The sequence below is a fragment of the Thalassobacter sp. genome, assembly GCF_982993085.1.
Genome location: NZ_CEZFMW010000009.1, coordinates 1 through 51605, shown reverse-complemented (window position 1 = coordinate 51605; position 51605 = coordinate 1). Strand labels below are relative to the sequence as shown.

The window sequence follows — 51605 nt, the reverse complement described above, 5'->3', positions numbered from 1 at the left end:
CAGCAGCGAGAAGGACCCTTGGCATGAGCCGCGAGTATCTAGTTTTGTGTAGTTTATGTGCGGTCACCCTGGGGTTGGCCTGCGGTCTGGGAGCGTTGCTGATCGACAGCCAACTACAAGTCATGGGGATGATGCTTGGGCTGGCTCTAGGTGGTCCGGCAGCGTGGGTATGGCAGCGCCGCCGCCGGGCCACCGCCCCCCTTAGCACCCTCCGCTAGGCGTCAAGAAACGCGCGAACCGCTGCCTCAAACTCGCGTGGTTTTTCCGCATGAAGCCAATGGCCAACGCCCGGAATTTTGGCAAACCGCGCCTGTGGAAATAGCGCTTTGATCCGCGCGCGATGCTCCGGCAGGACATAATCACTTTCGGCGCCTGACAAAAAGAACGCGGGCCCCTCGTAGCGGCCTTCAATCGCTGGAAAGCCGATGATTTTGTCCATCTCTGCTTCGAGCGCATCAAGGTTGAGCCGCCAGCGTTTGCCGGCCACATCAAGCGATTGCAGCAAAAAGGCACGCACGCCCGGCTCAGGGATGCTGGCCTCAAGCGCCTCTGCGGCTTCACTGCGTCGGGTGATTTGGCTGAGGTCTAGCGCCCGCATGGCATGGATCAGATGGACTTGGGTATGGCTGTAGCCTACGGGTGCAATGTCTGCGACGACCAACCGCCGAACCGCATCAGGGGCCGTTAACGCGCAGACCATCGCGGCCTTACCCCCCATCGAATGACCCACCACATCCGCCTGTCCCCAATTGGACGCAATCACCTCTGACAGGTCCTGCGCCAAGGCTGCATAGCTGTGATCGTCTTCACGCGGGCTATCGCCATGGTTGCGCATATCAACGGCCGCCACGGGGCCACGATCAGACAGGCGTTTCGCTATCACGCCCCAATTGCGGGCGGAGCCAAACAGCCCATGGGCGATCAACGTAGGCGACGCCGCGCCCTGTGACGGAAGGTTTGTGGTAGCTAACATACGTCAGATCTATCCCAACCGCTTCAACGCGGCCAGATACGTTTTGCCCATAAAGGGCCTAGGCCGCCGCATCCCCAAATTTACGGCACCACCAGCGCGCGATACGGACCTGAACCGCACGGATCAGGGCCAGCAGGCCCACCAAGACAATGATATTGAACCAAGGGATCAAAGTCGCGTCCGGCCCAGAAACAGGCTTGAGAGACGTCGCATTGGGATAAATGGAAATGAGCGTGCTGCGCCAGCCATAGTGGCGCACGGCGACCCACTGAGGTTCAGCCCGTGTGGAAATCACGGCCTGCGCATCCGCCTGCAAATCCGCGCTGTCGAACTTAAAGTACGGAGGCCACCCGACACCAGTATCTTCGTTGCGGTATACCCGTGTGGTCCCGTCGGCATCCGTTGTGTTGATCAACCGAAGATCCCGGTTGGCCGTTGTCGCGTTGCCGCTGTCGGCGCCCGCATAAAACCAACTATTCAGCCCGCCAACGTCTTGTCGAATAATTTCGGTCCCGGTCACAATCACAATATCACGTTGGGGCAGCGTGTAATGCAGACACGACCCCAAGATCGCGGCAAACAGCCCCCATAAAAACCACCTAATCACGGCCCTCAGTCCCCTTCCGGCATATTCAGCACAAATGCCAATACCGAAGTCGCCGCCAACGGGACGCAATAGACCCAGATCGCAAGGCGCTTCACAAGTCCCGGTATATAGTCGGCCAGATCGTTTTGCACGTAAGTATGTTCCGGCAAGGGCGGTTGCTTGGCCGTCCAAGTGGCTTTTGCAGCCTCAACCCGGCCCGCGCGAAAGTAAAAAAAGAAGCTAATAAAAACCACCGTCAAGGCCGCCAGCATCAGCATCATCACTCGAATATTCAGCAGCATAGCCACCCCCTTTGCTTATCTGCACATAGGTCGGCGCAGGCCTTGCCGCCACCCCCTCTGGTCATTGGGCGGCATTTGCCTACACTCACACCGACTAGTACGGGGGCCCCAATGTCCGATCCTCTTATCCAAACCATCGAGGCCCGGCGCGACGATCTGATCGCGCTGACCCAAGATCTGATCTGTATCCCGACGCTCAACCCGCCGGGCGATAATTACCACGCGATCTGTGCGTATCTGGACACCCGTCTGAGCGCGCATGGGTTTGTCACCGAAATGATCCGCGCCCACGGTGCGCCCGCAGATAGTGAAACACACCCACGCTGGAACATTGTGGCCCGGCGCGAAGGGGCTAAGCCCGGCGAATGTGTGCATTTCAATAGCCATCATGATGTCGTCACCGTGGGTGAGGGGTGGACCCGCGATCCGTTTGGAGGTGAGCTAGACGGCGACCGCATCTATGGTCGCGGCGCGTGTGACATGAAGGGCGGGTTGGCCGCATCAATCATTGCCGCAGAGGCGTTCATCGATACCTACCCCAACTTTTCCGGTGCTGTTGAAATCAGCGCCACGGCGGATGAGGAAACCGGCGGCTATGGCGGCGTCGCGTATCTAGCGGAGAAAGGGTACTTTGCCCCCGAACGCGTGCAACACGTCATTATCCCCGAGCCTTTGAACAAGGATCGCATTTGCCTAGGTCACCGCGGCGTTTGGTGGGCCGAGATTGAGACAAAGGGCAGGATAGCCCACGGTTCCATGCCGTTTTTGGGCGACTGCGCGGTGCGCCACATGGGCGCCGTGCTTGAGGAAATGGAACGCACGTTGTTTCCGCTTTTGGCCTCAAAACAGACGGATATGCCAGTAGTACCAGAGGGCGCGCGCAATTCGACCATGAACATCAACGCGATACATGGCGGCGCGGATGAGCTGCCTGCGGACTACACCGGGTTCCCCTCTGCTTGTGTGCCGGATTCGTGTCGGATCACGATCGACCGCAGGTTCCTGATTGAGGAAAACATTGAAGAGGTCAAAGCCGAGATCGTCGCCGTGCTAGAGACGGTCAAATCCCAGCGCCCCGAGTTCCGCTATGACCTGCGCGAGTTGTGGTCGGTCACCCCCACCATGACCGATGAGAACGCGCCGGTGGTGCGCACAGTCCAAGATGCCATCGCGCAGGTGTTGGACACGCAGGCGCAATTTGTTGTCTCACCCGGGACCTACGATCAAAAGCATATCGACCGAATTGGACGGCTCAAGAATTGCATTGCCTACGGGCCGGGCATCCTTGATCTGGCGCATCAGCCGGATGAATGGGTGGGTGTGCAGGACATGCTCGACAGCGCCAAAGTCATGACGCTGTCGCTGCGCACTCTCTTGCTGGACCCCGAGCGGGCCTAACCCGCAGCTAGCCCCGGCGCGCGGTGAAAAATTCCTGCAACAGCGCCTCTGATGCGGCGGCATTGATGCCATCGTACACTTCGGGCACGTGATGCGTTTGCGGGTGGGTAAACACCCGTGCGCCCTGCGCCACGCCGCCAGATTTCGGATCAGACGCAGCGTAATACACCCGCGCAATCCGCGCGTGGCTGATTGCCATGGCGCACATCGCACAGGGTTCCAACGTAACGTAAAGATCGCAATCCATTAGTCGTTCTTGGTTAAGCGCCGCACAAGCCGCTCGGATAGCCAATACCTCGGCGTGGGCGGTGGGGTCGTTGCGTTCACGCGTGCGGTTGCCCTCTATGGCCAAGACCTTGCCATCCTTGGACAAAATGACAGCACCCACGGGGACTTCGCCGCGTGCACCTGCGGCCTTTGCGGCCTCTAGCGCGGCCTCCATATGGGATCGAAACGTCATAATGCAGACTTGCCGAAACGCCGGCCCCCACGCAAGACGCTTTCCAAGCGCCCACGAGCGCGATAAGGGGAGCGCATGTCCAACACACCCCCCACCAAAAGCGCGCCTCCCGGTGACCGCATTGCCAAAGTGATTGCCCGCGCAGGCATCGCCTCGCGCCGTGACGCCGAAGTTATTATTGCCGAAGGCCGCGTAACGGTTAACGGACAAGTCATTGAAAGCGCCGCGCTAAACGTGACGGATGAGGATCGCATCGCAGTGGATGGCGTCCCCCTTGCGCCGCCAGAACGTGCACGCCTGTGGATGTACCACAAGCCAACAGGCCTTGTGACCACGACCCGCGACGAACAGGGGCGTGAGACTGTGTTTGACGCGCTGCCCGACGATTTGCCACGGGTGATGACCGTTGGGCGACTGGACCTCAATTCTGAGGGCCTGTTGCTTTTGACCAATGACGGTGAGCTGAAGCGCCGCCTTGAGCTGCCCTCAACCGGCTGGCTGCGTCGCTACCGCGTGCGTGTGCGCGGCACGCCGACTGAGGCACAACTGGAGGCGATGCGCGCCGGGCTCACCGTTGAGGGTGAACGCTTTGCCCCCATGCAGGTCGCGTTCGACCGCCAGCAGGGCGGCAACGCTTGGCTTACACTGGGCCTACGCGAAGGTAAGAACCGTGAAATTCGGCGCGCTATGGAAAGCCAAGGGCTTCTGGTGAACCGTCTGATCCGATTGAGTTATGGGCCGTTTCAGCTGGGCACACTGGCGACCGGCGAGATTGAAGAGGTCCGCACACGTGTGCTGCGTGACCAACTAGGAGAGCCCGAGATGGCCGACGACATCGAACCCCGCGCCCCCGGAAAACCCGGCCCCGGCGGTCGCAAACCCGGCGGGAAACCTGCTGGTAAATTTGGCGGCAAGCCCGCTGGAAAGTTTAGCGGAAAGCCCGCTGGGCGCCCTAGCGGAAAACCCGGCGAAGACCGTGGTGATCGCCCAGCGCGCAAACCTTACGGAAAACCCAGCGAAGACCGTGGTGAGCGGCCCGCGCGTAAGCCATACGGAAAACCCGGCGAAGACCGTGGTGATCGCCCAGCGCGCAAACCTTACGGAAAACCCGGTGAAGATCGTGGTGACCGCCCGGCGCGCAAACCATACGGCGAGGATCGCGGTGATCGGAAGCCCTTTGGCAAAGACCGTCCTGACAACGATCGATCTGCTCGGCGCGAAGCCGAACAAGCAGAAAGAGCAGAGAAAAAGAAGCAGTTCCTCGCGAACCCCGGCATGTCGTTGCGCAAGGACGCCAAAGGCGCGCCAAAACGCGGTAGCGCCCGCAAAGGTGGGGCCAAATCACCCGGCGCAGGGTTCTATGGCTCGCGTGATCTTAGCTCGAAAAAACCGAAAAAACCCTGAGGCTTAGGCCTCAGGTTCTTCTTCTATCGCGTAAGCCGTGAACAGTTTTGTTTGCGTGAAGAAGAACGCAAAGATCGCGATGGGCACGCCAAACGTGTCCACCGTCACATAGACTTCGGTCGACAGGCTGCGCCACGCGATCTCGTTGAAAACGGCGAGGCCCGCAAACAGCATCGCAAAGCGTTTCGTCAAGATGAGCCACCCTTCACGTTGCAGCGGAATCAGGTCTTCCATCAGATATTCAAGATAGCTGCGCCCACGCGCCAGTCCGAAAAACAAAATTGCGGAAAAGATAGAGAACATGATCGTCGGCCGGATTTTGATGAAACGCTCGTCGTTGAACCAAAACGAAATACCACCCGAAAAGATTACCAAAACAGCTGTTAGCACCTGCATTTTTGACAGCTTGCCCGACAGCGCCCACAAGATCGCCGTAGCCGCCAGAATGACGGGAATGAACGCCACCGTCACCGCGATGAAGCCCCCGTATTCCGTCCCATTGATGAGAAACGTCTCATCCTTGAAATACATGTAGGCCCCAAAAAACGCGAGAACCGGCCCCGTTTCCAATAGGAATTTCAGCGTGCCGTTCACAGGGCGCCCCTCAGATTGGGGAACAGGTTTGGACGCGGGTTCAGGCTGGCTCATAACGGCTTCTCCATAGCTGTAGCCAGACGTAGGCCCCGTGGCGCGGAATATCCACCCCTAGCTGCCGACCTCAATGAACACGGCCCCCAGTGCAATCAAACACATAAGCGCAATCCGGCGCGGGCCGACGGTGTCCTTCAGGATAAGCCAGCCGATCAGAGCCGCAAAAACGATTGAGGTTTCGCGCAAGGCCGCAGCCTCCCCGACTTTGCCCAATCGCGTCGCCAAAAGCACCGAACCAAAGGAGCCGTAGGCCACGAGCGCGCCAATCACACCGCGTGTGAACAGTGGCCGCCACTCGGGCGTGGCCACGCGCCCCCGTGCGTGCAGCCACAGCCAAAGCGCCGGAAAATCGAGCGAGCAGAGAAAGAAGAACCACACCACAAACGTGAACGGGTTGGGCGTTGTGCGGATCGCGAAGGCATCGAAGGTTGTGTAGGCCGCAACCATCATCCCTGTGAACAATGCCATGCCAAGCGCCGGCAAAAGTGAGGCTCGGTCCTCAACCAAATAGAGGATGTTATAAAGCGCGAGGCCAAAGATACCGGCCAATAAGCACCCCAGCCCAAACCATTGCAGGGGTGCGAACGTTTCACCAAAAATCAGCCATGCACCAAAGACCGCAAAAAGCGGGGCCGTGCCCCGAACAACGGGGTAAACAACGGTAAAAGCACCTCGTTGATAGGCCGCAGCCATCCCAGATTTATACAAAAAGTGGATGACCAAAGCGCCGGCAAACAACCACCATTCATGGCCCTGCGGCCACGGCACGACGAACACTGCAAACGGCACCGAGATAGCGACAAGGCAAGCGTCAATCGCAGCACGTGTCGTCCACGGATCAAAGCGCCCTTTCTGCATCGCGCCAAAGACCGCGTGCAAAAGCGCCGCAAACAGCACAAGTAATAGGGCGGCCTGTTCCCCCGCTGGTGTTCCCTCAATCGTGAGGATCCACGCGCTCATGTGGCGTCAGGCATCTAAGCCTGTCAGCGCTCTTGCGAAGTCTTCTGGATCAAAGGCTTGCAGGTCGTCGATCTGCTCTCCCACGCCGATGGCATGGATCGGCAGACCGAATTTATCCGCCAAGGCAACCAAAACCCCGCCCCGTGCGGTACCATCCAGCTTTGTCATCACAAGGCCGGACACATCTGCCAGTTTTTGGAATGTCTCCACCTGAGAGATCGCGTTTTGCCCAGTCGTCGCATCCAAAACCAGCAAGGTATTATGCGGTGCAGAGGGGTCTTTTTTGCGGATCACACGGACAATCTTGGCCAACTCTTCCATCAAATCGGCTCGATTTTGCAAACGACCTGCGGTGTCGATCATCAACAAATCTGCACCATCCGCCTCGGCCTTGGTCATCGCATCAAATGCCAATGAGGCCGGGTCAGATCCCTCGGGTGCCGTCAAAACAGGAACGCCTGCCCGATCCCCCCAGACTTGCAATTGCTCCACTGCCGCAGCCCGAAACGTATCACCGGCCGCAATAACAACCGACTTGCCCGCGGCGCGAAACTGGCTTGCCAGCTTGCCGATAGTCGTCGTCTTTCCAGAGCCATTTACGCCAACAACCAACACCACTTGGGGCTTTTTGGGGTACAATGGCATCGGTTTAGCGACAGGCTCCATAATTGCCGCCACCTCAGAGGCCATAAGCCCCTTAATCTCTTGCGTAGAAAGCCGTTTTCCCATCCGGCCCTCGGCCATATTGGCCGTCACCCGCAATGCGGTATCAACCCCCATATCCGCCGTGATTAGCAGCTCTTCCAGCTGCTCCAACATCTCATCATCCAGCGCGCGTCGCACCACCGTCTTAGCTTCACCGCGGCCCAAAATCCGTCCAAAAAGGCCGGGCTTAGGGGCTGCCTCAGCTGCGGCTTTCGCTTGCTCAACGCGGCGCTTCTCAGCCTCAAGCGCTGCGATGCGGGCGGCCTCCACTCGGTCAGCTTCAATGCGGGCCGCCTCCGCCGCTTGTCGCTCTGCATCAGCGTCCTGTGCCGATACCAAAGCAGCCGCTGCTTCCTGAGCCTCAATTTCTACACGCGCAAGTTCTTCGTCACGCCGAGCGCGCTCCGCCGCCTCAATCGTCAGGCGTTCTGCTTCGGCCTCAGCGCGCAAATCAGTATCCGCGACCGCCTCGACCGCGCCACCGTCTTCAACGATCGCATCCAAACCCTCCTCCAACTTAGAGGAGCTCTTGAACATCCGTTCCTTGAGTTTCTTGAAAAATGCCATCGCCCAGACCGTTCCTGCCGTCGCCTACGGCGCTCACATCTAATACGAGCCAGCACGGTTTGAAAGCCACTGCGTCACCTGACCTCCTTTGTTCCCAAAATACTCCGGGGGAGGCTCCGGTACGGAGGCGGGGGCAGCGCCACCTAACTCATGTAAACGCCCAAAGGGCGACGCTTAGATTTCCTCGGCAAAGTGTTTCATCGTCAGCCGGATAGGGTTCGGCGCCGCCTGCCCCAACCCACAGATGGACGCGTCAACCATCGCTTGGCTGAGATCTTCCAAAAGCTCTTGATCCCACGTTTCTGCCTGCATCAGCTTCACTGCCTTCTCGCAGCCAACACGGCAAGGTGTGCATTGCCCGCAGCTCTCGGCCTCAAAGAACCGCAGCATGTTCAATGCCGCATCCCGGACGCGGTCTTGATCAGATAGGACAACCACGGCAGCAGACCCGATGAACGTGCCATGCGGCTGCAACGTATCAAAGTCCAGCGGCACATCATTCAATGTCGCGGGCAGAACCCCCGACGATGGCCCGCCCGGTTGATAGGCCTTGAACACATGCCCCTCAGCCATGCCACCCGCCGCATCGATGATATCGACAATCGTTGAACCAGCAGGCAGCAGATACATGCCCGGTGCCGCGACGCGCCCCGAAACGGAATAGCTGCGCAGGCCAGTACGGCCGTTATGCGTGACCGATGACAGAATTTCAGGGCCTTCGCGGACAATCCGCGCCACCCATTTCAACGTTTCGACATTATGCACCAGTGTCGGACGACCAAACACGCCAACCTGAGCAACAAACGGCGGGCGATGACGCGGTAGGCCACGCTTGCCCTCGATCGATTCGATCATCGCGCTTTCTTCACCGCAGATGTAGGCACCCGCACCACGACGCAGATCGATGTATCCTGGCTCAACGATACCCGCCGCCTCTAGGGCCGCGATTTCGGTCGCCAAAATTTCAAGAACTGCCGGATATTCATCCCGCATATAGATAAAGCAGGTCTCAGCCTCGACAGCCCACGCAGCGATCAGCATCCCCTCAAGGAACAGATGCGGCTTACGCTCTAGATAATAGCGGTCCTTGAATGTGCCCGGCTCGCCCTCATCCCCGTTCACGGCCAAATAGCGTGGCCCAGGATTGGCCCGAACAAAGCCCCATTTCTTGCCCGATGGGAACCCAGCCCCGCCAAGTCCGCGCAGCCCTGAGGCAAGGACTTGATCCTGTACTTGCTCCCAATCGCCGTTCTCGCGCAAACGCGCCAGCTCGGCGTAGCCACCGCCTTTGCGATACGCCTCAAACCCTTCGTAGTCGGGCATCTTGTGGTGGGTATCCCCGGCCGCAATTGCCGCATGGACCAAATCGGGTGTGGCGTTATCGATATGGTTATGACCCAGCTCTAATGTTGGCGCCGTGTCGCAGCGCCCCATGCAAGGCGCGCGCAAAACGCGTACTTGGGATGGGTCAACGCCCTCTTCAAGCGCAGAAATCAACGCCTCGGATCCAGCCAGTTCGCACGATAGCGAATCGCAGACGCGGATCGTGAGTGCGGGCGGCACTGGATCATCTTCGCGCAGTGGATCGAAGTGCGCGTAAAACGTTGCGACTTCCCAGACCTCGGCCATCGACAGTTTCATCTCTTCGGCCAAGGCGCGTAGGTGCGCTGCCGATTGGTGGCCATAGGCATCTTGGATCAGGTGCAAAAACTCGATCAGCAGGTCCCGACGCCGGGGACGATCGCCTAAAAGCGCGCGCACTTTAGCCAGTGCGCTGTCCTCATACTGCCGACCCTTGGGCGTTTTGCGCCCTTTGCCTCGACCTGATTTCCACACACCTTTGTTGTCGTCCAATGCCATGAAAGCCTCCCGCGCGCATCGGGTGTGTGATAGCACGCTCGTAGCCACCCAAAATGTCAAAACCGACACCAAATGGGCGAATTCCCCCAAGCCGATAGCTGCGTGACTATCATAGGAAACGTATTCTCTTGGCACGGGCGAGCACACAGATTTGACAGGCATGGTTTTCAGCCGCCCCCGCCCCACTTATGATTGAGCCTGCAACCCGGAGTGACCATGCGCCTTGCCATAACCCTTTGCCTCACGCTCACCACACCTGCACTCGGCCAAGAGACGTTTTCAGGCCCGGAGTTTGACGCCCGTGTGTCCGGTAAAACCCTCTATTTTGAACGCGCAGGTCGCGCCTTTGGGGCCGAGCAATACTTTCCCGACAAACGCGTCATTTGGGCGTTTGAGGACGGCCAATGCCAACGCGGCATATGGTTTGAAAACGCCGACAGCGACATCTGTTTTATCTATGATGAAAGCCCCGAGCCGATCTGTTGGGACTTTTTCAAGCAGCCCGGCGGCGGTGTGTCGGCCCGCGCAAAGGGCGCGGACCCGCTGAATGATTTGTTTGCCGTCCATGAGGACGACGCGCCACTGGAATGCGAAGCACCCGACTTGGGTGTTTAATTCGGATCGCGCCACCACACATCAGGCTGGAAATCTATCCAGTCACCATAGATCGAAATCCGGTCAGAGGGAAATTTCAGCTCCGCATCATGGGCGATCCAAGACACCGGATTGTGCCACAACGGGACTACATAACGCCCCGCCGTCAACACCCGGTCCAGTGCCTTCACCGCGGCCACATAGTCCTCTTGCGAGTGCGCATCCAACATAGCCTCGATCATCGCGGAAATCGCGGGCGTGTCAGTGCCCATCAGGTTACGCGATCCTGGCGCCTCAACCCCCTCAGGGCCCCAATAGCGCCATTGCTCATTGCCCGGCGACAACGACAACCCCCAGCGATAATAGGTCATGTCGAAATCGTAGCTGTTCACACGCTCCGTATATTGGGCGCTGTCGATTGAGGAAATCTCAGGATCAAGGCCAAGCCGCTCCAACGCTTCGACATATATATCGACCACCGAACCGATCTCACTTGAGCCGTTTTGCAGGAGAATTTCGAACTGAAGTGGCCCGTCCGGCCCCATTAGGCGCCCATTTTCAACGGTATAGCCTGCGTCCGCAAGCAAGGCGGTGGCCCGCCGGATCGCCCCACGGTTGGCCACACGCTCACTGCCCTTGGGCAAGGAATAACCGTCAATCGCACCGGGTGGAAGGCTGTCTGCAAAGGGTGCCAACAGGTCGCGCACGCGGCCCTGCGCCGGGGCGCCGGGCGTCATGCCCAGCGGTGAGTTCGCAAAATAACTCTCGATCCGAGGCAGCGCGCCGCCGTTGAGGACAGCGTTGGTGTAAGTGAAATTAAACGCCTCAATCATCGCCTCGCGCACGCGCCAGTCCGAAAAGAACCCGGTGCGAGTGTTCATCACCAAGCCCGTCATCCCCGTGGGGCGTTGATGCGGCACCTCGGATTTGACAATAGCGCCGCTTTGCACAGCCGGAAAATCATATTGTTCCGCCCATTTCGCAGCAGAGGTTTCGCGCATCGTGCTCAGTTCACCGGATTTGAACGCCTCAAACATGGCGGACGCATCGGTGAAAAACTCCATCCGAAGGGTATCAAGGTTGTGGACACCTTTGCGCAGTGGCAGATCCCGCGCCCAGTAGTCAGGGTTACGGGTCAGCTCCACAAAACGGTTCGGCTCAAAATCTGTGATGACATAGGCCGCACTCGTAATCGGGATCACATCCAACCCGCTTTCGGCGAAATCGCGGCCCTCCCACTGGGCTTTTTTCAATACGGGGCGCATTCCCATGATCATCGCCAACTCACGGTTGGGCGCCTTGAAACTGATGCGCAGCCCCCGCGCGCCCACGGGCACAATACGAGCCACCTGCGCCCATGACCCGCGGTAGCGTGCGTGCCCTTGGGTGCCGAGCGTCTCGTAGGACCAAATCACATCCTCAACAGTGACCGGACTACCGTCGGAAAACCGCGCCTCAGGGCGAAGGTGAAACTCAACCCAATGGCCCGCTGGATCGACTGCAACCGTCTCGGCCAGAAGGCCGTATAATGTGAACGGCTCATCATAGGATCGCCCCATCAGGCTTTCGTGTGCAAGGAACCGCAACTGCCACGGCACGCGGCCCTTTTGAATGTGCGGGTTCAGGCTGTCGAAACCGCCAACCTGACCATCAATGAACGTCCCACCCTTGAGGGCGTCGGGATTGGCATAAGGCAAATGCGCAAAGTCCGCAGGCAACGCCGGAGCACCGTAAAGAGCGATTCCATGGTGCGGTTCAGCGCTTTCGGAGGGAGAATCGGTGGCAAGAATCGGTTGGCAAAAAAACGCCAATCCAAGCACAGCACCCGCGACTGCTCGATGAAAAGAATTAAAGGCCATATCGAAACAGTTCCTGTTTTCCTTGATTTATTGGCCTCAAGATACGGTGATCCCTCAAGATAGTCCAAAACTTTAACTTGGACTCTCAACACCGCATCCAGTATATTGATCTCACTGCTCGATAGGTTTCTTGCCTGTATGAAACCTGCCTCAATAACTTAACGCCAGCTTCGTGCTGGCGTTTTTTTTGGCTCAAAATTGAGGCCGTCAAACACAGCCGCCGAGCATCACAGCCGATCACAATTGATGCCGCAGTGCGGCAGGTTTAGCAGAACTTCCTTTCATTCTGCGGTGCAGCAGCTATCGTTGACGCAACGTGAGACAAAGGAAAAGATCCATGACACTTCAAGGCAAGACCGCCGTCATCACCGGGTCCAATTCCGGCATCGGTTTGGGTATCGCAATCGAAATGGCCAAGGCCGGGACGAACGTGGTGATCAACTCATTCACCGACCGCGAAGAGGATCATGCCTTAGCCGCCCAGATCGCGGCGGATCACGGCGTCAGCGCCCGCTACATTCAGGCCGATATGTCCACGGGCAATCAGTGCCGCGCCTTGGTCGAGCAGGCCGGAGCATGTGATATCCTCATCAACAATGCAGGCATCCAACACGTCGCCGCGATTGATGAGTTCCCCCAAGACAAATGGGACGCAATTGTCGCGATCAACATGTCCTCGGCCTATCACACCACCGCAGCCGCGTTGCCGATGATGCGCGCGGCTGGCTGGGGCCGGATCATCAACATCGCCTCGGCCCACGGGTTGACTGCTTCGCCGTACAAATCGGCCTATGTTGCAGCGAAACACGGCGTTGTGGGCATGACCAAGGTCGTCGCCCTCGAAACCGCGCGCGAGCCGATTACCGCCAACGCGATCTGCCCCGGCTATGTTTTAACCCCATTGGTCGAGGCCCAAATCCCCGACACCATGAAGGAATACAGCATGAGCCGTGAAGAGGTCGTTGAAAACGTCCTATTGACGCGGCAGCCATCGAAAGAATTCGCAACGGTTGAACAAATGGGCGGTACGGCTGTGTTCCTTTGCTCGGACGCGGCGGCACAAATCACGGGCACGACAATCTCAGTGGACGGCGGTTGGACCGCCCTGTGATCCCCCAATTTCTTTAACGCAAAAGGATTTACCCCATGGCCCAAGCCAAACGCATCAACCTGGCCCTTCAGGGCGGCGGGGCACATGGCGCGTTCACTTGGGGCGCTCTGGACCGGTTGCTAGAAGATGAACGGATCGAGATCGCAGCAATTTCGGGCACATCTGCAGGCGCACTGAACGGCGCGGCTATAAAATGCGGGTTGGTCACGGGCGACCGGGACAAAGCCAAGGCTGGGCTTGAGGCGCTTTGGACCAAAGTAGGCGCGATCACGGATGAGGCGTTTGGGCCATGGCTTAACGCGTTTTCGCCAATGGCGATCAGCCGGGCGATTGAATACTCGCTGCCATTCGCGCTGTCGGACACCACGTCACGAAACATATCACCCTATTTATACCGCGGTACGACGTCCAATCCGCTGCGCCGCATTGTCGAGGGCTTTGACTTTGACAATATCTGTTCCGAGGCAGGGCCGCAGTTCCATATATGTGCGACCAACGTTCGATCAGGGAAGATCCGCGTGTTCACCCGCGATGATATCACAACCGATGCGATCCTTGCCTCTGCTTGTTTGCCCACGCTGTTTGAGGCCGTCGAAATCGATGGCGAGGCCTATTGGGACGGCGGATACACTGGCAATCCGGCCCTGTTCCCGCTGTTTCACAAGGATCTCCCACGGGATATTCTGGTTGTGAATATCAACCCACTGCACCGAGCTGAAGTGCCGCGTTCCGCGCGTGACATCCAAAATCGCATAAATGAGATCAGCTTTAATACATCCCTTTTGCGAGAATTGCGTGCGATTGCCTTTGTGCAGCGCCTTTTGCATGCGGGCACTATGTCAGGCGATGCAATGAAGGATGTGTTGGTGCATATGGTCGCCGACGACGCGCTGATGCAGCAACTATCTGTGGCAACGAAGCTGGTCCCGAACCCGGCGGTCTTGGCGCAACTGCGGACTGCGGGATACCGCGCAACGGATACCTTTTTAGACCAGCATTTTGATCAGATAGGCGATGAAAGCTCAGTCGATCTGGCGGCGATGTTTGACAGTTAAATGATTGCCTGGGTGCCTTTGGCCCCGCGCCACGTGAGGGCGCTGCCCTCACACTCCCGGGATATTTTGGAACCAAAGAAAGAGTTATGGTAGCGACGTGACCCATAGGATCGTGGCGTCTTCGTCTGATACGGAGACAACATTGTGGCCCATCGAGGCGTCGTAATAAGCGCTGTCACCCCGGCGCATTTCGATCGCTTCGTAAAATTCGGTGTAGAGCCGGATGGCGCCTGTCAGCACCAGTAGGAATTCTTCTCCGTCGTGACGGACCCAATCGTCAAAATCGGAAAAAGAACGGGCGCGAATTCGGGCGCGATAGGGTAGCATCCGTTTCGTAGTGAGAGCGCCCGCGAGCAATTCGTGTTCGTAGGTTGTGGTCACATGAGCCTCACCCTCGCCCATGCGGGTGACTGTGCGACGGCCTGTGACCTGCCCCTCTTTGGGAGGGGTGAACAGCTGCGGCACCGAAATCTCCAGCCCGGTGGCGAGTTTCTTGAGCGCCTCCCAAGTGGGTGACATCTGGCCGTTCTCGATCTTGGAGAGGGTGGAGCGCGCCAGACCGGCCTGATTGGCGGCCTGTTCCAGCGTCCAGCCGCGCGATTTGCGCAAGGAGCGCACCCGCTCGGCGAGGTTGAGCGGCTCGGGGCTGCGGTCGCTTCCGCTTTCGCGGGCCAAGCGGATCAGGCTGGGTTCGGTCTTGGACATGTTGCCGTTGTATCCTCAGCCCAAAGCTGCTGCAAGCGCTTGCCGCATGGAACCCTGACACTTAAACATTGCATATGCCTGCTCTTTTTCACGATACATTTCCCGCTCCACCCGCTGAGTTCAATATGGCGGCCTATGTGTTGGAAACCGGAAAACCCGGTGCCTACGCCTTGCAGGTTGTTGGAGATGGGTCCGCGCCTTGGACCTATGCGGACCTCAGGCAAGCCGTGGCAGGTATGGCGCGTGGTTTACGGGACGCGGGCCTGAAGCGCGGCGACAGGCTGATGCTGCGCCAAGGAAATTCTGTGATCTGTCCGCTGACGTATTTGGCCTGCATTTGGGCGGGTATCATTCCCGTACCCACGGCCGCCGCACTGACGGATTCCGAGGTTGCGAGCCTCATTTCGCAGGTGACACCGACCGCAATTGCAACCTCATGCGGCGTTGTTGTGCCCGAGACCGATCTGCCGTTGCTGGATGAAGAGAGCTTGCGCCAAATGCAAAGCCTGCCCCCGCTTGCCCCAGAGATGGGCGACCCAAACCGGCTTGCCTACATTGTATTCACCTCTGGCAGTGGTGGGATATCGCGGCCGGTGTGTCATGCTCATCGGGCTGTTTGGGCGCGGCAGATGATGTGGGACGGCTGGTATGGTTTGCGAGCAGATGACCGTTTAATGCACGCGGGGGCCTTCAACTGGACCTATACGATGGGGACTGGGCTGATGGACCCTTGGACCATCGGAGCTACTGCGCTGATCCCCGCTGAGGGCACCAAGGCTCAGGACCTTCCGGCCATGATTGCCGCCCACAATGTAACGATCTTTGCCGCCGCCCCAGGGGTTTATCGCCAAATGCTACGCGGCCCGATCCCGCCCTTGCGCAAGCTACGCCATGGGCTAAGCGCGGGGGAGGCTTTGCCGAACGTCACACGCGCGGCATGGATAAAAGCAACCGGAACCGCGGTGCACGAAGCGTTGGGGATGTCAGAATGCTCAACCTATATCTCGGGCAGCCCCAGCCGGCCCGCCTCCGTCGGGACCGCTGGCTACCCACAATCGGGGCGTCACATCAGCGTGCGCACAGGTGGCTTAGCCGTAGACTATGATACGCCCGGAGAATTGTGCCTACACACGTCTGAGCCGGGGCTGATGCTGGGTTATTGGAAAACGGGAACAGGGCCTGCACCCGTTGGCACGGCTTGGTTTGGCACCGGCGATTACGTCACCATGGCCCGTGACGGCGCAATCACATATCTGGGCCGCCGCGATGATATGATGAACGCCGGGGGCTTTCGGGTCTCTCCTTTGGAAGTAGAAAACAAGCTCTCGCTCACGCCCGGCGTATCGGAGGTAGCCGCCTGTGAGGTGCGCCTGCACGAAGACACGACTGTGATCGCACTGTTTCACGTCGGCGGCCAAGAGGACGACATTCGTGACATGGCCCGGACCCATCTGGCCCGTTTCAAACAGCCGCGCCTCTATTTCGCATGTGACACACTGTTGCGAAACGCCAACGGCAAGCTGAACCGCCGCGCCCTACGCACCGAGGCAGAGGCGGCGGTGCTTGCCTCAGGGGTTGCAAAATACAGCCGAGTGAACGACGAGAGGGGATGATCACCCTTGATATTCTTTCCGACCCGATTTGCCCTTGGTGCCTTATTGGCAAAACCCATCTGTTCCGCGCCCTAGAGGCGGCGGGCGACCACCCCTTTGTGCTGGCTTGGCATCCGTTCCAGTTGAACCCGGACATGCCGCCCGAAGGCATGGATCGTCGCGCCTATCTGGAGGGTAAGTTTGGTGGCAAAGAGGCGGCCGTGCGCGCATACGCCCCCATTGCTGAAACGGCTGAAGCCATGGGCCTGAACCTCAACCTTGAGGGCATCACCCGCACGCCAAACACGCTGGACGCACATCGGATGATCCATTGGGCTGGGCTTGAACACAAGCAAACCCCCATGGCGCAAGCCCTGTTTGAGGCCTATTTTATCAAAGGCGAAGATATCGGCGACCGTGATGCGCTCGTTGAAATTGGCACCCGCGCGGGCCTAGAGGCCGACATGACCCGCCGCTTGCTGAGCAGTGATGCCGATGCTAACGATATCCGCGCCCGGGACGCTCATGCACGCGAACGTGGCGTGAGCGCGGTGCCCACATTTATTATTGCCAACCAGCACGTCGTGCCCGGCGCGCAACCGCCCGAGCTATGGGGCCAAGTGATCAACGACCTTAACGCGCAGATCAAAGCGGCAGATGTCCCCGAATGAACCCAACACTGCGGTGGCTGGCGGCCAACTGACGCCCAAGCCCCCACTATCGCGAGCCGAATTTATCGCCCTCATGGCGATGATGACAGCAATCGTCGCGTTTTCGATCGATTCGATGCTGCCGTCTCTGCCCGATATTGCACGCGACTTGACCCCTGATGAGCCGAACCGTGCACAGTTGATCATCACGACCTTTGTTCTTGGCCTTGGCCTCGGGACGCTCTTTGCGGGGCCTATTTCGGACGCAGTCGGGCGCAAGCCAGTTGTTTTGGCAGGCGCGCTGTTGTTTTGCATCGGTTCGGTTTTGGCTTACATGGCTCCTACCTTAGAAACCGTCATAGCGGGCCGTGTCCTGCAGGGCCTAGGCGCCGCTGGACCCCGCGTGGTGACACTGGCCATTGTGCGCGACCAATATGCCGGGCGCGGGATGGCCAAAATCATGTCCTTTGTGATGTTGGTCTTTGCATTGGTGCCCGCAATCGCGCCTGCCATCGGCGCGGGAATTATCTGGGTCACAGGATGGCGCGGAATTTTTGCAGCCTTTGTCGTGTTTGCTGTGCTCTTGTCGCTGTGGATGGGGCTGCGACAGCCCGAAACCCACCCACCCGAGGCCCGACGCCCCCTACGCCCCGCTGTTTTGGTATCCAGCCTTCGTGAAGTTCTTGCCAACCGCAACGTGAGCCTTGCGATTGCGGTACAGGCGTTGTGCTATAGCATGCTGTTTGGCGTCCTTGCCTCAACCCAGCAAATTTTCGACTTCACCTTTGACCGCGCTGCCAGCTTTCCGCTGTGGTTTGGGCTGGTCGCTCTGATCGCGAGCACGGCCTCATTGCTCAATGCAACGCTGGTCGAAAAGCTGGGTATGCATTTCTTGATCCGCTGGACGCTTGTCGCACAAATCCTTTTGTCAGGTCTATGCGCGCTGATCTGGCTGGGGGGTCTTCTGGATGGGGTCTATTTGTTCGCAGTGTTCATCGTCTGGAAAACATCCGTTTTCTTTCAGGTAGGCCTGACCATAGGCAACGTAAACGCCATCGCCATGAGCCCTATGGGCCATATTGCGGGCGTTGCGTCATCGGTTATTGGCTCAGTCGCGACCATCGCTGGGGCGGTCATTGCCATGCCACTGGGGTTGGCATTTGACGGAACAGCCGTCCCTTTGATGGTCGGCGTCTGTGTTCTGGCTGCCTTGGCCCGAGGGTTGATGGCCGCGTTGCCGCGCGCATCCGATACAGAGTAGCGTGCCGTCATGACGACCATGCTGACGCCAGAAACGCTGCTACGGGGGTATGCCGCCGGGATTTTCCCCATGTCCGAGGGTCGCGACGACCCCGAGGTTTTCTGGGTAGATCCGCGCGAGCGTGGGGTCATGCCCCTAGATGGTTTTCACATCTCCCGCTCTTTGGCCAAACTCATCGCCAAAGAGCCGTTTCAAATCCGCATCAATACTGCTTTTGACGCCGTGGTTGAGGGCTGCGCAGATCGTGATGAAACGTGGATAAATGGCCCTATCGCGCGCCTCTATAGTGCGTTGCACCGGGCAGGCTATGCCCACGCCATAGAGGTCTGGGAGGACCAAACATTGGTTGGCGGCGTTTACGGTGTCACGCTTGGGGCCGCGTTCTTTGGAGAAAGTATGTTTTCGCGACGCACCAACGCGTCAAAAATCGCGTTGACCTATTTGGTGCATCGGTTGCGGGCAGGTGGTTTTACACTGTTTGATACGCAGTTCGTTACACCACATCTCACATCACTTGGTGCCGTGGAAATTCCGCGTGCGATGTATCATGCGCGACTTGAGCATGCTTTGGGCAAAGAGGCCGACTTCACCCGCGCACCTGCGATGCCGTCCGCTCAGGATGTGATACAGCGCAACACCCAGACGTCGTAGCGTGCGTGATCCAGCGCCATGAGCGCAGGGGATGAGGCGATCATCCACCCCTCAAAGATATCCTGACGCCGACTGCCGTCCATCACCACCAGATGCGCGAACGCGTCACCAGCGGGGTTACTGGCGGGATATCGACATTCGCTGAGGGTGATTTCAAGTGTGCCGTAGCCCATGGTTTGGCCCGAAGCGACCTCAACATCGAACACCGAACCTGTAACTTTGTCTAAGGTACGCAAAACCGCGCCTGTGCCCGTGCCCGTGACCACGGATGTCCCCTGAGCCGGTGCCTGTTCGGGAGCCATTAGAAGGCCAAGGCTCAGTACGAATGCGCCCAGAAGCCGCATCACTATTCCTCGGACCCGGTCACGAACCGCATCAGCAACGACACCAACGAGACGGAGCCTTGGGTATCGAGAAACTCACCACCGGGCTCTAGGTTGAACGGCGAGCCACCGGGGACAATCTCAACGAAGTTGCCGCCAAGCAGCCCCTCAGAGGAGATAATCAAAGAACTGTCATCGGGGATTTCGAGGTTAGACGGCACTGCCACCGTGGCATCCGCGCGGAAGGTGACGGGGTTTAGTTCAAGGTCCGTGACGGTGCCCAACTTGACGCCTGCCAGACGCACCTCAGACCCGACGGCGATGCCATCTGCGGCACGGAACGATGCAGAGTAGTTTGCAGCGCTGCTGCCCGGTCCGTTCGCAAAGCCAGTGGCCTGTGCCGTGTAAAACAAGAACCCAAGGGCCACAGTCAGCACCACGGTGCCTACAAAAATCTCAGTTCGGTTTTCAGCCATCGGAGCGCCCCCTACATCAGGTGCCCATACGTAGCCCCGTTTATTCCGGGCTCCAAGCCTCATAATCTTGACGTTCAATGGGTTTAGCACGTTTTAGCGACCCTGCGGGAACATAAGCAGCGGCCGTCCCAGTCAAGTTCATCTGATGCGGCTTTTCCCAAACCTTATGCGGCAAGGGCGCCTCGGTGGGCGGCAGTTTGTATGTGTGATGCAACCAACCATGCCATTCGGGCGGCACCCGGGAGGCCTCTGCCTCACCATTGAAGATCACCCAGCGACGCACACCACCCTTTGTTTGGTAGTAAATGTTGCCAAGGTCATCCTCACCCACACGTTCGCCTTTGCGCCACGTAAAAAGCTGAGTGCCCAGCGTTTGACTGTTCCACCACGTCACGGCGCGCTTAAGAAAATAGAACATGGGTGTCCTCCGGTTCGAACGCTTCACCTATAGGCCCCATGCCGCGAAGCGTCCAGTGCCCCTAAGCTGCGGCATCTGGCGCGAAATAAAGGATTCTGTGCCTCCGGCGGGGATATTTCTAAACCAAAGAGAGCGCGCCGTCGCGGAAAAGGGCAGGAATTCTGGGATGAGGGAGGATTCGAGGCGGAATTCCCGCGCTGGATTTATCGTTGCGATGGACGGCGCGGGCGCGCGGGCCTATCAAAGCCGCAACAAAAGACAAAAAGACATGGAGAAATGACATGAGTGACCAAACGTATGGCTTCGACACGCTGCAAATTCATGCGGGCGCGAACCCTGACCCCGCAACCGGCGCACGCAACACGCCGATCTATCAATCCACTGCATTCGTGTTTCGCGATGCGGAACATGCATCCAAGCTTTTTAACCTTCAAGAAGTTGGCTATATTTATTCGCGCCTGACAAACCCTACGGTCGCCGTGCTGCAAGAACGGATCGCGACGCTTGAGGGCGGTGTCGGCGCGGTTTGTTGCTCATCGGGGCACGCAGCGCAGATCATGGCGTTGTTTCCGCTGATGCAGCCTGGTTGCAACATTGTCGCCTCTACCCGGTTGTATGGCGGAACGGTCACGCAGTTTTCTCAGACGATCAAACGGTTCGGCTGGTCAGCCAAGTTTGTCGACATGGACGACCCCAAAGCGGTAGCCGCGGCGATCGACGAGAATACCCGCGCTGTTTTCTGCGAAGCTATCGCCAACCCCGGCGGCCACATCACCGACTTGGATGCGATCTCGGCTGTATCTGACGAGGCAGGTATTCCCCTTATCGTCGACAACACCTCGGCTACACCTTACCTTGTGCGGCCGATTGAGCACGGCGCCACGCTCGTCGTGCATTCGACCACGAAATACCTGACTGGCAATGGCACCGTCACCGGTGGCTGTGTTGTGGACAGCGGTAAGTTCGATTGGGCCGCGAACGACAAGTTCCCGAGCTTGAGCCAGCCTGAGCCAGCCTACCACGGCCTTAAATTCGCCGAGACCTTTGGCCCAATGGCATTTACCTTCCACGGGATTGCCATTGGTTTGCGCGATCTAGGCATGACGATGAACCCACAAGCGGCGCACTATACGCTATGCGGGATTGAGACGCTTAGCCTGCGGATGGAGCGCCACGTTGAAAACGCGACCAAACTGGCCAAGTGGCTCGAAGCGGACCCACGGGTGGATTACGTCACCTATGCCGGGCTGGAATCGTCGCCCTACAACCACCTTGTGCCCAAAATCTGCCCGCGCGGCGCAGGTGGCTTGTTCACCTTTGCGGTCAAAGGCGGCTACGAGGCGTGCATCAAGCTGGTCGATAACCTCGAGATTTTCTCGCACGTGGCAAACTTGGGCGACACACGTTCACTGATCATCCACTCGGCCTCGACCACGCACCGTCAGTTGACAGCAGAGCAGCAAGAAGCCGCAGGGGCCGCCCCCAATGTCGTGCGCGTTTCCATCGGGATTGAGGATGCCGTCGATCTGATCGCTGACCTAGATCAAGCGCTGGCGAAAGCGACAGCCTGATCCTTTTGCGTTAATTTTGACCCGGGGCGGCGTTTTTCCTAAAACTCTGCCCCGGTCTTTCCTATATGGTGATCCATGTTTGCTGATCTTTTGAACCGCCTCATCGCGCCCCAGCCCGAGCGCCTTCCTCAACCGGATGCCCAAGTGGCATTGGCTGCGTTACTGGTACGTGTCGCCCGCGCGGATGGCGACTATGCTGCCGCAGAGATTGCCAAGATCGACAAGATCCTTGAGACACGCCATGGTTTGTCACCATTTGAGGCCGCAAAACTGCGTGCTCAGGCCGAAACGTTGGAAAGCGAGGCGCCCGATACAGTCCGCTTTACCCGAGCCATCAAGGATGCCGTCGATCTAGAAGACCGCACCGCCATTATTGAGGCGTTGTGGGCAGTTGTCCTCGCCGATGGGGAACGAGACCACGACGAAGATACTTTTCTTCGAATGGTCGCCAATCTGCTGGGCATAAACGACCGGGATAGTAACTTTGCGCGACAGCGCGCCGCCAAGCAGGGATGATCGCAAGCCTGCCAATGTATTGGGACGTGGCGGGCGCCGCTGCGTGGAGGGCCCTTTGGCGTGATATCCAAGATGCGGCATGCGACTTTGGCCTTAATCTGCCGGATCTGACGCCGCCCAGCGCATTGCCAAACGACTGGACCGCCCATTGGACCGATCCTGACCTTTTCCTATCCCAGACCTGCGCACTGCCGCTGCGGACATCGTTGAAGGGGCGTGTGAGCTATGTTGGGACGTTAGATTTTAACCTACCCGGAACCGTGGGTAGCTATCATTCGGTTTGTATTGGTGCGGCCCCCGCCGGACGCGTTAGGTTGGCCGTCAACGCGGCCGATAGCCAATCGGGCTGGGCCGCAGCTCAGGATGACCCGATTGTCGGCCCGGACACACAAATCATCATTACGGGTTCGCATGAAGCCTCTGCACACGCCGTGGCCGAGGGGCGCGCAGATATCGCGTTTATTGATGCGGTGACGTGGCGGTTATTGCGACGCAACACGCCCCAGTTTTCCGACATACCCGTGCGGTCACGCACGCAGCCTACACCGGGCCTTCCGCTGATTACGGCGTTATCGCGTGATCCTGCACCGCTGCGCGCAGCCTTAGACGCTGCGATCAACGGCTCGAACGTGCGGAATTCGGATGCGCTTGGGGGTTTGTCTGGCTTTCACGTCTGGCCAGAATCGGCATATTTCGACGCCCCTGTCCCACCGCCACTGGTCGGTTAAGCAACATCCGGCACCTGCGATCGGATTTGGCACATCAGCGGCTCCACCCGCACACCACGCAAGTGACGCTCCGTCACTAAAGCCTGCACCATTGCATTTCGCTACGAATTACCGCTAAGTCAGACGTCATTTGGATCTGGGGATGTCCATGAGTTCTGAAACCGCGCCGGTGATCGAAATCCGGGACCTTCACAAGGCCTATGGTGATCTTGAGGTCCTGAAGGGCGTGGACGTGACAGCGCCGCAGGGGCATGTGATTTCGCTGATCGGGTCGTCTGGCTCTGGCAAATCCACGCTTCTGCGTTGTGCGAACCTACTTGAGGACAGCCAGCAGGGTGAGGTCATTTTCTGCGGCGAACCGGTTGAGTGGCGGGGCCAAGGGGCCGCACGCGTCCCGGGTGATGCTGCTCAAGTCCGCCGCATCCGCACCAACCTGTCCATGGTGTTTCAACAATTCAACCTTTGGGCGCATATGACGATCCTTGAGAACGTCATGGAGGCCCCTGTCACCGTTCTAAAACAAGATCGCGCTGAGGTTGAGGCGCGAGCGCGCACGATCCTCGATAAGGTGGGCATTGGCGACAAGTGCGACGTCTATCCCGCCCAACTGTCCGGCGGTCAGCAGCAACGCGCCGCGATTGCACGCGGACTAACGATGGAGCCAAAGGCCCTGTTGTTTGATGAACCGACATCCGCCCTGGACCCCGAATTGGAACAAGAAGTCATCCGCGTGATCAAGGACCTCGCAGCAGAGGGCCGGACCATGCTGATCGTGACCCACGACATGGCGCTGGCGCGTGACGTGTCGGACCACGTTATATTCCTGCATCAAGGTAGGATAGAGGAAGAGGGCCCACCAGAGGCTCTCTTTAAGACACCGAAATCCGAGCGGCTCAGGGGCTTTCTTGCCTCCACCAATTTGGCCTGAGCCTAGGCGACTACCAGTAAAACCAGCTAACGGGAGACCACCATGAACAAGCTGATCCTATCCACTGCACTTCTCGCAATCGGCGCAGGCGCGGCATTTGCCGATGGCCACTCTGTTGTCCGTCTGGGCACCGAGGGCGCATACCCTCCCTTCAACTTCCTCAACGACGCTGGCGAAGTTGACGGCTTTGAGCGCGAGTTGGGCGACGAGCTGTGCGCGCGCGCCGAACTGACCTGTGAGTGGGTCACTAACGAGTGGGACAGCATTATCCCCAACCTCGTGTCTGGCAACTACGACGCCATCATCGCAGGTATGTCCATCACCGCCGAGCGTGATGAGGTCATCGACTTTACCCAAAACTACACACAACCCGATCCATCCTCCTACTTGGTGGCTGCGGGCAACGAAGACCTGAACGTCGAAACCGCTGTGATCGCCGCACAGACCAACACCATCCAAGCCTCTTTCGTGGCCGAAATGGGCGCAACACTTCTGGAATTCGCATCCCCCGAGGAATCAGTTGCAGCCGTCAAAGCTGGTGAAGCAGACGCCGTTCTGGCCGATGACAGCTTCCTTGCACCAATCGATGAGGCCGATGCTGAGCTGGTCAAGCTGGAGCGTGAAGAGCTGATCGGTGGCGGCGTTGGCATGGGCCTGCGCGAAAGCGACGGTGAGCTAAAAGCGAAAATGGATGCAGCAATCTCCTCCATGAAGGCAGATGGCTCGCTCAACGCATTGATCGAGAAATGGGAAGTCGGCGCGAAATTCTAATCGCACTTGGGCGGTGGGCTCTCGCCTGCCGCCCCCCTTTATCTCATGTTCTCATTCTGCACCGATCCCTCGACCCTGGAGACCTACCAGTGGTTCGCCTGCTACCTCACCACGGGTAAGCATACGAACTTCTATTGGGCCTTCGTCACCGTGTTATTGTTGCTCGCGGTCACTGCGCCAACAGCTCTGGCGATGGGGTTTGGCGGCGCGTCAGCGGCACGGTCGCGCATCGCACCTGTGCGCTGGCTGGGGCATGGATATATCTCCGTGGTGCGCGGTGTGCCCGACATCGCGTTTTTCCTATTTTTTGTGATCGCTCTCGATCAGGGGCTAGAGTTCCTGCGCCACAGCGCACTTTGCCCCGACTGGGACCAACCGATCCGCCAGGGCAACGATTTTATCGTCTGCGATGCGGCTAAACTGCCCTTGGGCAACGCACCCCAATGGCTGCACGAGGTGTACGGCTTCGCGCTTGCGGTCTTTACCTTTGCAATCGTGTTCGGCGCGTTTGCGGCCAACGTGCTTTACGGGGCAATGCAGGCGGTGCCCCGCGCCCAATTGGAAACCGCCGAAGCCTACGGAATGACCAGCCGACAGACATTCTGGCGCATCCTTGTGCCGCAAATGTGGGTCTATGCCCTGCCCGGTCTAAGCAACCTTTGGATGGTCCTGATCAAGGCCACACCCCTGCTGTTCCTATTAGGCGTTGAAGACATCGTCTACTGGGCGCGCGAGCTGGGCGGCACCGCCAACCCGCGCTTCACGGACTATCCCCACGGCGATTGGCGCATGTGGTATTTTCTGTTTCTTCTGGTGTTCTACCTCGCGTTCACGCGGGTGTCCGAGGTCGTGCTAGAGCGGCTGATGAATCGCCTGACCCACGGCCAAGCCACCACCGGTGGCGAAGCCCAAAGGAAAGCCGCGTGATGGAAAGTTGCCTGCAAACCATCGGCGACTACGGCCTGCGCGCACTCGGCTATGGTGAGCGGCTGCTCCCGCGCAGCGATTTCACCCTATGCCAGCAGTTCACCCTGATCGGCTCGGGCATGCTGTGGAACATCTACTTCGGCATCGTGGCATTGCTGGCGGGCTTTGTGCTGGCGGTCGCGGTTGCCATGGGCAAGGCATCAAGCAACCGGTGGGCGCGCAAATCCTCGGAATGGTTCATCTTTTTGTTCCGCGGCTCACCTTTGTTCATTCAGTTTTTCTTTGCCTACTTCTTCTTTCTGTCGCTCAAGGGCGTATCGCCAATCTTTGATGCCTTTTCGTCCGCGTGGCTTGGCGCGTTGATTGTGTTGTTTCTCAACACGGCCGCCTATTCCGGTGAAATCTTTTTCGGCGCACTCAAATCGATCCCAAAGGGCGATATGGAGGCCGCGGATGCCTATGGCCTGTCGGGCTACGCCAAGTTCCGCCGCATCACATTCCCCACAATGATGCGTCTCGCGTGGCCTGCCTATACGAATGAGGCGATCTTTCTGTTTCATGCCACCGCACTCGTTTTCTTTTCAGGGTTCCCCGCGCGCCAGCAACGCGGTGACGCCCTGTATTACGCAAATTATTTTGCCGATAAGACCTTTAATCCCTTTGTGCCTTACCCCATCCTCGCAGGATATTTCATCCTGCTGACCTTGGTGGTGATCCTGTCCATGGGGGCAATCAATCGCCGCCTGAACCGACACCTTGGCAAGGCGCCCAAGCTCAAGATAAGGCCCACACTGATCCGATGAGTTGGCTCCACGACAACCCGCACATCCACTCGGTCCGCGCGGTTGCGTGCGATCTAAATGCCCAAGCCAGGGGAAAACGTGTCCCCCGCCGCTTTGCCCACAAACTTGAGGATGAAGGCACACGGTTCCCATTTTCCGTCCTTAACCTGGATATCTGGGGCGAAGACATCGAGGACAGCCCACTGGTCTTTGACACCGGTGACGCGGACGGCATCCTATTGCCCACTGACCGTGGCTATGTGCCTATGCCATGGCTCGAAACACCCACCGCACTGCTACCGCTTTGGATGTTCCACGACGATGGCCGACCCTTTGCAGGCGACCCGCGCCACGCGCTGAACGCCGTTGTCGCACGCTACACCGCCAAGGGGCTGACGCCCGTGGTGGCCACTGAGTTGGAATTCTACCTCATCGATGACAGCCGCCGCGTTCTGCGGGTACCGCCATCGCCCCGTTCAGGTAAACGCCGTGCCGGAGCCGAGACCTTGGCCATGCGCCAGTTGGATGCCTTCGATCAGTTCTTTACAGAACTCTATGACGCCTGCGAAGCCATGGACATCCCCGCCGACACCGCCATTTCCGAGGCAGGTCTGGGCCAGTTTGAAATCAACATGATGCACCAGCCCGATGCCCTAAAGGCCGCTGATGACGCGTGGTTGTTCAAGCTGTTGGTCCGGGGTCTTGCACGCAAACACGGGTTTGCCGCCAGCTTTATGGCCAAACCCTATCCAGACTACGCGGGCAACGGGCTACACACACACTTTTCGGTTCTAGATGAGGCCGGGAAAAACATCTTTGACGATGGCGGCCCCAAGGGCACAGACACTTTGCGCCACGCCATTGCGGGCCTTCTGGCGGCAACACCCGCATCGATGCTGGTCTTTGCCCCACACGCAAACAGTTACGATCGCCTTGTGCCCGGCGCCCATGCCCCCACAGGGCTTGCATGGGCCTATGAAAATCGAACAGCAGCCATCCGCGTGCCCTCTGGCCCCCCAGTGGCGCGTCGGATCGAACATCGCATCGCAGGCGGCGACATCAACCCTTACTTGATGCTTGCGGTCGTGTTGGGAGCGGCCCTCGCCGGGATCGAGGACGCCAAAGAACCGCCTGCCCCGATCACCGGCAACGCATACGCGCTAGACCTGCCCCAAACACCAGAAACATGGTCCAAGGCCATCGCCCAATTTGAAAGCGATCCTTGGATCAAGCGTCTTCTCCCCGAGGGGCTTGTTCAGAACCTTCTGCTGACCAAGAAGCAAGAATTGACCGACGTGAGCGAGCTGACCGACGCAGAGCGCATGGACCTCTATCTCGACACGGTTTAAGTTCTACGCATGGACCTTCTCGACGACGACCCCACCGGCGATCCAAGCGGATCAAACGCCCCCGAATTCACCGTGTCCGAGCTGTCGGGTGCCGTCAAACGCACCCTAGAGGGTGAGTTCGGCCGCATTCGTGTGCGGGGCGAAGTCGGACGTGTTGTTCGCGCGCGCTCAGGTCATATCTATTACGACGTCAAAGACGATCGCAACACACTCGCCTGCACCACATGGAAGGGCCAAGCCGCCCGTCTCAGCGTTCAGCCCGAGGAGGGGATGGAGGTCATCGTCACTGGCCGTCTCACGGCCTACGGCGCGCAATCAAAATACAACATGAACGTCGAGGAGTTAGAAGTCGCGGGCGCAGGTGCGCTGATGGCTATGCTCGAAAAGCGTAAGCAACAACTTACTGCCGAGGGCCTCTTCGCTCCAGAACGCAAGAAACCGCTACCCTACTTGCCTGAGGTCATCGGCGTTGTCACCTCGCCCTCTGGCGCAGTGATCCGCGATATCCTGCACCGCTTGCGCGATCGCTTTCCCCGCCGCGTGATTATCTGGCCCGTGGCCGTACAAGGCAAACCCTGCGCACCCGAAGTGGCAAACGCGATCCGCGGCTTTAACGCGATGCCCGAAGGCGCGCCCACGCCAGACCTGATCATAGTAGCCCGTGGCGGCGGTTCGATCGAAGATCTGTGGGGCTTCAACGAAGAAATCGTTGTGCGCGCTGCCGCCGAAAGCCGCATCCCCCTGATATCAGCCGTCGGTCACGAAACGGACACTACCCTCATAGACTACGCCGCCGATCAACGCGCCCCCACCCCCACCGCCGCCGCAGAAATGGCCGTACCCGTGCGCCTCGACCTGATGGGCTGGGTTGATCAACAAGGCGCGCGTATGACGCAAACGCTCCGCATGGGTCTGCGCCAGCGAAACCAGCGCGCCACCGATCTCGCACGCGCCTTGCCGCGCCCCGACACACTGCTGTCTCAACCGCGCCAACGCCTCGATCTCAACACAGAACGATTGCCAAACGCCCTGCGCGCACGGACGAATGCCGGACGTATGGCTTTGTCTCGGCTCGAAGGCCGCATGACACCCAACACCCTTCGTGCGGCCCTACGCACCCAAAACCAACGCCTCCAAACGGCTACGGCTCGCCTTGCGCCTCGCGCCCAATCACAGGTCGCGGCTCTTCGCGCAAAACTCGACGCACTCGACCGCATGCGCTTGTCACTGGGCTACGAAGAAACACTTAAGCGAGGCTACGCTGTGGTCTGGGGCGATGACGCCGTCGTCACCTCCCACAAAGACCTCAAGTCAGCCGAAACCGTAGAAATCGAATTCGCGGATGGGCGCAAACCAGTCACTCCAACCGCTCAAAAGAAACCAAAACAAAAGACCCCGCCCCCCGACCAGGGCTCCCTTTTCTGACCACTCTTTGGTTCCAAAATATCCCGGGGGCGTCCGCAGGACGGGGGCAGAGCCCCATTCAACCGCGCAACCGGTCCATAGCTGCGGCCCACATCATCCCACCGGTCGCCATCAAGCCCCCAAACATACGCCCCCCCGGCAAGGCGGGCACGGGCAACTTACCCAGCAGGCCCAAGCGCGTTCGGTCGCCACATATCGCCTCCGCAATGGCCTTGCCCGCGAGCCCAGACAAGGCCAACCCGTGGCCAGAATATCCACCTGCCGCAAAAACCCCATCACCCAAATCCGCGACATAGGGCAACCTCGTGGCCGTCACCGCCAAGGTCCCCCCCCACGCGTGATCAACCCGCACCCCGGCCAGTTCCGGATATACCCGTGCAAGGTTCTGCCGCACCCGCGTGGCAATATCAGATGGATAGCGTTTGCCGTAACTTTCACCCCCGCCGTAAACCAATCGCCTATCACGGGTTTGCCAAAAGTAATTCACGACGAACCTATCATCCGCCACGGCAATCGGATCAGACATCGGTGCTGAAGCCCCCAATGGTTCCGTCACGGCGATGAAATTATTTATGGGCAGCACCCGCGCCGCCACGCGTCGTGTCAAATGCGAGCCAAGCCCATTGGTCGCATGCACCACAGAGGCCGCACGAACCTCACCTCCGCCTGTCCGGACGGCATCTGATCTCAAATGATGCACCTCAGAGCGTTCATACAGCCTAACGCCCGCTTCCTCACACGCGCGCACCAGTCCCGCAACATAGGCAAGTGGGTTACAAAAACCTGCGCCCATATCCACCACACCGCCGGCAAAGACCTGCGTGCCAAGGCGCGTGGCCATTGCCTCGACGGATAGCAAACTGAGCGGCTGGTCATAGAAATCCGCCATATGTGCCACGTGTTCCGCGTAGCCAGCTGCCTCGCGTGTGTTTGAGAACGCGTGGACAATGCCCGGCCGGTAGTCGGCATCGGGCGCATACGTTTCGATCAAACTGCGGGTGAGTGCCTTGGCCTCTTCCGCCTGTGCCCAAAGCTGTGCGGCTATCTGAATGCCCAGCTTTTTCTCAAGCTTGCGTTGATCCCAATTAAAGCCGCTGCCCACCTGCCCGCCATTCCGCCCAGAAGCGCCCCATCCAAAGCGCGCAGCCTCCAGCACGATGACATCTTGGCCCATCTGTGCGGCATGCAAAGCGGTCGATAGCCCCGTGATCCCGCCGCCCACCACACAGACATCAGCGGTCACAACCCCGCGTAGAGCGGCGTACTGCACCATCGGGGGCAGAAGGCTCGCATAATAGCTATCAGGATGCTGCCCCAATGAGCCATTGGCATGCAGCCAATTCATACGTTTAACAGCAGGTGCTCCCGCTCCCACGGGGAAATCTCTTGTAGGAAAGCCCGGTATTCCAGATCCTTTACAGAGCGATAAATCTCCGCAAACCGTGGGTGCAGCACCTCGTGGATCTCGGTCGCCTCGGCGAACAAATCCAGTGCCTCAGCCATGTTGCGCGGGATGCCTTCGTCACTGGCATAGGCGTCGCCCTTAAATTGCTCCGCCGGCTCAATCTGATTGATCAACCCCAAGTATCCGCAGGCCAATGAGCCAGCGATGCCCAGGTAGGGGTTGCAATCCATCCCCGCGATCCGGTTTTCCAACCGCCGCGCCTGCGTGTTCGAAATCGGCACGCGTAGGCCGGTGGTCCGGTTGTCCCGCCCCCACTCAAGGTTAATGGGCGCGGCGAAATCCGGCACATACCGGCGGTAGCTGTTCACATAGGGCGCCAATAGGGCAATCACCTGCGGCAAATGCTTTTGCATGCCACCGATGAAATGCGCAAAGGCAGGTGTTTCCTCGCCCTGCGCATCCACAAAGATGTTGTTACCATCCGTTCCGACGACCGAGTGGTGAATGTGCATCGCACTCCCCGGTTGATCTTGGATCGGCTTGGCCATGAAGGTGGCGTAACAATCATGGCGCAGAGCGGCCTCGCGGATCATACGTTTGAAATAGAATATCTCATCGGCCAGTTTCACTGGATCGCCATGGCGCAGGTTCATCTCAATCTGACCCGATCCACCCTCTTGAAGGATGCCATCGATCTCTAGGCCCATAGCCTCAGCGAAATCGTAGATGTCGTCGATGACAGGCCCGTATTCATCCACCGCAGACATGGAATAAGCCTGCCGCGCTGCTGCCGGCCGGCCAGAGCGCCCCAAAGGCGGGACCACAGGTTGGCGCGGGTCCGTGTTACGCGCCACAAGGTAGAATTCCATTTCCGGAGCGACGACAGGTTCCCACCCGCGGGCGCGGTACAGCGCGACAACACGGGCCAACACGTTGCGCGGGGCCACGGGCACAGGCGCTCCGTCGGGATCGACCATGTCGTGAATGACTTGAAGGGTCCAATCCGCCGTCCAAGGCGCGGCACAGGCAGTCTCAAGATCCGGTTGCAGGATCATGTCCGGCTCAAGGAAGGGCTGATCCCCGTCGTCGGCCCATTCGCCGGTGATCGTCTGCTGAAAGATAGAGGCAGGCAGGTAAAAATGCGACTGCTTGGCGAATTTGGCCGCTGGCATCGCTTTGCCCCGGGCGATGCCCGATAGGTCCGAAACGATACATTCCACCTCATCCAATCGACGCCCCTCAAGGTAGGCGCGCGCGTGCTCGGGCAATCCAGAAAGCCAATCATCCATTGTGTGCATCCTTGAAAAACGCCGCGATCATGGCTGCAGCCGGCACCTGATCAATCGGTTGACCCACTGCGGCTGCCGCCGCATCCATGCGTTCAGGGTCGCAACCAGCCATACCCCTGCGCATCTTGATGTAGGTTTCGATAATTTGAGGTGAAAACTCAGGATGCGGCTGAAGCGACAGCATCCGATCTCCGTAAACCAGCCCGGCATTCTCGCAAAAATCAGACGAGGCCAGAACACGAGCCGCCTCAGGCCGCGTTACGACCTGATCTTGATGCAGCGCATTCAGCGCGATATCACGGTCTCCCATGCGGTAAACCGCCCGCCCAATCCCCCATCCGCCATCATATTTGACAACTGTCCCGCCCATCGCTTGCGCCATGATCTGGTGACCAAAACAAATTCCAACCTGCGGCACACCCGCTGCATAGGCGTCACGAATGAACGCCTCTAGCGGGGGAATGAATGGATGGTCCTCGTATGCCCCGTGCTTTGAACCCGTCAAAAGCCAGCCATCACACGTCGTGACGCTGGGCGGAAAGGCCATATTCTCGATGTCATAACTGGAAAAGGTCAGGCCATGTCCGTCAAAGAGGCCCTCGAACATTGCGTCGAAGTCTCCGTGGTGCGCTGCGACCTCGCCCGAGGTATGGCCGCATTGCAAGATACCGATGTGCATAATTCACCTGTGCGTTTGCAGCGTGACCTTAGGCGCGACACAGCGCCTTGCCAAGCGGGCGTTTTGCCTCTTTCGGGCGGGGGCCGGGGCGCGTAAACCGGGCCCAACTGGATGATGCCCAAGGAGGCCTGCATGAATATTCTGATCCTCGGCAGCGGCGGGCGCGAACATGCGCTGGCTTGGGCGGTCAAACAAAACCCAAAATGCGATCGTTTGATTGTGGCACCCGGCAACGCGGGCATGGCGCATCTTGCGTGGTGCGCGGACCTCGACATTATGGACGGCGCTGCAGTGACCGAGTTTGCCGTAGCGAATGCCGTGGATTTTGTGATCATCGGCCCCGAGGCGCCTTTGGCGGCGGGCGTATCTGATGTAATCCGCGCAGCGGGCATCGCTTGTTTTGGCCCCAGCCAAGCGGCGGCTGAGCTAGAAGCCTCCAAGGCATTCACCAAGGAAATATGTGACGCGGCGGGTGCCCCAACTGCCGCCTACGCTCGATTCACGGAATTGGCCCCCGCACAGGACTATGTCCGCCAGCAGGGTGCGCCCATCGTCGTAAAGGCAGACGGGCTGGCCGCAGGCAAAGGCGTGATCGTTGCGATGACAGAGGCCGAAGCCCTTGCAGGGCTTGACGATATCTTTGGCGGCGCCTTCGGCGATGCCGGCGCTGAGGTCGTGATCGAAGCCTTCCTTGAAGGGGAAGAGGCTAGCTTTTTCGTGCTGGTCGATGGCGAAGACATCATGCCGCTGGGCACCGCCCAAGATCACAAGCGCGTTGGCGATGGCGACACAGGCCCAAACACAGGCGGTATGGGCGCATATTCCCCCGCGCCCGTGATGACGCCCGAAGTAGTTGAGGCAACGCTTGCACAGATCGTGCGCCCAACAATGGCGGAAATGGCACGTCGCGGCAGCCCCTATCAGGGCATCTTGTTCGTCGGCTTGATGATAAAGGACGGCGAGCCAAGCCTTGTGGAATATAACGTGCGGTTCGGTGATCCTGAGTGCCAATGCCTGATGATGCGGCTGGGTGGGCAAGCACTGGACGTCATGCTCGCCTGCGCCGAAGGGCGGCTTGCGCAGGCTCAGGTACACTGGGCGGATGATCACGTAATGACCGTCGTCATGGCGGCCAACGGCTATCCGGGCGCCTATGAAAAGGGCAGCACAATCAAAGGGCTGGATAGCATTCCCGAGGACAGCAAAACTATGGTGTTCCACGCGGGCACGGCCGAGAAAGACGGTGCAATCGTCGCGACAGGCGGGCGCGTATTGGCGGTCACCGCGCGGGCAGATAGCCTAGCAGAGGCGCGCACGCGCGCCTATGAGATGGTCGATGCAATCGATTGGCCCGGTGGCTTTTGCCGCCGTGATATTGGCTGGCGGGCGCTGTAACGCCCAAATAAAAATAGACTACGGCAGGCCAAATCTGCGGCCTGTCCGTTCACAGACAATAAAGAATTTTGCAGTAGCAGGACGGAACACTCGCACAACCTGAGAGCTCCTGATGCCCCAAATCACTGCATTCCTTCGCCATAAACCGATTCTTTGGGCTATCCTTGCTGCCACCGCCCTGCCCATCTTTCTTGCCGCGATGTTGTCGCTCTTTTCCACGATTAAGAGCATCAGAGAATACAGTAATTACAGCACGCTGATTACATATACGACTTTCTCTACGCGGCTATCGGCATTGGTGCATGAGCAGCAAAAAGAGCGTGGCGCATCAGCCCTGTTTCTCAGTTCAAAAGGCCAAACCTTTGGCAGGGAATTGCGTGATCAACGCGAGTTGACCACAAAACTGCGCACAGAAATCAAAGAACAAATCGCTGAGCTATCGCAACGGTATCCTGACAATGCGATAAATGCTCAACTGAAAGGCATCGTGGCGCAGCTTGGCGTAATGGATGACATGCGGGCGCAAGTGGATGCGCAATCTGTCTCGGTAGGACAGGCTGTCGCCTACTACACCAACCTCAATGCTGACGTCTTATCGGCAATCCGCGCCTTTGCCGCGCAAAGCCCCGACCCACGCAGCTTTGCGGCTATTTCGGCTTATTCCGCCTTCTTGCAAGGCAAAGAGCGGGCAGGCATCGAACGCGCGATTGGTTCCGGCGGCTTCGCCGCGGGCTTTACGGTGCAGTCGCTGACTCGTCTCAACGTACTCATTGCGGCACAGAACGTGTACTATTCTCAGTTCAAAGCTGACGCCACAGCAGAACAAATCGCTCGGTTCGACAACTTGATGTCCTCTGAAGCCGCGATCAGTGTGCAACGCATGCGCGATGTGGCCAACTCGGGCGGGTTAAGTGGTGCAACCGAAGGCATTACTGGCCCCGCGCACTTCTCTGCGCAGACAAACAAAATCAACCTGTTAAAAGCGTTTGAAGACTCGCTTACCGCAGATCTGCTCGCATTCACTGGCGCCGCACAGAAACAGATCCTCACGAACGGTATCCTGACCGTCGCCGGGCTGACAGCTTGTTTCCTCATATGCTTGGCTTTCAGTGTGTTGATGGCGCGCGTCATACGCAACTCGGTGGTCGAAATCTCAAGCGTGGCAACAAAAATGGCAGAGGGCGCATTACAAACCGAAGTGCCCGAGGTGACGGAAACGGAATTGGGGCAGCTATCTGCCGCCATCGCGTCCTTTCGCGACAGTATTCTTGAGGCCCAAACCCGAGAAGCCGATCTGCAGGAGCGTGAACGCAACGAAGTTGAAACCCGCCGACAACAAGAGCGCGAAGCAGCAGCGACAGCAGAACGAATTGCTTTGGCTGAAGCGGCGAACGAGGAACAGGCTCGAAAAACGAACGAAAAAATTGCCGAAGAGATTGCCTCGGTCGTACGGTCCTTTGCGCATGGCGACTTTTCAAAACGACTTCCTGTTGAGGATAAAGAGGGCACATTCAAGGAACTGTGTGTCGGTATAAATGAGATCGGCGAGGCGACTGAAACCAGCCTGTCAGCCATTAAGACAGCCGTTGAGGCATTGGCTGATGGCGATATGAGCCACCGTGTTGCGGGCCAATACGATGGTATTTTCAAGCTTATCATCGGCAGCGTGAATGATGCTATGGACAGCCTAACGAAAATCGTTGGCAGCATCCGTGACAGCAGCATGAATATGCGAGACTCGACTGACAGCATTGCATCCGCCGCTCAAGACTTGGCCAAACGGACTGAGAACAATGCAGCCTCGCTCCAAGAAACGACCGTTTCCCTAGCCGCGCTCACTACATCCGTTCAAGAGGCGTCAGGCATCGCACGCGAAGCCAGTGCAGATGCCGCTGACGTGAATCGGGCGACCCATCAGGGCAATACGCTTCTGCAAGAAACCGTTCAGGCGATGGAGGAGATCAAGAAAAGCTCTGCGGCCATCAACAAAGTGATTGACCTGATTGACGACATTTCGTTCCAAACCAACCTTTTGGCCCTGAATGCCAACGTTGAAGCCGCCCGCGTGGGTGAAGCTGGTCGTGGGTTTATGGTCGTCGCTAATGAGGTTCGCAGTCTTGCTGGCCGCTCCTCCGAGGCAGCGAAAGAAATTGCAGGCTTGATTTCACTCAATGACAAAAGCATCGGAGATGGCGTCGCGCTTGTGGATCAAAGCCGCTCTTCTCTCGAAGCTATCGCAACGCGCGTGCAGGAGATTTCCGACCGAATTCAACGCATAGCAGAAACGTCTGATCAGCAAAGCTCAGGCCTAGCTGAGGTGAACGAAGTGTGCGCGCACTTGGACCAATCGACCCAACAAAACGCCGCAATGTTTGAAGAAACAACAGCCGCAATAAATGTAATGAATGAAGAAGCCGCAAGCCTGATGGGAGCGGTGGGCGCATTCAAAACACAGCAGGATACAACGGATAGTGGTCGGAATTCTTTGGTGGCCTAAGCTGCACCCAAGGTGACGTGGCTCTGGCGGCCGAAACCAGAGCCACCCTCAGGCATCTAGCGCATCCCAAGGGCTTCTTTATACATGTCCAATATCGCCTCTTCTTCGGCAATGTCGTCAGGCTCACGCTTCCGCAGTGCCATGACTTTGCGCATAACTTTTGTATCGTAGCCCCGCCCCTTGGCTTCGGCCATCACTTCCTTCTGCTGCTCAGCGATGTCCTTCTTCTCTTGATCAAGACGCTCAAGACGTTCGATGAACTGACGCAGTTCATCGGCCGTGACACGATAACTATCAGGTGTGGAGTTTGAGTGGGTTTCGGCGGACATATCGGACATAAGCAAGCTCCTGCGGAACGGAATGAGCGCATTGCCTATCCTGACGACCCGGCTTGCGCAACGGGGATTCTGACGCTAGCGAGGGGCAACCCAAAGGGAGCAGAACCATGGAATGGATGGTGTGGATCGGCGCAGGCATGACGTTCGCAGGAATAGCCCTGCTTGTGTGGTGTGTAGCCATTGCTGTCAAAGCCAAGCGCGCAGGGCTGGAAGGTGCCGATATGGAATTACGCCTACGCGGCTTGGTCGCGTTGAACCTCGGTGCGGTGGCTATCTCCGCGCTCGGCCTGATGCTGGTGGTGATAGGTATCTTCCTTAGCTGACACTTGCTACGGCTGCGGCGGCTGCTTTTCACCGCGATCAAAAGCCTCCCAACCCTCACCGTTAAACACATCGACCCCGAGTTGCGCGAGCACGTGGGGAAAGTCGACCATTACATAGTTATCGACAATCTTGCCGCTCTCAACCTTCCAAAAATCCATGTAGCGGATCGTGATCCGTTTCCCTGTAGCTTCCACACCCATAAATCGGCCGGAATGAGTGGCCTCTTGCCGTCCAAAGGCCGCAGCCCACTCGCCCATGTAAATCCGCGCTTCATCCACACAGACTTTATCCGAAAACGCGGCCTGAAATGGCTTTTGCCAGTTCTCTTGAAACGCGCGCAGGCCTTCTTTGGTGCCACAACCCGTATTGCCCATCCAACGAAAACCTTCGGCAAAGAACTCCCCTATGTCGGCGATGCGGTGGTCATTCAGTCCGTCCACCATGCCTTCGATAACCGCGCGGGTCTCCTCGGTCTTGGACATATCCGTTTCACGCGTAAGGGTGGCTTGTTCGGGGCGGCTGCCTTTCATGACATCTTCCTTTGACTATTGAGCTTTAAGTTGTTGTGTAATCAGCCGCGCTGCGCGGTGACCGATCATGATAGAGGGCGCATTTGTGTTCGCTGATGTGATACGCGGCATAACACTCGCATCAGCAAGCCACAGCCCGTGAATGCCATGAAACGCCAGATCATGGCCGAGGACCGCGCCAATCGCACATGTCCCAACTGGATGATATGCCGTTCCTAGACGCGCATCGATATGGGCATCAACTGCAACTGTATCATCACCCGTTGCCGGGAAAACTTCTGGAGCCGATCGGGGGCCGAAGGGGGCTGCGCGCAAAAGCGCGCGCAGGGCACACAGGCCTTCGCGCAGTTCGACCCGATCATCCGGATCACTCAGCAACCCTGGATCAATCTGCACCACGCCATTAGCCCCAAGCGTCATGCGCCCGCGAGAACGCGGTTGCATCAAACAGACATCCGCATAGTACCCAGCGCCAAGCCCAATCGCTCGTTTTCCAAAACCAATGCGGGTCGGGACAAAATGCACCTGAAACCGAGGGGCGCCACCGTCTTTTCCCGCTAAAAATCCACCCGCTTCAACAGTGTTCGACGCCAAAGGCCCGCGCCCGGACGCAAGCCATTGAAACGGCGCGGCGACCCAAAGCGGTAATTGGCCCAGTGTTAGCCCACGCCCCGACCCGCGTCCTTCGTGGTGGACTGCCACGGCTGGATGATCGTGCAAATTAGCCCCCACGCCGGGAATGTCGCGCTGAACGGCAATACCAGCGTTTTGCAACATTTCGGCGGGGCCCAGTCCCGATTGCATCAGAATTTGTGGTGTTCCAATTGTGCCTGCGCTCAGCACGACGCCAGCACGAGCTTTGATTTGCTCACCCCCGCCCGTCTGCACACCTTGAACACGCCCTTCCGTAAACATCAACTTACGCACAGAACAGTTCTTCAGAACATGAACATTCGTGCCTCGCAAAAACGCATCCACAGGTGAGCGGCGCTGCCCGTTTTCTATATTCACAATGAACGGCCCACTTGAAACGACCTCGGGCGTTGGCGGACCACCATGGACTCGCCCCAAAGCGGTGCTCAGTGGATGCGGATCGCGCAAAGGCGCCGGGCGCATCTGTTCCTCAACTGCCTCAAAATGGGGGCGGACATCGTCCCAACCCCACCCTGGCCCCCAATGGTCATAATCATCCGTCCGCCCACGGAACCAGACCATTGAATTCATCGATGCCGACCCTCCCAACATCTTGCCGCGTGGCACCGACACGCATCGTCCGCCCAAACTTTCTTGAGGCACTGTACGATAAGCCCAATCGCGCCGCGATCCCATCAACCAGATCAAGCCAAACGGAACCCGCACCAAAGGGTGCCGGTCCGATGGGCCAGCCTCTAGTAGCGCAATCGAAAGCGCGGGATTTTGCTCGGCCAAACGACTAGCGCATGTCGCACCAGCGGCCCCACCGCCCACAACAATCAGGTCAAACGTCTTAGTCAACCCGTTCGCCGGTTTGCGCGTCAAACAGGTGGCAGATGCCAACCGGGATGTCGGCAGCAAAAGGTGCACCAATTTGCGTGCGGAACTCTTTGCCAGCCTTCACGGCCGCCAATGCACCGCCAGCTTTGACGGTGACCATCGTACTATCGCCAAGCAACTCCATCGAATAAACAGGAGCACTCAGCTGGCCGGCACCTTTCGCAACACTGGCGTCTTCGGCACGGAACCCACAGGTTACGGGGCCATCCGCAACGCCGCTGAAACCGGGGATCGTGATGTTGGCACCCGTAAACGTGCCATCGCGCATCTCCCCCTCCATCAGGTTCATCGCCGGATTGCCAATAAAGCCCGCAACGAACGTATTGGCGGGACGGTCATAGATCTCAGTTGGGGTGCCAACTTGCTGCACCTTGCCCTGTTTCATGACGACGACACGATCCGCAAGCGTCATAGCCTCGATCTGATCATGCGTTACGTAAATCGTGGTTACCTGAAGCTCATGGCTCAGGTTCTTAATCTGCGCGCGGGTCGACACGCGTAGTTTGGCATCAAGGTTAGAAAGCGGTTCATCCATCAAGAAAACTTGGGGTTTGCGTACAATTGCACGCGCCAAGGCGACCCGCTGACGCTGCCCGCCCGACAATGCGGCGGGTTTGCGATGAAGAAACTCTTCCAACTCAACCATCGCAGCCGCTTTCATCACCCGGTCATGATGATCAGCCTCCGGAACTTTGCGCACCTTTAACGGAAAACGAATATTCTCATAGACGTCCATGTTCGGGTAAAGACCGTAGCTTTGGAACACCATGGCCACGTCCCGATCCTTGGGGTCTAGGTCATTGACCCGGTTGCCGCCGATCACGATATCGCCCGACGTCGGATCCTCCAGACCGGCGATCATCCGCATTGTCGTGGTTTTGCCGCAGCCAGAAGGCCCCAACAGGACAAGGAATTCCCGATCAGCAATCGTCAGATCAAATTTGTGAACGCCGACAAAATCGCCCCAGCGTTTCGTCACATCTTTCAAGACGATCTCGGCCATGATCTGCTACCTCTATTGTGTCGCAAGCACACTAGACAGCGCGCGCAGGGCGGGGCAAGAGTTTTTGCATAGGTTTGCAAAAATCACGGAACGTATCATCAAATGGATCTCGCTCAGCTGAAATCAGAGGCTTTCGCCGCCCTTCAAGGCCTTTTTGCGGGCACCGTCGCCCCACATGAAAACGCCCAAGCGCAGGCCATGCACCCGGTCGGCCATGTCACAGGCGGCGCGGGCGTCGCCGAGATATGGCAAGCTTTGCGCCGCGCCCTCCCCGACGGGGAGCGGCGGGACGATATTTTTCTAGCGGGTGAAAACCACCCTGACCCACGCGCGAAATTTGAGCGTTTTGGGCCACTGGTCGCCTGCATGGGCAGTTACCAAGGCACCTTTAGTGCGCCACTGTTTGGCATTCCGCCCAGCCACGGCGTGGTCACTCTCCGCTATGGTGAGGCGCATTATTTCGAGGATGGTCGCCTGCGACGGTCTTGGTTGATCTGGGATCTTGCTGACCTTTTGTTGCAGGTGGGCCGCTGGCCATTGGCTGCACCTCTTGGTGCGCCGGGCCATTGGCCGGGGCCTAAGGGCGGCGGCGGCGTTTTACTGGACCAAGCCGGTCCAGCTGATGCGCTCGACCGCGTCTTCGCGATGCACGACGCCCTATTAAGTTTTGACGGAAAATCGCTCGATTCCATGCCGATGTCCGACTGGTGGACGGAAAACTTTATGTACTATGCCGGAGGCGGAATTGGTGCGACGCGAGGCCTTGCAGGGTTTCGCGCACACCACCAAATACCCTTTCTACGCGCCTTTCCAGATCGTTACGCTATTGGCCACTTCATCAGAATTGGTGATGGCGACTATGCGGTTACGGGCGGCGACGTGGGCGCGACACACACAGGTGAATACCTTGGCATGGCTCCCACAGGCCGTCCCATTAAGATGTCAGTCATGGATTTTTACCGGTTCGATGGTGACCGGATCGCGGAAAACTGGTTGCCGATCGATATCCTAGGGCTGGCGGCCCAAATGGGCGTCGATGTGTTGGCGCGCGTCGCCCACCACGCAGGTGCACCGCGCCAAACCCTTTAGGGCGCGAGTGTTTCACGCATCTTGGCCACCGCGCTCTCAAGCAGAGGCGCGGGCTGCCAAAACGTGATGTCCTGTGTGCTATAGCCCCAGATACGGCTCAGAAAAAGGCCAAGCCCCTCATCCTCAGCGGCCCAAATAGGGCCACCCTGACTGCGTGGCCAACCCAAGCCAAACACGGCAGCCACATCCAAGTCTGACGGGCGGGACACACCCTGCGCCCCCAAAATACGAGCGGCTTGGTTGCTGATCGCCGCCGCACAATAGGGCACGATATCGGCATCAAGGATCGGCCTTTGTGCAGACTGCAAAAGGGTGATTGCCGACTGGACAGCAGGGTTTTCGCCCACAAGTTCACCGGCCTCCCACGTGTAATAGCCCAAACCGGACTTAGCCCCGTTTTGCCCCGCAGCGATCAAGGATGCGGCCAGCTTGATACCGCCTTCAGACTGGTGTGCCGCAGCCTGTGCGATGCGGGTCCGCGTGGCTACAATGCCAAACCGATCTTGCCGCACAAACGGCCCTTCCCGCCAGCCAGCCGTGGCAAAAGCCGCGTCGATCTGAGCCACGCTTGCCCCGGCTATAAGCAAATGATCTGCCGCAACGAGCCAAGCGGCCTCAAGCGCGGGCAACACCGGCGGCTTGCCCGCAGGCACCTTAATTGCAGGCCGATCCAACGCACGAACCAATGCCAATCCGAGGGCCTGCGCCTGTGGGCTCGTGGTCTCAGATGGACACAACTCCACCACAGCGCGGGGGGCCATCAACCCACGACAGGGTAACACTTGCGCAGATGTCGACGCAGGCGCATCCGATCCGTCAGACGGGCACAAACAAGCCGCATCGGCCCGCATATGCGCCAGAACATCTGGCCGCACGTTGCCCACAAACACCACGTCGCAGGCCCCGATATCCGGCAGGCTCGCTGCTAAGTTGGCCCCTTCCATCAGTGCATTGAAGCGTCCGGCCGACACGTGGCCCGCGACCTCAGATCGCTGTAGGTGCCGCTCGATCTGGGCACTCAGCCTAGCGCGAGCACGCGTATCATCGCCCGCCACAACCAAGGCCAAACCCGCCCGCAGGCCCCGTGCCCCCAAAAGAGCCGCGATCCGATCAGCCCGCGCATCACCGCTTGCAACCAACCCAAGCCGTTGTACCGAAACCTGGCTTGTATCCAAAGCCTTAGCCCGCACCGCATCACGCCGAGCAAGAAATATGGCACGCAATGCGCGCCCGGCCGGGTCCTCGGCACAAGCTGCTGCTAACCGCGCCTCTAGCCGAAAACCAGATGCCATATCCTCTGTCAAAGCGGCCTCTATGCACGCCAGAATTGCACGTGGAGCCCCTGTTGCCGCCTCGACAACAGCACGCTTGGTCCGCTCTGCGTTTATCGCGTTAATATCCAGCTTGGCGTGAACCAAGGCATCCAAACGTTTTCGCGTTGGGCGCGGGCCAACCTCCAAGGCACGTGTTATCGCGGCCTCCAATGGTGCGTCCTGCGTGACAATATCCAACAGTCCCAATTGTTCGGCCCGCGGCGTGCCGAATGCACGCCCCCCCAACAGCGCCCCCATGGCGGCACGTCCGCCGACAATGCGCGTTAGTCTTTGTATTCCACCCGCCGCTGGCAACCAGCCCAGCGCGATATCCGGGAATGAGAATTGCGTATCCACCTGTGCCACACGAAAATGACAAGCCAATGCCAGTTCTAGCCCCGGGCCGATTGCTGCCCCATGGATTGCGGCCAAGGTCGGCTTGGGCGCATCCTCTAACAGCCGGCACAGCGCCGACAATGCAGGATCCGGCCGCGCCACCGCGCCACGCAAATCCGCACCAGCTGCAAACCCTGCGCCTTCGCCCGTGATAACCAACGCCCGCACTTCGGCATCCAAAAGTGCCATCTGCACAACTGATTGGAGTTCGGCAATGACCTCCCGCTCCAACCCATTTCGCGGAGGATGCGCCAGTGTAATGATTGCAACGCCGCGCTGATCATTCCGCGTCACAAATTGGGGCCGCGTCTGGGTCATGCTATCGGTCATAAAATGCCTCGGTCTGCGCCAACCCGCGCGCCAAAATACACCGCGCACAAGGTTGGTCCTTTAATAATACCTGAGTGTTTGCAGCTGCAGCGCCGTTGACAAGTCTCTTGCCGCTTGCGACCAGAGCGAATGGAATGTTTGCATCCCCTTGTGACCTCCGCGCCGCAGTTTCCGCGCGCGTGCCAGCCCCACGATCCGTGTTGGCTGCCATGAAAGGGTTTCCTGACCTCCCGCCCCTTTGGCTATTGGGCTGTTTGTTCCTAACGTGGGCACTTGCCTCGTTGCTACCGATCGCCACCTTTGCAGGGCCAGTCAGCACATTCATTGCAGTCATCTTAACGGTGCTGGGGCTAGGTCTCATTACCTGGGCGGCCCTATGGTTCTACGAAAAGAAGACAACAATTGAGCCGCACCATAGCCCCCGTGTCCTCATCGTAGAGGGGCCGTACAAAGTGACCCGCAACCCGATCTATCTGGGTATGGTCATCATCGCCGCTGCGGCCGTTTTCTGGCACGGCGCACTGATCACTCTGCCCCTGCCTGTGATCCTCGCCATTATTCTGCAACGTCGCTTCATCGAACCCGAAGAAATCGCGCTACACCTTACCTTTGGCGATGCAGCCCTCGAATATATTTCCCGCACGCGCCGCTGGCTTTAACTCCGCTCGCAATTGCTTGATTGGCGTTGCGCGATGGGCTGCTCTATATGCAAGAATACCCAACATCGGAGCCATCTTGATGCGTCACACTCTTGCGGCCTGCGTTCTTGCCCTTCTTCCCCTATCCGCCGTTCAGGCTGATCCTGTGGTGGTGGAACTGTTCACCTCGCAGGGGTGTTCCTCTTGCCCGCCAGCTGACGCGCTATTGGGTGAGTTGGCGCGCAACGAGGACGTGATCGCGCTGGCCTTGCACGTGGACTATTGGGATTACATCGGCTGGCCCGACACCTTTGCCCAACCTGCTTTTGGCAAACGTCAAAAAGGCTATGCCCGCGCCGCTGGCAGCACCGTTGTCTACACGCCACACATGGTCGTGGGTGGCACCGACCACGTGGCAGGCGCGAAACCTATGCAAGTCATGGCGCAGATTGCCGCCCACACGAAACACGCGCCCGCCATGCGCATGACGATGACCTCAGAGCCGAACGGCATCACCATCCGCGCCGAGGCCGACAATCCAATCGACCCGCCCGCCCGGATCATGTTGGTGACCTACGTTCCTTCACAAACCGTGGATATCACCTCAGGTGAAAACGCGGGCAAATCGGTGACCTACACGCACATCGTGACCGATTGGGTCGCTCTCGAACGCTTTGATGGCGCGCGGCCCGTGACTGTCACACTGCCCGCCCCGCCCGAACCACCCGCACGGCGCGTGGTTCTTGCCCAAGGGGAAAACTACGGCCCCTACTTGGCGACCCTCCGCGTCGACTAAGGCGCTTTGGCCACACCAACGCCGATCATCGCATCCCGCGTGACCAAAGCGGCAAGCTCAGCCTCGCCCAAATCCGCAGTGCCCTCGGGGCGCGCAGGCACCACAAGATATCGCATATCCGCGGTACTATCATGCACCCGCAATGTGACCCCAAATGGCAGATCCAAGCCGAACTCGGATAACACCTTGCGCGGCTCACGCACGGTGCGCGATCGGTACGCCCGCGATTTGTACCAATCCGGAGGCAGGCCCAAAAGGTTTCGCGGATAACAAGAACAGAGCGTACAGACGACCACGTTATGGACCTCCGCTGTGTTCTCTACGGCGATCAAACGCATAGGCCCCACATCAAACCCCATCTCCGCACAGGCTGCCGATCCATCGTCCAAAAGCCGCGCACGAAAAGCCGGATCAACCCAAGCCCGCGCCACAACCGCTGCACCATGCGCAGGGCTACGCGCATCCATTGCCTCGATCTGAGCGGTCACGGCATCCGCTGTTGTCACGCCCTTTTCGATCATCAACTCCCGCACCGCGATTTCCATGACCTGCCAATAGCTCAGCGGGCCGTCTTGATCGGCACGGTAAGGGTGGCCAGACGGGCTCAATTCATCATGGTCATGGTGATCATGTGGCATCGCGCATCCCTCCCTCCTTTGTTCCAAAAATACTCAAAATTCCAACACCATCAAACGGGCTCAAGCCAATGGGCATAGATTTCCGCCTCAAGCATATCATCAGGACGCTCCGCATCCGCGCCCCAAACATCGCCCATCCGAAACCGCACCCGGTACAGGGCCAGAGGTTCTGCCCGCAGACCGTATGCAAGCTTTTCAGGGTTGCCAAACGGACCCAAGGTCCGCTCGATTTCACCGACTTTGCCCCGCAGATAGCTGGGCGTTCGGACATGCCCGGGCGGTGCCCAAGTGCGCACCCGTACCCTATCCGGCATTGCTCGCCTCACCATAGGTGTCACCGCGCGCTTGCACGGCTTCCATCTTTTCGCCCAACTCAGCGATCGAATAGACACCTTGCTCCAACAGGTTTTGATTGATGGCCGCAACCCAGCGCTCGTAATAGCTCATGGTCTCAAAGGCCGTCTCGCCCATGTCTTCCAGTGCTCGGCGCAGCCCATCAACGGTGAAATGCCCAGCACCTGAGGCGAGGATCATCAATGCATCCACCCGCTTTTCCCAAAGCGCAAAGTCGTGATCATCCTGAGGGATTGGCCCGGCAAGCGCACCGCCCATATCGTGCCAGCGCTTGCCATCCAGCCCGCTCATTCCTCGGCCGCGAGCGCATCAATCTGCCCGCGCAACCCGTCTAGCTGGTATCCCGCTGAGGCCGTCGCAGTTAGGATATCATCCGTGGGCATCTGCCCCGCCTGTGCCAATGCCCACATGATCGCGGACCGGGTGCCTGATGCACAATAGGCCACAACACCACCTTCGCTGCCCGCCATCGCTTCGGATTGCTCCTCCACGTTGTCCATCGTCATCGCACCCATCGTGATAGGGTTGAACACAAACGCAAGGCCCGCAGCCTCAGCGGCCTGTTGCATTGCAGCTGCCTGCAATGGCGGCGGGTTCTCCACCTCGGGGCGGTTACAAATCACGGTCGTCACGCCTTGTGCTGCAAGTGTCGCCATATCCGAGGGCTCTAATTGCGGTGCTGCAAAAAAGCCGGGCGCCAATTGTCGAAGATCCATCATCACTCCTTAGATGTTTTTCGGTGGTCCGGGCGGGGTGGCCCGGCGAGTTGCCGCTATCGTGGACCGAGACGCGCGCCGGTTCAACTGCTCGCACACCCAAACCCTATTGCGGCTCCATAAAATCAACCTTTGGGTGAGTGAAGAAACCAGCATTCATCTGATGCATCGCAAAGACCCGATCACACATCCGGGGCATACTTGTTCCAAAGGTCTCAATAAGGAGGAACACGATGACCACCCTACCACGGACTGCCCCCCATACCCCGCCCCCTGACACGATCGACCTGTGGTCGCGCCAGATGATCGAAATGCAGAAAATGTTGCTTCAGCCTGAATTGCTGCGGGATCGCGCCGAGCCTGCACCAAAAGTCGAAGAGGCAGACGATGACATGTGGGACAACATGCCGGTCTAGGCCCAGCATGTCTTGCGTCAGCCCCGCCATATCGTCGAGCGAGGCTGGGCTTTTTTAGCAGTGCGCCTAGCTCGCCTTTGCAAGGTTGCGCAGCACGTAATGCAGCACGCCTCCATTTTCGATGTACTCTATCTCAACCTCGGTATCGATCCGACACCTCAGCGTGATTTCCTTGATCGAACCATCGCCCATGATAATCGTACACGGCACATCCTGTAGGGGTTTCACCATGTCGAGTCCGTGTATCGAAACCGTCTCATCCCCTGTCAGGCCCAATGATTTGCGCGTGTCTCCGCCCGTGAATTCCAGCGGGATAACCCCCATGCCCACAAGGTTAGACCGGTGAATACGCTCAAAGCTTTCAGCGATGACAGCTTTGACACCCAAAAGCGCCGTGCCCTTTGCAGCCCAGTCGCGGCTAGAGCCTGTGCCATACTGCGCGCCCCCCAAAATCACGAGCGGCGTGCCCGCAGATTTGTGGGCCATCGCTGCATCAAAGATCGACATCTGCGTGCCATCGGGGCCTTTGGTATAGCCCCCTTCAACCCCATCCAGCATCTCATTCTTGATACGGATGTTGGCGAAGGTGCCGCGCATCATCACCTCATGGTTGCCGCGGCGTGAGCCGTAGGAATTGAACTCGCGCAAGGGCACCTGCCGCTCTCGCAAATATCGGCCCGCTGGGGTCGTTTCCTTAAACGCCCCCGCAGGTGAGATATGGTCCGTCGTGATCATATCCCCCAAGATCGCCAAGACCTTGGCGCCCTCGACGTTCTCAATCGTGCCGGGTTCCATCCCCATGCCCTGAAAATAAGGCGGGTTCTGCACGTAGGTGGAATTGGGTGGCCAATCATAAGTTTTCTGATCCGTTGTCTGAACGCTTTGCCACTTTTCATCGCCCTTAAAGACATCGGCATATTTGGTTTGAAAGGCCTCGCGCGTGACGGTTTGTTCGACCAATTCCGCGATTTCGGCTTGCGTGGGCCAGATGTCTTTCAAAAACACATCGCGGCCCTGCTGGTCTTGGCCCAATGGCTCGGTCGTGAGATCAATATCCATCGTTCCGGCCAGTGCGTAAGCGACAACTAACGGAGGTGAGGCCAGATAGTTCGCGCGCACATCTGGGCTAATCCGCCCTTCGAAATTGCGGTTACCGGACAAGACCGAGGTCGCAACTAGATCGCCTGCGGCAATCGCCTCGGATATCTCGGGCTGCAACGGCCCCGAGTTCCCGATGCAGGTCGTGCAGCCGTAGCCGACAAGGTTGAAGCCAATCTTATCAAGGTCCTCTTGCAACCCCGCCGCCTCTAGGTAGGCAGACACCACCTGTGATCCCGGCGCGAGTGAGGTCTTGACCCAAGGCTTGCGGTTCAGCCCCAAAGCCGCCGCTTTTCGCGCCACGAGGCCCGCGCCGATCATCACATAAGGGTTCGACGTATTGGTGCATGACGTGATCGAAGCGATCACGACCTTGCCGGACGAAAGCGCGTAATCCTCACCCTGAACCGGGACCATTTTGTCCATCGGACGTTGAAACGTCTCGGCCATTTCGTGGGTGAATGCAGATTTTGCATCGGTCAATGCAACGTAATCCTGCGGACGTTTGGGTCCCGAAATCGCAGGCACGATAGTCCCCATGTCGAGGTGCAAGGTATCAGTGTAGATCGGCGCATAATCGGCATCGCGCCACAGTCCATTGGCCTTTGCATAAGCTTCAACCAATGCAACGCGGTCCGCATCCCGGCCCGTGGTCCGCATGTAGCGCAACGTTTCTGCGTCGATGGGAAAGAATCCGCAGGTGGCGCCATATTCTGGGGCCATGTTTGCAATCGTTGCGCGATCGGCCAAAGGCAGCGTATCCAGCCCAGCGCCACAGAACTCTACAAATTTGCCGACGACACCCTTGGCACGCAACATCTCAACCACCTTGAGAACAAGGTCGGTCCCTGTTGTGCCCTCCATCATCTGGCCAATCAGTTCAAAGCCCACGACCTCTGGGATCAGCATCGAGATCGGCTGGCCCAGCATTGCGGCCTCTGCCTCAATCCCGCCTACGCCCCAGCCTAGAACAGCCATCCCGTTAACCATGGTGGTATGGCTATCAGTCCCAACAAGCGTGTCGGGATAAGCGACCTGCACCCCGTTTTGATCAGCATCGGACCAGACGGTTTGGGCCAAATACTCAAGATTCACCTGGTGGCAAATCCCAGTGCCGGGGGGCACCACGCGGAAGTTGTTGAACGCCGATTGCCCCCATTTCAGGAAGGTATAACGCTCCATGTTGCGCTCATACTCGCGGTCGACATTCATCTGAAACGCGCGCGGATTGCCGAACTCATCGATCATAACAGAGTGGTCGATCACCAGATCCACGGGGTTAAGCGGGTTGATCTGTTGTGCGTCGCCCCCCAAAGCCACAATCCCGTCACGCATCGCCGCAAGGTCTACAACAGCTGGGACGCCGGTGAAGTCCTGCATCAAAACCCGGGCGGGCCGGTAGTTGATTTCTCGCGGGTTTTGCCCCCCTTGAACCGCCCACTGCGCAAACGCCTTGATGTCATCAACCGACACCGTGCGTCCGCCATCCTCAAACCGCAGCATGTTTTCCAGAACGACCTTCAAAGCCGCGGGAAGTTTTGAGAAATCGCCCAAACCGGCGGCCTGAGCCGCAGGGATCGAATAATAGTCGATCTGTTCGGCTCCGACGCTCAACGTTTTACGGGTCTTTGCGGTATCGCTGCCAACGACAACAGTCATGGTGGGCTCCTCCTGATTTTAAATGCCTTCATATCAAATTTGGGAGGTTTTGTGGCGTCCACAAGGGGAGCGCGCGCGTCAGGAGGCGCAAAAGCAATAACCGTAGTCCAATGCGCCGATGAAACGGGGGTTTCAGTCGTGGCATGAGGGGGTTAGACCGGAGCCATGGAATGGTCCGTCACGAACCTAGCCTGCCGCCGTGGGCAATTGCGCATCCTTGAAGGGGTGACGTTTGAGATCGCCGCGGGCGAAGCCTTGATCCTGCGCGGCCCCAATGGTGCAGGCAAAACCACATTGCTTCGCTGCCTTGCAGGGTTAACGCCACCGCTAGAAGGCCAGATCAACGCGCCCGAAGACACCATCGCATACGCCGCCCACGCCGATGGTTTAAAAGCACAGCTCAGCGTCGCGGAAAACCTCGCCTTCTGGGCCTCGGTCTTTGAAAGCGATCCAGCGCATGCCGTCGAAACCGCCATCGCAGCGTTTGACCTAGATGCGCTGCGCGATCGCCGTGCCAGTGCCTTGTCCGCGGGACAAAAGCGTCGCCTGTCGCTGGCGCGCATGGTCGTCACCGGCCGGCCAATTTGGGTCATGGATGAACCTACCGTCAGCCTAGATATTGAAAACGTCGCGCGCTTTGCCCGCGCGGTTGAAGCCCATTTGGCGCAAGGCGGCTCAGCCCTGATCGCGACCCATATTGATCTTGGGCTACCCAACGCGCGCGTGCTCGACATCAGCCCCTTTACCAAACTGTCAGGCCGCCAAACCGATGATCCGTTTGAGGAGGCCTTCGAATGATCGCCCTCTTGAGACGAGACCTTGCGCTTGCCTTTCGTGCAGGTGGCGGCTTTGGGCTGGGGCTCGCCTTTTTCCTGATCGTAACGGTTTTGGTACCCTTCGGGGTTGGGCCAAACTCGGCGACGCTGGGTGTGATTGCACCGGGCATTCTATGGCTCGGCGCATTGCTGGCGTGCCTTTTGTCGCTCGACCGGGTGTTCGCCCTCGATTGGGAGGACGGCTCACTAGACTTGTTGGCCACCGCCCCGCTTCCCCTAGAGGGCGTCGCGGTGTCCAAAGCGCTCGCGCATTGGATTACAACCGGCCTGCCGCTTGTGGCAATCTCGCCGCTGCTTGGGTTGTTCCTGAGCCTACCGGTTGAGGCCATGCCGTGGCTGATCCTATCTCTGCTCGTCGGAACGCCTGCGCTTTCGTGGTTGGGTACGTTTGGGGCGGCCCTGACGGTGGGGCTCAAACGGGGTGGTTTGCTGATGTCATTGCTGGTGCTGCCCCTCTATATCCCGACCCTTATTTTTGGCGCCGAAGTGGTCAAACGCGGCGCCGACGGACTGGCCACGGCCACACCACTTGCGTTTCTGGCAGGCATCACACTGGGCACCGTCGCGTTGCTGCCCTTCGCTACCGCCGCCGCCCTCCGCGTCAATTTGCGCTAACACCCTTCCCGCTTTGTCCCTTGTCGCTGCTGGGTCGGCCCCATAATTTCGATCCATGTCTTTGTGGGAATACGCCAATCCGCGCCGCTTTATGGCGACCTCATCGTGGCTCTTGCCGCCGCTCGTTGTGATGTCAGCTTTGCTGATCGTAACGGGGCTC

Annotated in this window: 54 protein-coding genes; 28 read left to right on the top strand and 26 right to left on the bottom strand. The window is 58.6% G+C overall.

All coding sequences use genetic code 11. The features are described 5' to 3' along the window. Positions 1-218: hypothetical protein (locus AC4GMC_RS03030; protein ID WP_488084034.1), on the top strand; the 218-nt coding region annotated here is incomplete at its 5' end. On the opposite strand, the gene AC4GMC_RS03025 is transcribed toward AC4GMC_RS03030, so the two are convergent. The 3 genes from AC4GMC_RS03025 to AC4GMC_RS03015 are packed head-to-tail and all read right to left on the bottom strand — an operon-like array spanning position 215 to position 1861. After that, positions 215-973 (bottom strand): alpha/beta fold hydrolase, encoded by a 759-nt coding sequence (locus AC4GMC_RS03025; protein WP_487877347.1) that lies wholly within the window; start codon positions 971-973, stop codon positions 215-217. The two genes, AC4GMC_RS03030 and AC4GMC_RS03025, sit on opposite strands and share 4 nt — an antisense overlap. A gap of 58 nt (positions 974-1031) precedes the next feature. Beyond that, positions 1032-1580, bottom strand: coding sequence for a DUF1523 family protein (locus AC4GMC_RS03020; protein ID WP_487877348.1), 549 nt, complete (start codon positions 1578-1580; stop codon positions 1032-1034). Between the two features lie 5 nt (positions 1581-1585). Further along, positions 1586-1861 (bottom strand): hypothetical protein, encoded by a 276-nt coding sequence (locus AC4GMC_RS03015; RefSeq protein WP_487877349.1) that lies wholly within the window; start codon positions 1859-1861, stop codon positions 1586-1588. Positions 1862-1972: 111 nt separating this feature from the next. On the opposite strand from AC4GMC_RS03015, the gene AC4GMC_RS03010 reads away from it, so the two are divergent. Next, positions 1973-3259, top strand: a complete 1287-nt coding sequence (locus tag AC4GMC_RS03010; RefSeq protein WP_487877350.1) for an acetylornithine deacetylase/succinyl-diaminopimelate desuccinylase family protein — start codon at positions 1973-1975, stop codon at positions 3257-3259. A 7-nt stretch (positions 3260-3266) separates the two neighbouring features. Here the strand turns inward: AC4GMC_RS03010 and AC4GMC_RS03005 are convergent, their stop codons facing one another. Next, on the bottom strand, positions 3267-3719 hold the full coding sequence (locus tag AC4GMC_RS03005; RefSeq protein ID WP_487877351.1) for a nucleoside deaminase: 453 nt from the start codon (positions 3717-3719) through the stop codon (positions 3267-3269). 75 nt (positions 3720-3794) lie between these two features. Between AC4GMC_RS03005 and AC4GMC_RS03000 the strand changes: the two genes are divergently transcribed. Further along, positions 3795-5123, top strand: a complete 1329-nt coding sequence (locus tag AC4GMC_RS03000; RefSeq protein WP_487877352.1) for a pseudouridine synthase — start codon at positions 3795-3797, stop codon at positions 5121-5123. 3 nt (positions 5124-5126) lie between these two features. On the opposite strand, the gene AC4GMC_RS02995 is transcribed toward AC4GMC_RS03000, so the two are convergent. From AC4GMC_RS02995 to AC4GMC_RS02980, 4 genes are all read right to left on the bottom strand, one after another. After that, positions 5127-5771: an inner membrane-spanning protein YciB gene (locus AC4GMC_RS02995; protein ID WP_487877353.1), complete on the bottom strand. Its 645-nt coding sequence runs from the start codon at positions 5769-5771 to the stop codon at positions 5127-5129. A 57-nt stretch (positions 5772-5828) separates the two neighbouring features. Next, positions 5829-6734, bottom strand: a complete 906-nt coding sequence (locus tag AC4GMC_RS02990) for an EamA family transporter (protein ID WP_487877354.1) — start codon at positions 6732-6734, stop codon at positions 5829-5831. Positions 6735-6740: 6 nt separating this feature from the next. Continuing rightward, positions 6741-8006 (bottom strand): signal recognition particle-docking protein FtsY, encoded by a 1266-nt coding sequence (ftsY, locus tag AC4GMC_RS02985; RefSeq protein ID WP_487877355.1) that lies wholly within the window; start codon positions 8004-8006, stop codon positions 6741-6743. 174 nt (positions 8007-8180) lie between these two features. Then, positions 8181-9866: an NAD(P)H-dependent oxidoreductase subunit E gene (locus AC4GMC_RS02980; protein ID WP_487878780.1), complete on the bottom strand. Its 1686-nt coding sequence runs from the start codon at positions 9864-9866 to the stop codon at positions 8181-8183. A 216-nt stretch (positions 9867-10082) separates the two neighbouring features. Between AC4GMC_RS02980 and AC4GMC_RS02975 the strand changes: the two genes are divergently transcribed. Next, entirely contained in the window at positions 10083-10481 is a 399-nt protein-coding gene (locus AC4GMC_RS02975; RefSeq protein WP_487879405.1) for a hypothetical protein, read from the top strand. On the opposite strand, the gene AC4GMC_RS02970 is transcribed toward AC4GMC_RS02975, so the two are convergent. Beyond that, positions 10478-12319 (bottom strand): extracellular solute-binding protein, encoded by a 1842-nt coding sequence (locus AC4GMC_RS02970; protein ID WP_487878101.1) that lies wholly within the window; start codon positions 12317-12319, stop codon positions 10478-10480. The genes AC4GMC_RS02975 and AC4GMC_RS02970 overlap by 4 nt on opposite strands. A 337-nt stretch (positions 12320-12656) precedes the next feature. On the opposite strand from AC4GMC_RS02970, the gene AC4GMC_RS02965 reads away from it, so the two are divergent. Both AC4GMC_RS02965 and AC4GMC_RS02960 read left to right on the top strand, forming a co-directional pair. Then, positions 12657-13430, top strand: a complete 774-nt coding sequence (locus AC4GMC_RS02965; RefSeq protein ID WP_487878100.1) for a 3-hydroxybutyrate dehydrogenase — start codon at positions 12657-12659, stop codon at positions 13428-13430. A gap of 35 nt (positions 13431-13465) precedes the next feature. After that, positions 13466-14485: a patatin-like phospholipase family protein gene (locus AC4GMC_RS02960; RefSeq protein WP_487878099.1), complete on the top strand. Its 1020-nt coding sequence runs from the start codon at positions 13466-13468 to the stop codon at positions 14483-14485. Between the two features lie 84 nt (positions 14486-14569). Here AC4GMC_RS02960 and AC4GMC_RS02955 read toward each other — a convergent pair whose 3' ends face one another. Beyond that, positions 14570-15190 carry a helix-turn-helix domain-containing protein gene (locus AC4GMC_RS02955; protein WP_487878098.1) on the bottom strand — a complete coding sequence of 207 codons (621 nt, stop codon included), beginning with the start codon at positions 15188-15190 and terminating at the stop codon, positions 14570-14572. Positions 15191-15264: 74 nt separating this feature from the next. On the opposite strand from AC4GMC_RS02955, the gene AC4GMC_RS02950 reads away from it, so the two are divergent. The 4 genes from AC4GMC_RS02950 to aat are packed head-to-tail and all read left to right on the top strand — an operon-like array spanning position 15265 to position 19344. Then, positions 15265-16803, top strand: a complete 1539-nt coding sequence (locus AC4GMC_RS02950; protein ID WP_487879465.1) for a class I adenylate-forming enzyme family protein — start codon at positions 15265-15267, stop codon at positions 16801-16803. Beyond that, complete coding sequence (locus AC4GMC_RS02945) at positions 16800-17453, top strand: DsbA family oxidoreductase (protein ID WP_487880301.1); 654 nt, start codon at positions 16800-16802, stop codon at positions 17451-17453. Before AC4GMC_RS02950 ends, AC4GMC_RS02945 begins: the two co-directional genes overlap by 4 nt. Then, positions 17440-18693, top strand: coding sequence for a multidrug effflux MFS transporter (locus AC4GMC_RS02940; RefSeq protein WP_487878155.1), 1254 nt, complete (start codon positions 17440-17442; stop codon positions 18691-18693). The genes AC4GMC_RS02945 and AC4GMC_RS02940 overlap by 14 nt, the downstream gene beginning before the upstream one ends. Before the next feature lie 9 nt (positions 18694-18702). Next, on the top strand, positions 18703-19344 hold the full coding sequence (gene aat / locus AC4GMC_RS02935; protein ID WP_487878154.1) for a leucyl/phenylalanyl-tRNA--protein transferase: 642 nt from the start codon (positions 18703-18705) through the stop codon (positions 19342-19344). Here the strand turns inward: aat and AC4GMC_RS02930 are convergent. From AC4GMC_RS02930 to AC4GMC_RS02920, 3 genes are read right to left on the bottom strand one after another with little or no spacing between them, the layout of a single operon-like run. Next, entirely contained in the window at positions 19308-19688 is a 381-nt protein-coding gene (locus tag AC4GMC_RS02930) for a DUF2155 domain-containing protein (protein ID WP_487878153.1), read from the bottom strand. The two genes, aat and AC4GMC_RS02930, sit on opposite strands and share 37 nt — an antisense overlap. A 2-nt stretch (positions 19689-19690) precedes the next feature. After that, positions 19691-20143 carry an outer membrane lipid asymmetry maintenance protein MlaD gene (gene mlaD / locus AC4GMC_RS02925; protein ID WP_487878152.1) on the bottom strand — a complete coding sequence of 151 codons (453 nt, stop codon included), beginning with the start codon at positions 20141-20143 and terminating at the stop codon, positions 19691-19693. Between the two features lie 40 nt (positions 20144-20183). Further along, a complete protein-coding gene (locus tag AC4GMC_RS02920; RefSeq protein ID WP_487878151.1) occupies positions 20184-20561 on the bottom strand; it encodes an NADH:ubiquinone oxidoreductase subunit NDUFA12 in 378 nt (125 codons plus the stop codon). 281 nt (positions 20562-20842) lie between these two features. On the opposite strand from AC4GMC_RS02920, the gene AC4GMC_RS02915 reads away from it, so the two are divergent. The 9 genes from AC4GMC_RS02915 to xseA all read left to right on the top strand — a co-directional run bounded on the left by AC4GMC_RS02915 (position 20843) and on the right by xseA (position 29558). Next, entirely contained in the window at positions 20843-22132 is a 1290-nt protein-coding gene (locus AC4GMC_RS02915) for an O-acetylhomoserine aminocarboxypropyltransferase/cysteine synthase family protein (RefSeq protein WP_038004860.1), read from the top strand. A gap of 75 nt (positions 22133-22207) precedes the next feature. Next, entirely contained in the window at positions 22208-22648 is a 441-nt protein-coding gene (locus tag AC4GMC_RS02910) for a tellurite resistance TerB family protein (protein WP_487877229.1), read from the top strand. Next, a complete protein-coding gene (locus AC4GMC_RS02905; RefSeq protein ID WP_487877228.1) occupies positions 22645-23376 on the top strand; it encodes a PhnD/SsuA/transferrin family substrate-binding protein in 732 nt (243 codons plus the stop codon). Before AC4GMC_RS02910 ends, AC4GMC_RS02905 begins: the two co-directional genes overlap by 4 nt. Before the next feature lie 148 nt (positions 23377-23524). Next, positions 23525-24304, top strand: a complete 780-nt coding sequence (locus AC4GMC_RS02900) for an ABC transporter ATP-binding protein (protein WP_487877227.1) — start codon at positions 23525-23527, stop codon at positions 24302-24304. 42 nt (positions 24305-24346) lie between these two features. Further along, complete coding sequence (locus AC4GMC_RS02895) at positions 24347-25075, top strand: transporter substrate-binding domain-containing protein (RefSeq protein ID WP_487877226.1); 729 nt, start codon at positions 24347-24349, stop codon at positions 25073-25075. Positions 25076-25120: 45 nt separating this feature from the next. Continuing rightward, positions 25121-26002: an ABC transporter permease gene (locus tag AC4GMC_RS02890; protein WP_487877225.1), complete on the top strand. Its 882-nt coding sequence runs from the start codon at positions 25121-25123 to the stop codon at positions 26000-26002. Continuing rightward, entirely contained in the window at positions 26002-26805 is an 804-nt protein-coding gene (locus tag AC4GMC_RS02885; RefSeq protein WP_487877230.1) for an ABC transporter permease, read from the top strand. Before AC4GMC_RS02890 ends, AC4GMC_RS02885 begins: the two co-directional genes overlap by 1 nt. After that, positions 26802-28133 (top strand): glutamine synthetase family protein, encoded by a 1332-nt coding sequence (locus AC4GMC_RS02880; RefSeq protein ID WP_487877224.1) that lies wholly within the window; start codon positions 26802-26804, stop codon positions 28131-28133. Before AC4GMC_RS02885 ends, AC4GMC_RS02880 begins: the two co-directional genes overlap by 4 nt. A gap of 9 nt (positions 28134-28142) precedes the next feature. Next, positions 28143-29558 (top strand): exodeoxyribonuclease VII large subunit, encoded by a 1416-nt coding sequence (xseA, locus tag AC4GMC_RS02875; RefSeq protein ID WP_487877223.1) that lies wholly within the window; start codon positions 28143-28145, stop codon positions 29556-29558. Positions 29559-29616: 58 nt separating this feature from the next. Here xseA and AC4GMC_RS02870 read toward each other — a convergent pair whose 3' ends face one another. The 3 genes from AC4GMC_RS02870 to AC4GMC_RS02860 are packed head-to-tail and all read right to left on the bottom strand — an operon-like array spanning position 29617 to position 32931. Continuing rightward, on the bottom strand, positions 29617-30903 hold the full coding sequence (locus AC4GMC_RS02870; protein WP_487877222.1) for an NAD(P)/FAD-dependent oxidoreductase: 1287 nt from the start codon (positions 30901-30903) through the stop codon (positions 29617-29619). Beyond that, positions 30900-32252, bottom strand: coding sequence for a glutamine synthetase family protein (locus AC4GMC_RS02865; RefSeq protein WP_487877221.1), 1353 nt, complete (start codon positions 32250-32252; stop codon positions 30900-30902). Before AC4GMC_RS02865 ends, AC4GMC_RS02870 begins: the two co-directional genes overlap by 4 nt. After that, positions 32245-32931 carry a type 1 glutamine amidotransferase gene (locus AC4GMC_RS02860; protein ID WP_487877220.1) on the bottom strand — a complete coding sequence of 229 codons (687 nt, stop codon included), beginning with the start codon at positions 32929-32931 and terminating at the stop codon, positions 32245-32247. The genes AC4GMC_RS02865 and AC4GMC_RS02860 overlap by 8 nt, the downstream gene beginning before the upstream one ends. 132 nt (positions 32932-33063) lie before the next feature. Between AC4GMC_RS02860 and purD the strand changes: the two genes are divergently transcribed. After that, entirely contained in the window at positions 33064-34326 is a 1263-nt protein-coding gene (gene purD / locus AC4GMC_RS02855; RefSeq protein WP_487878845.1) for a phosphoribosylamine--glycine ligase, read from the top strand. 112 nt (positions 34327-34438) lie between these two features. Beyond that, on the top strand, positions 34439-36823 hold the full coding sequence (locus AC4GMC_RS02850) for a methyl-accepting chemotaxis protein (RefSeq protein ID WP_487876221.1): 2385 nt from the start codon (positions 34439-34441) through the stop codon (positions 36821-36823). A gap of 56 nt (positions 36824-36879) precedes the next feature. Here AC4GMC_RS02850 and AC4GMC_RS02845 read toward each other — a convergent pair whose 3' ends face one another. Continuing rightward, on the bottom strand, positions 36880-37161 hold the full coding sequence (locus tag AC4GMC_RS02845; RefSeq protein ID WP_038004835.1) for a DUF2312 domain-containing protein: 282 nt from the start codon (positions 37159-37161) through the stop codon (positions 36880-36882). A gap of 107 nt (positions 37162-37268) precedes the next feature. Here AC4GMC_RS02845 and AC4GMC_RS02840 point away from each other — a divergent pair, with 107 nt between their 5' ends. Then, complete coding sequence (locus AC4GMC_RS02840; RefSeq protein ID WP_487876220.1) at positions 37269-37484, top strand: hypothetical protein; 216 nt, start codon at positions 37269-37271, stop codon at positions 37482-37484. 6 nt (positions 37485-37490) lie between these two features. Here AC4GMC_RS02840 and AC4GMC_RS02835 read toward each other — a convergent pair whose 3' ends face one another. The 3 genes from AC4GMC_RS02835 to AC4GMC_RS02825 are packed head-to-tail and all read right to left on the bottom strand — an operon-like array spanning position 37491 to position 40551. Further along, on the bottom strand, positions 37491-38015 hold the full coding sequence (locus AC4GMC_RS02835; RefSeq protein WP_487876219.1) for an ester cyclase: 525 nt from the start codon (positions 38013-38015) through the stop codon (positions 37491-37493). A gap of 15 nt (positions 38016-38030) precedes the next feature. Then, positions 38031-39509, bottom strand: coding sequence for a GMC family oxidoreductase (locus tag AC4GMC_RS02830; protein ID WP_487876218.1), 1479 nt, complete (start codon positions 39507-39509; stop codon positions 38031-38033). Next, complete coding sequence (locus AC4GMC_RS02825) at positions 39502-40551, bottom strand: ABC transporter ATP-binding protein (RefSeq protein WP_487876217.1); 1050 nt, start codon at positions 40549-40551, stop codon at positions 39502-39504. The genes AC4GMC_RS02830 and AC4GMC_RS02825 overlap by 8 nt, the downstream gene beginning before the upstream one ends. 102 nt (positions 40552-40653) lie before the next feature. Here AC4GMC_RS02825 and AC4GMC_RS02820 point away from each other — a divergent pair, with 102 nt between their 5' ends. Continuing rightward, positions 40654-41640: an ester cyclase gene (locus AC4GMC_RS02820; protein WP_487876216.1), complete on the top strand. Its 987-nt coding sequence runs from the start codon at positions 40654-40656 to the stop codon at positions 41638-41640. Here AC4GMC_RS02820 and AC4GMC_RS02815 read toward each other — a convergent pair. Continuing rightward, on the bottom strand, positions 41637-43667 hold the full coding sequence (locus AC4GMC_RS02815) for an enoyl-CoA hydratase-related protein (protein ID WP_487876215.1): 2031 nt from the start codon (positions 43665-43667) through the stop codon (positions 41637-41639). The two genes, AC4GMC_RS02820 and AC4GMC_RS02815, sit on opposite strands and share 4 nt — an antisense overlap. Positions 43668-43813: 146 nt before the next feature. Here AC4GMC_RS02815 and AC4GMC_RS02810 point away from each other — a divergent pair, with 146 nt between their 5' ends. Both AC4GMC_RS02810 and AC4GMC_RS02805 read left to right on the top strand, forming a co-directional pair. Continuing rightward, positions 43814-44338, top strand: a complete 525-nt coding sequence (locus AC4GMC_RS02810) for a methyltransferase family protein (protein ID WP_487876214.1) — start codon at positions 43814-43816, stop codon at positions 44336-44338. A gap of 79 nt (positions 44339-44417) precedes the next feature. Next, complete coding sequence (locus tag AC4GMC_RS02805; protein ID WP_487876213.1) at positions 44418-45113, top strand: DUF1223 domain-containing protein; 696 nt, start codon at positions 44418-44420, stop codon at positions 45111-45113. On the opposite strand, the gene nthA is transcribed toward AC4GMC_RS02805, so the two are convergent. From nthA to AC4GMC_RS02785, 4 genes are read right to left on the bottom strand one after another with little or no spacing between them, the layout of a single operon-like run. Beyond that, complete coding sequence (gene nthA / locus AC4GMC_RS02800) at positions 45110-45751, bottom strand: nitrile hydratase subunit alpha (RefSeq protein ID WP_487876212.1); 642 nt, start codon at positions 45749-45751, stop codon at positions 45110-45112. The genes AC4GMC_RS02805 and nthA overlap by 4 nt on opposite strands. A 50-nt stretch (positions 45752-45801) precedes the next feature. Continuing rightward, on the bottom strand, positions 45802-46065 hold the full coding sequence (locus tag AC4GMC_RS02795; protein WP_487876211.1) for an SH3-like domain-containing protein: 264 nt from the start codon (positions 46063-46065) through the stop codon (positions 45802-45804). Further along, positions 46055-46396, bottom strand: a complete 342-nt coding sequence (locus AC4GMC_RS02790; RefSeq protein ID WP_487876210.1) for a ScnB-like protein — start codon at positions 46394-46396, stop codon at positions 46055-46057. The genes AC4GMC_RS02795 and AC4GMC_RS02790 overlap by 11 nt, the downstream gene beginning before the upstream one ends. Continuing rightward, a complete protein-coding gene (locus tag AC4GMC_RS02785; protein WP_487878843.1) occupies positions 46393-46821 on the bottom strand; it encodes a protein tyrosine phosphatase family protein in 429 nt (142 codons plus the stop codon). Before AC4GMC_RS02785 ends, AC4GMC_RS02790 begins: the two co-directional genes overlap by 4 nt. A 233-nt stretch (positions 46822-47054) precedes the next feature. On the opposite strand from AC4GMC_RS02785, the gene AC4GMC_RS02780 reads away from it, so the two are divergent. Further along, positions 47055-47237, top strand: coding sequence for a hypothetical protein (locus AC4GMC_RS02780; protein WP_487876208.1), 183 nt, complete (start codon positions 47055-47057; stop codon positions 47235-47237). A gap of 66 nt (positions 47238-47303) precedes the next feature. Here the strand turns inward: AC4GMC_RS02780 and acnA are convergent, their stop codons facing one another. Next, positions 47304-49994 carry an aconitate hydratase AcnA gene (gene acnA, locus AC4GMC_RS02775; protein ID WP_487876207.1) on the bottom strand — a complete coding sequence of 897 codons (2691 nt, stop codon included), beginning with the start codon at positions 49992-49994 and terminating at the stop codon, positions 47304-47306. 165 nt (positions 49995-50159) lie between these two features. On the opposite strand from acnA, the gene ccmA reads away from it, so the two are divergent. Together ccmA and ccmB are read left to right on the top strand one after the other, a co-directional pair. Further along, complete coding sequence (gene ccmA, locus AC4GMC_RS02770; protein WP_487876206.1) at positions 50160-50792, top strand: heme ABC exporter ATP-binding protein CcmA; 633 nt, start codon at positions 50160-50162, stop codon at positions 50790-50792. Next, positions 50789-51445, top strand: coding sequence for a heme exporter protein CcmB (gene ccmB / locus AC4GMC_RS02765; RefSeq protein WP_487876205.1), 657 nt, complete (start codon positions 50789-50791; stop codon positions 51443-51445). The genes ccmA and ccmB overlap by 4 nt, the downstream gene beginning before the upstream one ends. Positions 51446-51605: the final 160 nt, after the last annotated feature.

Excerpts from the sequence above, each read along its gene's own strand:
- AC4GMC_RS02940 (WP_487878155.1), top strand. The coding sequence starts at position 17,440 with ATGTCCCCGAATGAACCCAACACTGCGGTGGCTGGCGGCCAACTGACG.
- AC4GMC_RS02900 (WP_487877227.1), top strand. The coding sequence starts at position 23,525 with ATGAGTTCTGAAACCGCGCCGGTGATCGAAATCCGGGACCTTCACAAG.
- ccmA (WP_487876206.1), top strand. The coding sequence starts at position 50,160 with ATGGAATGGTCCGTCACGAACCTAGCCTGCCGCCGTGGGCAATTGCGC.
- AC4GMC_RS02960 (WP_487878099.1), top strand. The coding sequence starts at position 13,466 with ATGGCCCAAGCCAAACGCATCAACCTGGCCCTTCAGGGCGGCGGGGCA.
- AC4GMC_RS02785 (WP_487878843.1), bottom strand. The coding sequence starts at position 46,821 with ATGGATCTTCGACAATTGGCGCCCGGCTTTTTTGCAGCACCGCAATTA.
- AC4GMC_RS02845 (WP_038004835.1), bottom strand. The coding sequence starts at position 37,161 with ATGTCCGATATGTCCGCCGAAACCCACTCAAACTCCACACCTGATAGT.
- AC4GMC_RS02820 (WP_487876216.1), top strand. The coding sequence starts at position 40,654 with ATGGATCTCGCTCAGCTGAAATCAGAGGCTTTCGCCGCCCTTCAAGGC.
- AC4GMC_RS02815 (WP_487876215.1), bottom strand. The coding sequence starts at position 43,667 with ATGACCCAGACGCGGCCCCAATTTGTGACGCGGAATGATCAGCGCGGC.
- AC4GMC_RS02835 (WP_487876219.1), bottom strand. The coding sequence starts at position 38,015 with ATGAAAGGCAGCCGCCCCGAACAAGCCACCCTTACGCGTGAAACGGAT.
- AC4GMC_RS02910 (WP_487877229.1), top strand. The coding sequence starts at position 22,208 with ATGTTTGCTGATCTTTTGAACCGCCTCATCGCGCCCCAGCCCGAGCGC.
- AC4GMC_RS02980 (WP_487878780.1), bottom strand. The coding sequence starts at position 9,866 with ATGGCATTGGACGACAACAAAGGTGTGTGGAAATCAGGTCGAGGCAAA.
- AC4GMC_RS02995 (WP_487877353.1), bottom strand. The coding sequence starts at position 5,771 with ATGAGCCAGCCTGAACCCGCGTCCAAACCTGTTCCCCAATCTGAGGGG.
- AC4GMC_RS02890 (WP_487877225.1), top strand. The coding sequence starts at position 25,121 with ATGTTCTCATTCTGCACCGATCCCTCGACCCTGGAGACCTACCAGTGG.
- acnA (WP_487876207.1), bottom strand. The coding sequence starts at position 49,994 with ATGACTGTTGTCGTTGGCAGCGATACCGCAAAGACCCGTAAAACGTTG.
- AC4GMC_RS02870 (WP_487877222.1), bottom strand. The coding sequence starts at position 30,903 with ATGAATTGGCTGCATGCCAATGGCTCATTGGGGCAGCATCCTGATAGC.
- AC4GMC_RS02895 (WP_487877226.1), top strand. The coding sequence starts at position 24,347 with ATGAACAAGCTGATCCTATCCACTGCACTTCTCGCAATCGGCGCAGGC.
- AC4GMC_RS03010 (WP_487877350.1), top strand. The coding sequence starts at position 1,973 with ATGTCCGATCCTCTTATCCAAACCATCGAGGCCCGGCGCGACGATCTG.
- AC4GMC_RS02950 (WP_487879465.1), top strand. The coding sequence starts at position 15,265 with ATGCCTGCTCTTTTTCACGATACATTTCCCGCTCCACCCGCTGAGTTC.
- AC4GMC_RS02965 (WP_487878100.1), top strand. The coding sequence starts at position 12,657 with ATGACACTTCAAGGCAAGACCGCCGTCATCACCGGGTCCAATTCCGGC.
- AC4GMC_RS02850 (WP_487876221.1), top strand. The coding sequence starts at position 34,439 with ATGCCCCAAATCACTGCATTCCTTCGCCATAAACCGATTCTTTGGGCT.
- AC4GMC_RS02860 (WP_487877220.1), bottom strand. The coding sequence starts at position 32,931 with ATGCACATCGGTATCTTGCAATGCGGCCATACCTCGGGCGAGGTCGCA.
- AC4GMC_RS02780 (WP_487876208.1), top strand. The coding sequence starts at position 47,055 with ATGACCACCCTACCACGGACTGCCCCCCATACCCCGCCCCCTGACACG.
- AC4GMC_RS02970 (WP_487878101.1), bottom strand. The coding sequence starts at position 12,319 with ATGGCCTTTAATTCTTTTCATCGAGCAGTCGCGGGTGCTGTGCTTGGA.
- ccmB (WP_487876205.1), top strand. The coding sequence starts at position 50,789 with ATGATCGCCCTCTTGAGACGAGACCTTGCGCTTGCCTTTCGTGCAGGT.
- purD (WP_487878845.1), top strand. The coding sequence starts at position 33,064 with ATGAATATTCTGATCCTCGGCAGCGGCGGGCGCGAACATGCGCTGGCT.
- mlaD (WP_487878152.1), bottom strand. The coding sequence starts at position 20,143 with ATGGCTGAAAACCGAACTGAGATTTTTGTAGGCACCGTGGTGCTGACT.
- AC4GMC_RS02990 (WP_487877354.1), bottom strand. The coding sequence starts at position 6,734 with ATGAGCGCGTGGATCCTCACGATTGAGGGAACACCAGCGGGGGAACAG.
- AC4GMC_RS02885 (WP_487877230.1), top strand. The coding sequence starts at position 26,002 with ATGGAAAGTTGCCTGCAAACCATCGGCGACTACGGCCTGCGCGCACTC.
- xseA (WP_487877223.1), top strand. The coding sequence starts at position 28,143 with ATGGACCTTCTCGACGACGACCCCACCGGCGATCCAAGCGGATCAAAC.
- AC4GMC_RS03000 (WP_487877352.1), top strand. The coding sequence starts at position 3,795 with ATGTCCAACACACCCCCCACCAAAAGCGCGCCTCCCGGTGACCGCATT.
- AC4GMC_RS02825 (WP_487876217.1), bottom strand. The coding sequence starts at position 40,551 with ATGGCCGAGATCGTCTTGAAAGATGTGACGAAACGCTGGGGCGATTTT.
- AC4GMC_RS02905 (WP_487877228.1), top strand. The coding sequence starts at position 22,645 with ATGATCGCAAGCCTGCCAATGTATTGGGACGTGGCGGGCGCCGCTGCG.
- ftsY (WP_487877355.1), bottom strand. The coding sequence starts at position 8,006 with ATGGCATTTTTCAAGAAACTCAAGGAACGGATGTTCAAGAGCTCCTCT.
- AC4GMC_RS03005 (WP_487877351.1), bottom strand. The coding sequence starts at position 3,719 with ATGACGTTTCGATCCCATATGGAGGCCGCGCTAGAGGCCGCAAAGGCC.
- AC4GMC_RS02840 (WP_487876220.1), top strand. The coding sequence starts at position 37,269 with ATGGAATGGATGGTGTGGATCGGCGCAGGCATGACGTTCGCAGGAATA.
- AC4GMC_RS03015 (WP_487877349.1), bottom strand. The coding sequence starts at position 1,861 with ATGCTGCTGAATATTCGAGTGATGATGCTGATGCTGGCGGCCTTGACG.
- AC4GMC_RS02945 (WP_487880301.1), top strand. The coding sequence starts at position 16,800 with ATGATCACCCTTGATATTCTTTCCGACCCGATTTGCCCTTGGTGCCTT.
- AC4GMC_RS02790 (WP_487876210.1), bottom strand. The coding sequence starts at position 46,396 with ATGAGCGGGCTGGATGGCAAGCGCTGGCACGATATGGGCGGTGCGCTT.
- nthA (WP_487876212.1), bottom strand. The coding sequence starts at position 45,751 with ATGCCACATGATCACCATGACCATGATGAATTGAGCCCGTCTGGCCAC.
- AC4GMC_RS03025 (WP_487877347.1), bottom strand. The coding sequence starts at position 973 with ATGTTAGCTACCACAAACCTTCCGTCACAGGGCGCGGCGTCGCCTACG.
- aat (WP_487878154.1), top strand. The coding sequence starts at position 18,703 with ATGACGACCATGCTGACGCCAGAAACGCTGCTACGGGGGTATGCCGCC.
- AC4GMC_RS02920 (WP_487878151.1), bottom strand. The coding sequence starts at position 20,561 with ATGTTCTATTTTCTTAAGCGCGCCGTGACGTGGTGGAACAGTCAAACG.
- AC4GMC_RS02810 (WP_487876214.1), top strand. The coding sequence starts at position 43,814 with ATGTTTGCATCCCCTTGTGACCTCCGCGCCGCAGTTTCCGCGCGCGTG.
- AC4GMC_RS02795 (WP_487876211.1), bottom strand. The coding sequence starts at position 46,065 with ATGCCGGATAGGGTACGGGTGCGCACTTGGGCACCGCCCGGGCATGTC.
- AC4GMC_RS02915 (WP_038004860.1), top strand. The coding sequence starts at position 20,843 with ATGAGTGACCAAACGTATGGCTTCGACACGCTGCAAATTCATGCGGGC.
- AC4GMC_RS02975 (WP_487879405.1), top strand. The coding sequence starts at position 10,083 with ATGCGCCTTGCCATAACCCTTTGCCTCACGCTCACCACACCTGCACTC.
- AC4GMC_RS02805 (WP_487876213.1), top strand. The coding sequence starts at position 44,418 with ATGCGTCACACTCTTGCGGCCTGCGTTCTTGCCCTTCTTCCCCTATCC.
- AC4GMC_RS02865 (WP_487877221.1), bottom strand. The coding sequence starts at position 32,252 with ATGGATGATTGGCTTTCTGGATTGCCCGAGCACGCGCGCGCCTACCTT.
- AC4GMC_RS02930 (WP_487878153.1), bottom strand. The coding sequence starts at position 19,688 with ATGCGGCTTCTGGGCGCATTCGTACTGAGCCTTGGCCTTCTAATGGCT.
- AC4GMC_RS02880 (WP_487877224.1), top strand. The coding sequence starts at position 26,802 with ATGAGTTGGCTCCACGACAACCCGCACATCCACTCGGTCCGCGCGGTT.
- AC4GMC_RS02955 (WP_487878098.1), bottom strand. The coding sequence starts at position 15,190 with ATGTCCAAGACCGAACCCAGCCTGATCCGCTTGGCCCGCGAAAGCGGA.